Raw genomic sequence first — 56,210 nt, 5'->3', positions numbered from 1 at the left:
CCGCGATGGGCGCATGCGCTTTATGGAAGTGTCGGAAGCGACGGGCGAGGCCCTGCGCGATTTCTGGAAGGTAATCGAGCCGCACCTGCCGGATATTCTCGACAGCTTCTACGCGCATCTGGGGGCGGTGCCCGACCTTGCCAAGCTTGTCGGCACGCAGACGCCGAGGCTGAAGCAGGCGCAGGGAACGCATTGGGGGCGCCTGTTCTCGGGCCGTTTCGACGACGCCTATATGCAGAGCGTTCATACGATCGGTCTCACGCACAACCGGATCGGGCTGGAGCCGCGCTGGTATATCGGCGGCTACAAATTCGTGATGAACCGGCTCGTGGATATCGCCGTGAAGAAATATCGCTGGACGCCGGCGCGGCTTGCCGAAGTGATCGGCGCGCTCAACACGGCGGTTCTGCTCGACATGGATCTCGCGATCTCCGCCTATCAGGACGCGATGGTGGAAGAGCGTGCCGGGCGGCAGCGGACACTGGAAGGCGCCATTGCCGATTTCGACGTTGCGGCCAACGAGATCATCAAGTCCGTCGCTTCCGCCGCGACCGAACTGCAGGCCTCGGCGCAGGCCATGAGTGTGACGGCGGAGCAGACCAGCGCCAAGACGACGACTGTCGCGGCGGCTTCGGAGGAAGCTTCGACCAACGTGCAGACCGTCGCGTCCGCAAGCGAACAGCTGTCGAGCTCCATCGCCGAAATCGGGCGGCAGGCTTCGATGTCGACCAAGATCGCAAGCCAGGCCGTGCAGGAGGCCCATCGCACCGACGACAAGGTGCAGGGGCTGGCCGACGCCGCGCAGAAGATCGGCGACGTCGTCACGCTCATCAACGACATTGCGGCACAGACAAATCTGCTCGCCCTGAACGCCACCATCGAGGCGGCCCGTGCCGGTGAAGCCGGCAAGGGATTCGCGGTCGTTGCGTCCGAAGTGAAGAGCCTCGCCAACCAGACGGCGAAGGCGACCGAGGAAATCGCCGAGCAGATCAAGACGATGCAGAGCGCGACCCAGGAATCCGTCGAGGCGATCAAGTCGATCGAGAAGACCATTACGGAGATGAACCAGATCGCGACGTCGATCGCCGCCGCGGTCGACGAACAGGATGCGGCGACGAACGAAATTGCGCGCAATGTTCAGGAAGCGGCTCGCGGAACGCAGGACGTTTCCTCGAACATCGTGGCTGTCGCCGAAGCTGCCGCCGAAACCGGCACGGCCGCCGCGCAGATATCCGGCTCGTCCGACGTTCTCGCACGGCAGGCGGAAACTCTTCGCCAGCAGGTAGACACATTCCTTGCCCGGGCGCGCGCCGCCTAATAGTCGAGGTTCTTGTGATGCCGCATACGTCGGCGCCACTCAGTGTCCCAGCCGTATTCGTCTTCGACTCGGCAACGGGCCAGCTGATGTCGCACAATCCGGGCGCCGTCGGCCTTCTTGCAACGCTGGGCGGCGACGCCGTCGAACGCCTCACGCTCTCGGCGGTGGAACGTCTCCTCACCGCCGGGGGCAGGACGACCGCCTTGCCGGGTGCGGCTCAGAACGCGGGCGAGATGAACTACGAACTCCGCCGGCGCTGCCGGCGGCCCGACGGGAGCGAATTCGCGCTCACGCGCATCTGGGCGCCGGGCTCGAATACCATTCTGATCGCCACCGACATCACCAGTGCGGTCCAGGAACACCGGCAACTTCGTTTTGCCCAGTCCATCATCGACCGGCTGATGAAGCCGGGAACGCTCGGCGATGCGCTCGAAGTGCTTTTGCGTACGACCTGTCTCTATGCGGGCTGGCCTTACGCGGAAGTATGGCTACCGAAGGACGGGGTGCTTGTCCGGAAAAAATGCCGCCTTTACTCCGGCGGAACGTTCTCGTCATTCAGAAGCAAGACCGCGCAAATTGCGCCTATCTCCTCCAACGGAGAAGACGGGGGCATTGTCGGCGAAGCCTGGCGGAGCGGCGATTTTAGCTATGTGCCTTCGGCGGGAGAGGAAAGCGGCAACGGCTTCCTCGCCCTGCCGCTGAAGGCGAACGACGAAGTCGTCGCCGTTCTGTTGTTCGAGTTCGAGCGCGCGCGAGCACGGGATCGTCTGACGCTGCAAGTGCTTGACGGCGTCTCCGACCGTCTCGGCATGGCGCTCAAATGCCGTGTCCATGCGGAGGAGATGACCGCCGCGCGCAAACATCTCGATGAACTGCTCGCGACCGCGGGCGACGCCATCGTGGCGATGGACGCCGGGCACAGGATCAGCGTCTTCAACAAGCAGGCGGAACTGGTTTTCGGATATTCGGCTGAAGAGGTTATCGGGCAGCAGATCAACATTCTGCTGCCTGAGAATGCGCGAGCCAGCCATCGTGCTCATGTGGCGCGTTTCAGCAAGGGCGAGACCTCGACAAAACTCATGGGCCGCAGGCCGGAAGTGAAGGGCCGCCGCAAGGACGGTTCGGAATTCCCTGCCGAAGCATCGATCTCGCGCGTAACGATCGATAATGAAGTCGTGTATACGGCAGTCGTGCGGGATCTGACCGCGCTGCGAGAGGCCGAAAAGGCGCTATACGCCCGAGAACGCCAGATGCGCATGATCGTCGAGGCCATGCCTTTCGGCCTGGCCATCTCGCGGCAAAGCGACGGCGAAATTCTCTTCTTCAATGGCGCCTTCGCCGCGCTGATGGAGACCGACCGACCCGAAGCCGCGAGCCACCACATCGGAGAATTTCTCGACGGCGAGCTCGTTGCGGGACTGCTCGACAATTCGACCGCCGACGGCAGCATGGCCGGGGTGGAAACGCAAGCGCGGACGGCCACGGGCAAATCCATCTGGTGCATGGTATCTGCCGTCGCCATGAACATGGCCGGCGAAGGCGTGACGCTTGTCGGCTGTTACGATGTGACCGACCGTCGCCGCGCGCTCGAGGCGCTGCGCAAGAGCGCCCACAGTCTGGCGGAAGCCGAACGCATTGCCCATCTGGGAAGCTGGCAACTGGATGTTGCATCGGGCGCGATCGTCGGCTCCGACGAGACCTTCAGAATTTTCGGCGACGAACCGCGAAGCAAGGCTGTGACGTTGCCGCTCTATCTCGAGCGCGTCCACCCCGCCGACCGCCCGCGGGTGACGCGGGCGATCGCCATCGCGATGGAGACCGGCATAATGCAGGCAAGCGGACACAGGATCGTGCTTTCCGACGGCTCGATCAGGTTTGTCCGCAGCGAGGCGGAGCCGGTGCGCGATGCCGATGGCCGGATAGTCCGACTGATCGGCACCATTCTCGACATTACCGATTTGCAGATTGCGACAGAGGAACTTCGCGCCGCCCGCAACCGAGCGGACCTTGCCAATCGGGCCAAGTCGCAGTTTCTCGCCAATATGAGTCACGAACTCAGAACGCCGCTGAATGCGATCATCGGCTTCTCGGAGCTGATGGCGAGCGACATCATGGGACCGATGGAGACAGCCCAATACAAGGCCTACGCCAAGGACATCAACGACAGCGGCCTTCACCTCCTGGCAATCGTGAACGACATTCTCGATCTGAGCCGGATTGAAATCGGCGTCACGGAACTCGATGAGTCCGACATTGTCGTGAGCGAACTCGTCGGGGCCTGCATCCGGACCGTGCATGCGCGCGCCCTCGATAGCGGTCTTGCGCTCGAGCAGGAATTCCACCCCGATCTGCCTATGCTCCGCGCCGACGCTCGTCTCCTCAAACAGATGTTGCTCAACCTGCTCTCGAACGCGCTCAAGTTCACGCCTTCCGGCGGGACGGTCCGCCTCGCTGCAACGCCTGAGGCGGATGGCAGCTTCCTATTCTCCGTAAGCGACACCGGCATCGGCATTTCGAAGGCCGACATAGAGCGTGTAACGGAGCCTTTCATGCAGGTGGAGAGCCATCTTTCCCGCCGCTTCGACGGAGTCGGTCTCGGGTTGGCTCTGACCAGCCAGTTCGCGCAACTTCATGGTGCGGAGCTGGAGATCGACAGCGAGCCCGGAAAGGGCACCCGCGTCGATATCCGCTTCCCGGCCGGGCGTGTCGTCCAGCCCCTCGCCATGCGCGCGCGGGCTGTTCGATAGGGTGGCGCATATACCCAAGTATAACCAGGCTGAACAAGTTACCGTATATATAACAACAATATTCAATCTGGTTATTATTCTTTAAATCCAGAATATTTACTCTAATCGGAAGCCGAACATAGAACAAAGGCATTCCGACATGGACGATCTCCTTAAAGAATTTCTTGCCGAGACCCAGGAATCTCTCGATGTGCTGGACAGCGAGCTTGTGGAGCTGGAGCAGCAGCCGGGCGACCCCGCGCTTGTCGGCAGCATATTCAGGATCATGCACACGATTAAGGGAACGTGCGGCTTTCTCGGCCTGCCGCGCCTGGAATCGGTGGCGCATGCCGCGGAAGACGTGCTCGGCCGGGTCCGCGACGGACAGCTTGAGATATCGCAAGGCGTTGTCTCGCTGGTACTCGCGGCGCTGGACAGGATCAAGGAACTGGTTGCGGCGCTGGAAACCGGCGGCAGCGAACCGGCCGGCAGCGACGCCGAGTTGATCGGGTCGCTTCGCCGCCTCGCGGAGGGCGAAAGCGCCGCCGGGCCTGCGGCGAAGCCGGCGGTGGAGAAGGCAGGGTCCCTCTTCGATCGTGCAGGCGGCGTTTCCGGAATAGACACCGCGTGCGAAATGGCGTGCAACGCGTTTCTTGCCCAGTCGGAGCAACGGGCCGCGCTCGAACCGGACATGCTGAAGCTTCAACTCGCGCTGGCGGCCGCTCTTGCCGTCGCGCTGCAGCAGAAGCCCGGAATCAATATCGCCGACGTCCTGATCTGCCTCCGCGACAACGGCTGGACCGAACGCGATATCGATGTTCTGGGTTCGGAAATCGGCAAGGCGTTTTCGGAGCTGGGCCTGGACAGCGAGGACGTCGCGGCCCTGCTCGCCCATCTGAAATATGAAGAAGCCGATCCGGCGCCGGCACCTGTCGCACAGCCGGCCGAAGAGGAAAAGCCCGCGCGCCAGCCGGCACCGCCGGTGGCCGCCGCCGAAAAGCACGACGCGGGCGCGGGACAGGCCCAGACGCTGAGGGTCAACATCAACGTTCTTGAAGACCTGATGACGATGGTGAGCGAGCTGGTGCTGACGCGCAACCAGCTCCTGCAGATCCTGCGCGGTTACGGCGACAGCCCCTTCCTCGCGCCGCTGCAGCGCCTGAACCAGGTGACGACCGAGCTGCAGGAAAGCGTGATGATGACGCGCATGCAGCCGATCGGCAACGCCTGGAGCAAACTGCCGAGACTGGTGCGGGACCTGGGCCAGGAACTCGACAAGAAGATCGACCTCGTGATGACGGGCGCCGACACGGAACTCGACCGGCAAATTCTGGAATCGATCCGCGATCCGCTCACTCACATGGTCCGAAACTCCGCCGATCATGGCATCGAGACATCGGCCGAACGTGTTGCCGCGGGCAAGACACCGCACGGCACGATCCACCTGTCCGCGCGCCATGAAGGCGGTCATATCGTCGTGCTGGTGTCGGACGACGGACGCGGCCTGCCGATGGCGCGGATTCGCGAGAAAGTGCTGACGAACGGGCTCGCGACGGAAGCGCAGCTCGACGCCATGAGCGAACAGCAGATACAGCAGTTCATATTCCGCCCCGGCTTCTCCACCGCAGCAGCCGTAACGAGTGTTTCCGGCCGCGGCGTCGGCATGGACGTCGTGCGAAACAATATCGAAAAGATCGGCGGCATCATCGAGTTCCAGTCGACGGAGGGCGCCGGTTCGCGCTTCGTCATCAAGATTCCGCTGACGCTCGCCATCGTTTCCGCGCTCATCGTGGAGTGCGAAGGCGAACGGTTTGCGATGCCTCAGAACAGCGTGGTCGAACTGGTCCGTATCAGCCGCACCTCCGCCAAGGGCCTCGAGAACATAAATGGACGTCCCGTCTATCGCCTGCGCGACCGGCTGCTGCCGCTTGCCTCGCTGAGCGAAATCCTGGACCTCCCCAAATCGGACAAAGTGCCTGGCGAAGATGGAGAGAGTGCCGACAGCACCTATGTCGTCGTATCGCAGGTGGGCGCACTGATCTTCGGCATCATCGTCGACAAGGTATTCGACACCGAGGAAATCGTCGTCAAACCCGTCTCGCGCATCATGCGCCACATTCCGTGTTTCTCGGGAACCACCATCCTCGGCGACGGCCGCGTGATAATGATCCTCGACCCGAACGGCCTTGCATCCGCCGTTTCCGCATCGCCTCATGTCGAGGCGGTCGGAAAGGCGGCGGCGGGCGGCCGTATCGCGGGCGGACGCGAAGCGATGTCCATGCTCGTCTTCCGGGCGGGCGACGGCGGCCCGCAGGCGGTTCCGCTATCGCTGGTGGCGCGCCTCGAGGAAGCCGATCTGACGAAGGCCGAAGTAACCGGCGGCCGGACGGTGCTCCAATACCGGAACGGCTTGATGCCGCTGCTCGACATAAACGGCAATCCGGCGGCACGGGCGGGCAAGCATCCCATCCTCGTATTCGTCGACGGACCGCGCATGCTCGGCCTCGTGGTCGACAGCGTCGTGGACATCATCGACGCGCCGCTGGACCTCCAGCTTGCCGGCAGCGCCCGGCCCGGCATTCTCGGCAGCGCGATCATTGCCGGCGCCGCGACCGATATCGTGGACACGGTGCACTACCTCCGCCAGGGCGACGAGGACTGGTTCAACGTCGAGACGGAAAAGCCGTTCGGCGCCGAGGATCAGCGCAATGTCCTTCTCGTCGAGGACAGCGCTTTCTTCCGCAACCTGCTCATGCCGATGCTGACGCTCGCCGGATACCGGGTGGTCGTGGCGGAGCACGGTGAAGCGGCGGTCGAACTCTGCAAGGAGAAGAACAGCTTCGACATCATTGTCTCCGACATCGAGATGCCGGGCCTCTCGGGCTTCGACCTCGTGCGCATGCTGCGCGCCGATGAGAGCATGGGGGAGATGCCGATCATCGCACTCTCCTCGCATGCGAACGCCAGGGACATCGAGCGCGGGCTGGATGCCGGCTTCACCGACTACGTCACAAAACTGGATCCGAAGGCATTGCTGGCGGCGCTGTCGCGCGTTGCCTCGACGGGTTTCGCACACAAGGAGCTGGCGGCATGAGAAACGAAGGTCAACTCCGCGACGACACGGTGCCGGGCGCAATTGCGGGCGCCGAATCGACCTCCGAGGACTACGTGACGATGGGTATCGGAGGGCAGACCTTCGGCATCCCGGTTCTCAACGTCCGCGACGTGCTGGGCCCCCAGAACATCACCCGCGTGCCGCTGGCGCCCGAGGAGATCGCCGGCTCGCTCAATTTGCGCGGACGGATCGTGACGGCCGTCAACATGCGCAAGCGTCTGGGACTGCCGTCCGAGAACTTCGTCGCGACGGCGATGGCCGTCGTCGTCGAGCATGAGGACGAACCGTTCAGCCTGCTCGTCGACGAAGTGGGAGAAGTTCTCAGTCTGCAGAGCGCCCGCCGCGAGGCTGTGCCGGCCACGCTCGACGCGCGCTGGCGCGACGTGACGCAGGGCATCTACAGGCTCGACGACCGGCTTCTGATCGTGCTCGGCGTCGCCGACGTTCTGCGCACGATCCGCACGGATTCAATCTGATACCGACCGAGTTCCAGAATAGGGAGAGTTAAAAATGGCCGTCGATATGAAGATGCCAATTCTGATCGTGGACGATTACCGGACAATGCTGCGGATCGTCCGAAACCTGCTCAACAAACTCGGCTTCTCCGATATCGACGAGGCGATGGACGGCACCGAGGCATTGGCGAAATTGCGCGGTCGCAGTTACGGCCTCGTGATCTCGGACTGGAACATGCAGCCGATGACGGGCTACGAGCTCCTGAAGGCGGTGCGCGGAGACACGGCCTTGGCCAAACTTCCGTTCGTGATGGTCACGGCCGAGTCGAAGGCGGAGAACGTGGTCGCGGCGCGGCAGGCAGGCGTCAACAACTACATCATCAAACCTTTCAGCGCCGAGGTGCTGAAGGCGAAGCTGAAGACCGTTCTGGGAGAGTTCTGATGGAGGGCGCGAACAGCCTCGACCTCGTGAAGCGCCTGGCGGATGAATGCGAGGAGCTTTACCGGATACTTCAGAGAGTCCGCCCGCACGTGGAGAAGCTGCTGGACCCGGCGTTTCGCACCGGCGCGCTCCGGCGAGCCGTGGAGGAGCAGCGGACGGCGACGCAGGAAATGGAATCCGCGGTCGACAGGATCATGAATGCCGTTGAACGGATGATGGCGCTCGATTTCACGAACCCGGAACATGCCGCCGCCCAGGTCGCCGATTGCTGCGGCGAGATCATGGAAGCCTGTTGCTTCCAGGACATCACGGGTCAGCGATTGTCGCAAGTGACCGGAACCCTCGGAACCGTGGACGGAACGCTGGACGCCCTGGACGACTACTGGACGGGTGCGGCGCGCGAGCCCGCTGCGGCGTCCCTGCTCAACGGCCCGGCACTTCCGGGTAACGGACTTGAACAGGATGCGGTGGACCGTTTGCTCGCCACAGGTCGCAAAGCGCGATGAGTGAGCCGAACCGGAAAGGTGCAAAGGCCGATCGAAGCGGAAAACACAGCGACGACGGCGTGTGCAGAGTGCTGGTTGTCGACGATTCCGCCGTCGCGCGCGGCATCGTCACGCGCACGCTGGACGAAGAGCCGGGCATCAGGGTGGAAGCTTCCGCACCGAACGGGCTGATGGCACTCAAGGCCGTGGGAACGCACGACATCGATGTCGTGGTACTCGATATCGAAATGCCCGCGCTCGACGGAATGGCGGCGCTCCCGCGACTGCTGGCGGCCAACCCGAACCTGAAGATCATCATGGTGTCGTCCGCCAGCCAGACGGACGCGGACATTGCGTTGAAAGCGATGGCGCTCGGGGCGGTCGACTACATCCCGAAGCCGAGTACCGGCCTGGGCGGCGCAGAAAGTTTCAGAGAGGAACTGATTGCGAAGGTGAAAGCGCATAGCGCTCCCGGGAAGCTTTCTCCGGCAGCGCGGAAGCCGGAACGTCCGCCAAAACCGGTTGCAGTTCCCGCCGCACCAGCCAAAACCGGACGGCCGAGCGCGCGCAAGAAGACGATACGCCCCGATGTTATTGCAATCGGTTCCTCGACGGGCGGTCCGCAAGCTCTTGCCGAAGTGCTGAAGGAACTCGACCGGAGCGTGCGGCAGCCGATCCTCATCACGCAGCACATGCCGGCGACGTTCACGGCGCTTCTGGCCGAGCACATGAGCCGATACTCGGGCCGCGAGGCAGCGGAAGCGCGCGAGGGAGAAGTGCTGGCGCCGGGCCGCATCTACATTGCACCGGGGGGCAAGCATCTCATCGTCGAACAGCGCGCCGCAGGTGGCGTCATGATCTCGCTCGACGACGGGCCACCGGAAAATTCGTGCAAGCCGGCCGTCGACCCGATGTTGCGAAGCCTTGCCCGTATCTACAAGGAGAGACTGCTCGTCGTGATCCTCACAGGCATGGGGTGCGACGGTCTCAAGGGCTGCGAGGAGGTTGTGGCGGAGGGAGGCACGGTACTCGTGCAGGACCAGGAGACGAGCGTGGTCTGGGGTATGCCGGGTGCCGTAGCGCAAGCAGGGTTCAGCCACGAGATATTGCCATTGACGCAGATCGGTTCGGCCATCGCGCGCATTGCGGGGGGAGACGGAAGATGAACAAGCTTGAATTCGACTATCTGAAGCAGACGCTCTATGAGCGCTCCGGCTTGATCGTGACGCCCGACAAGGGATACCTCATCGAAAGCCGGCTTATGCCCATCGCGCGCCGGCGTGGTGTGGAGAATGTGGAGAAGCTTATCGAGCAGATCCGCAAAACCCGCGACGAGGCCGTACTCGCCCAGATCGTGGATGCCATGACAACGAACGAAACGTTGTTTTTCCGCGACAGCTGGCCGTTCGAGCGCCTTCGCTCGAGCTTGCTTCCGGAAATCATGACAATGACCAAAACGTCGCGCCGCGTTCGGATATGGAGCGCTGCATGCTCGAGCGGGCAAGAACCTTACTCGCTTGCGATGACGATTGCGGAGATGGGTGCGGCACTTGCCGGATGGCAGGTCGAAATCGTATCCACCGACATTTCCGATGCGATGCTCGCCCGGGCAGAGGCGGGCCGCTACTCCGTTTTCGAGGTGTCGCGAGGTTTGCCGGAACCGATGCTGCACAGGTACTTCGAGCCCGACGGAGACGGCTGGAGGGTCAAGCAACGCATTCGCGACATGGTCACCTTTCGCCGTTACAACCTGCTCGACGATCCGGTAGCCAACGGGCTCGGGCCCTTCGACATCATATTCTGCCGTAACGTGCTTATCTATTTCGATGAGGATACGCGCCGCCGCGTATTCTCGGGACTGGCGCGGGTTCTCCGTCCCTGGGGCTATCTTTGCCTTGGCGGTGCGGAAACGGTCGTCGGCATCTCGACGGCATTTCGCATTCTCGCGGGCGAACGGGGTCTGTTCGGATTGGCACAGGAACATGGTCCCGATGATGCGGATATACGCCTTCGCGCGGGGTAAGGGTTCGGCCAATTGGCTCAGCTGTTCTCGCAAGCCGCGCGAAGCTGTTCCTCGATAGCCCATAGCCGATCCTGACCCCATAATATATCGCCCCCTTCCACGCGAAAGGCAGGCACACCCCAGACGCCGCCAGCGAACATGTCGGCCCGATTTTTCTCGGCGACATCGCGCCACGACGCATCTCGCAGCGCTGCTCTGACCTGAGTGCGGCTGAGGCCGGCTCTCTTGGCCATACGCATCAGACCCCCGTTCGAAGCGGCGTTTATGCCGTCCGCGAATACGCCTTGAAGAAACGAGGCGGCGAATTGCGGTCCCAGACCGTCGCGAATGGCATGATGCAGCACCGACAGGCCCCTTTCGGCGCCGATGCCGACCGGATCGGCGACGCGGCCGAACCTGAGGCCGAGACGTTCTGCCTCGCGCTTGCAGTCCCGCACAATGTAGATTTGCTTCGCGAGGGGAACAGGCAGCCCGCGCATGACCATGGGCAGGACGAATCTCAATTGGAGATCGGCGCCGTAATGCGCCGCGAGCCGGGTCACGCGTTCGATGGCGAGATAGGTGTAAGGGCTTCGAAACGAGATGAAGGCTTCGAAGAGAGGCGGCTGTTGCGCGGACTTGACCGGCGCAAGGGTCACCTCGCGGCGCGGCGCGATGAAATCCTGGGGCGTCCCTGGCTGCCGGAACGGGAGGAGGCGCTCTTCGAGAAAGCTCAGCCGGTCGAGGCCCCAGTACCACTCGCCTTCGAAATAGAAAGTCGCTGCGAGATAATGGCCAAGCTTTGTACGCAGCGCATCGCCCGCCGCCAGAGCCGCCGGGTCGCTCTCCGGCTCGATCCCGGAGATGGCGTTCCTGTCCAGACTGAAGCCGGTTTGCCGGGCCAGTAGCGCGGCATCCCGCCGGCTGTAGGCGACGAGCATGTCGGGCTCCGGCGCAGCCGCCGTGTCCGGTGCCGAAACCGGATGGACTTTCACCTCAATGTCGTATCGCTGCTTCAGAAGCGGGACGGCCTGGATGGCGAGGACGCTGTAGGGATCGTCGGCCTGATGAAAGAAATGGATCGTTGGCCGGCGCCAAAGCAGCCGGCGAACAAGCGCGTGCCGCCGGCGCTGCAGCGTGCGGAGCCTGCGGCTCACAATCAGACTGGCGACGGCCTGCCCCAACAATGCCCGCATTCGCTTCTCCCACGATCCGGGCGTTTTCGACGCCCGATAGTATTGACACAATTAGTGTCAATATTGGCATGTCACCGGCGGGCTGTAAATCAAAGCGTGAATTTCTCTCATATTCCGCTTTCCGCCGAAGGGCTGTAATAGACTGAACCTGACTGAGAAGACCATGCACGGCGGGAGATTGAAATGCGCTTTGTCACTTTCGGAAGAAACGGTGCCGCGAAGCTCGGCCTGGTCGAAGGGCAGGAGGTCGCCGACCTCTCCGCCGCGTCCGACGTGCCCCAATCGCTCCACGCGCTCATCCTTGCGGGCGACGAAGGGACCGCGGCAGTGCGGAAGGCGGCACTGTCCGCGCCTCGCCTGCCGCTCGCCGGACTTGAATTTCTTCCCGTCCTTCCGCGTCCGGGCAAGATTATCTGCCTCGGCCTCAATTACGCGGAACACGCCGCTGAAGGAGGGCGGGAAAAGCCGGACTACCCGAACTTCTTCATGCGCTGCGCAACATCGCTCCTCGGCCATGGCCAGCCCATCCTCCGCCCGCGCGTGTCGGAGCAGCTCGATTTCGAGGCAGAGCTTGCGGCGGTGATCGGACGCCGGGTGCCGCGCCATGTGGCGAAGAAGGACGCTCTCGCACACGTTGCCGGCTATGCCTGCTTCAACGACGCCTCTGTCCGCGACTATCAGCGGCGGACGCCGCAATGGACGATCGGAAAGAATTTCGACGCCACCGGCCCGTTTGGCCCGGTCTTCGTGACGGCCGATGAATTGCCCGCCGGTGCGTTTGGCCTGAAAATCGAATCCCGTCTCAACGGCCAGGTCATGCAGAGCGCCAATACGCGCGACATGATTTTCCCCGTTGACGAGACGATCGCGCTGCTCAGCGACTGCATGACGCTGGAGCCGGGCGATGTCCTCGTGATGGGAACGCCGGCCGGCGTCGGATTTGCACGGACACCGCCGATCTGGATGAAGGCGGGCGACACGATCGAGATCGAGATCGAAGGTGTCGGCCTTCTCTCGAACCCGATCGTGAATGAGGCCTGAAAGGCTACTCCGCCGCGCGCCTCGTTGCCGGTTCGGTCTGGCTCCAGTCGTCCTCGTCACGCCGCCGGGCCGCCCGCCTGGAGCGGATGACGCTCGGTGCCGCGAGCAGCACCGGCACAAGAACAAGCGTCAGCAAGGTTGAGAAGCCGAGGCCGAAAATGATGGCCGTCGAAAGCTGCACCCACCACACCGAGACCGGACCGCCAAGCACGATCTCGCGACTGGCGAAATTCAGATTGACCTGGAGGGCCATCGGCAAAAGGCCGAACATCGTGGTGATGGTGGTAAGCATGATCGGCCGCAGCCGTTGCCCCGCGGTACGGAGAACGGCCTCCACCGCATCCATCGCGTCTTCCCGCAACCGCTGGTAGGTATCGATCAGAACGATGGAGTTGTTCACGACGATACCCGCAAGCGCGACGATGCCCGTCCCCGTCATGATGACGGAGAAGGGTTGGCCCGTCACGACCATGCCGATGAGGACGCCGACGGTCGAAAGGACGACGGTCGAGAGCGTCAGCACGGAGTGATAGAAGCTGTTGAACTGCGTCAGCAGGATGATGAACATCAGGAACAACGCCCCGATCAGCGCGCCGCCGAGGAATGAGGCCGACTCCGCCTGCTCCTCGTTCGCGCCGCGGAACTTCACCCTGACGGCGGGATCGATGTCCTGGCTGGCGAGCCATGCGGAAATCTCACGCACCTTCTCGTCCACATTGATCTTGTCGCCCGTCGCGGGGTCGATCGCCGTATTGGCCTTCAGCATGATGCGGCGATAGCCGTTGATGCGTTCTATCGTACTCACCTGCGGCTGCGCATCGCGCGTTACGAAGTTCGTGATCGGCACCAGACCCCGCTGCGTCTGTACTCTCAACTGATCGAGCTGGTCGAGCACACGGTAACTGTCGGGAAAACGCGCCCTGATGTCGACTTCATCCTGAGCGTCGTCCGGCCTGTATTCGCCGATCATGATGCCGTTGGTGACAAGCTGGATCACCGCGCCAACCGACGTGACGTCGGCACCGAACCGGCCGGCCATTTCGCGGTCGACGGTCATGATCCACTCGATACCGGGAAGCGGCCGTCCATCCTCGACGTCGATCAGCCCTTTCACCTCGGTATCGAGATGCGCGCGGATCATCGCCGTGGTCTCGAGCATCTTCCGGTAATCGGTCGACGTCAGCTCGATCTGGATGTCCTTGCCGGTCGGCGGGCCGTCCTCCTGCTTGCGCAGTTCGACCTTGATGCCGGGAAGCGACTTCGTCTGCTGCCTGATATCCTCGAGTATGACCGCGCCCTTGCGCCGCTCTTCATAAGGCTTCAGTTCGATCATCATCTGCGCGATGAGATCTTTCGGCACATCGTTGCGGCCCGACGAACCCGAGCCGAGGCCGGGGCCGGTCCGGGTAAAGACGGTCTTGACGCCATCGGTGCGCAAGACGATGTCCTCGACGTCTCGCGCAAGCGACAAAGTGTCCTGCGCCGAGAGATTGCCGCGCGCGCTGACAAGCACGATGGCCTGCTCCGGCTCGGTGTCCACGAAGAACTCGACGCCGTTGTTGAAGGCGCTGAAGAGCATGATGGTGCCGACGAGGATAACCCCCGTGGCTGCCAGAACGCGGCCCGGATATTGAACCAGCGTGTCGAGCATGCGTACATAGGAGCCGGTGAGGCCCGGCAGCGCACGAATGTCGCCCGTTTCCGCGCCGGCAAGCTGCTTCAGAACCTCGTCGTTCTCGGTTTCCGCCTTGCCGAAGAGCGCACCCATGGCGGGGACGAAAATAAGCGCCGTCAGCAGCGACGCCGACAGCACCACGATGAGCGTGATCGGCAGATAGCTCATGAACTTGCCGCTCACACCGGGCCACAGCAGCATCGGCAGGAAGGCGGCAAGCGTCGTCGCGGTCGACGAGGCGACGGGCCAGAACATGCGCTTGGCGGCCAGCATATAGGCTTCGCGGCGGTCGAGACCTTCCGACATTTTCCGGTCGGCATACTCCACGACCACGATGGCGCCGTCGACGAGCATGCCGACGGCAAGCAGCATGCCGAACATCACCATCATGTTGATGGTGTAGCCGGCGGAGGCGAGGAAAAAGAACCCGATCATGAACGAGGTCGGAATCGCGATGCCGACCAGCATTGCCGACCGGAGCCCGAGCGCGGCAACGACGACGATCATGACGAGGATGATGGCGGTCATGATCGAGGATTGCAGCGAACCGAGCGAACGGTAAATCCAGCTCGAAGCGTCGAGCGTGTAGTTGACGTGAATGGATTCCGGCCACTCGGCGGTGAAGCGCGCGACCGCATCGCGCACCTGGTCGTTGTTGTCGATAATGTTTGTGCCGATGCGCTTGGTAATCTCGATGGCGATTGCCGGATGCCCGTTGAAACGAGCGTAGCCGTTGGGATCCTTGAACGTCCGGCGGATATCGGCGATGTCGGAGAGCGTAACGACGCCTTCGCCGGACACCTTGACCGGCAGGTTGAGCACATCTTCCCGCGTCTCGAACAGGCCGGGTACCTTCACCGAAAAGCGGCCCTGGCCCGTGTCGATGTTGCCCGCCGCCACAAGGCGGTTGTTGAGCGACACGATGTTGATGAGCTCGCCCTGGGAAATATTGTAGGATTCGAGCTTAGCCGGGTCGATCACGACCTCGAGAAGCTCTTCGCGGTGACCGACGAGTTCCGCCTGCAGCACCGTTGGGACCGCTTCGATCTCGTCCTTGAGTTTGCGCGCGGCGTTGTAGAGCGCGCGCTCGGGCACGTCGCCGGAAAGTGTGACGATGAGGACCGGAAAGAGCGCGGCATTGAACTCGCGCACGATAGGCTCGTCGGTGTCGTTCGGCAGTTTGGCCCGCGCCAGATCCACTTTCTCGCGCACATCCTGCAGCGCGGCGTCCTTGTCGAAGTTCACGTCGAACTTGAGCAGGATGCCCGCATGGCCCTGCGAGGCGATGGAGGTTATGTCTTCCAGACCCTCGAGCGAACGCAGCTCCGTTTCCATGGGACGGATGAGGAGACGTTCGGCATCTTCGGGCGAAATACCCTGATGGACGATCGAGACATAGAAAATCGGAATCGGAATATCCGGGTCCGCTTCCTTCGGAATGGTGATGAAGGAGATGATGCCCGCCGCCACCAGCAAGACCATGCTGGTCAGGATGGTTCGCGAATGCCCGAGCGCGGCTTCGATAAAGGCGTTCACAGGGCTGCTCCGACCTGGTTGGCGGGTACGGCCTCGACCTTCTGGCCTTCCTTCACATAGTCCTGACCGACGGTGATGATCGTCACTTTCTGCGGCAGGCCGGTAATCCACAGACCTTCAGGCGTATCGTCGACAAGCTGCGCGCGGTTGAACTTGACGCGGCCTTCATCGTCCACCGTGCGGACGCCGATCACGCCATTGTCGTCGAGCGCGATCACGGAACTGGGAATGCGATGCGCGAGCACTTCGTTGCCGGGCACGATGATTTCGGCCGTTACGCCCGCCCGCATCGCGAAATCGGGATTGGGGACTTCGAGTTCGACCCGGAATGTGCGCGTCGCCGGGTCCGCCGTTTTTGCGACAAAGTGAATCCTGCCGTCAACCGTTTCACCGGTAACCAGCCGCGCCGTGCCGGCCGCGCCGATCTGCAGCGCACCGACGCGATCTTCGGAAACCTGCCCGATAATGAGCAGCGGATCGAGTTCCACCACAAGCCCGCACACATCGCCGACACGCATGTAGTCGCCGACATCCACCGGCCGGTCGTCGAAAACGCCGTCGAACGGGGCGACGATATTTGTCTGGCCGACCTCGATCTCCATCTGCTTCAGACGTGCTTGTGCGGCTTCATGCGCCGCCTTTGAACCGGCTGCGACCGTCGGCGCGCGATAGCCTTTTTCCGCAAGCTGGCGCGAGGCGTCGTATTCGAGCCGCCGCTGCTTGACCAGGGCTTGTGCTTCGGCAAGTTGTGCATCGCGGGCATTGAGGGCAATGCGGCAAAGGACATCGCCTTTGGCAACGCGCATTCCCTTTTCGACGGGAAGTTCGGCGATGCTTCCTTGCGTTTCGGCGCGCACTTCCACGGCGCGCTTGGCTGACGTTCTGCCTCGGATGATGACCGAACCGCGGCGCAGCGAGGCCACCGACTCCGTCACGCGAACGCGCGGCATTACGCCGTTGGCTGCGTCCTCTTCGGCGGCGGTTGTCGTGCTGGTCGGCCCGCTGCCCGTGAAGAGCCCGGTCATGAACCAGAGCAGGATCGCGACACCGATGCCGATGGCGATAAAATGCGAGCGGTGAAGGCGACCGCCGGTAATCCTCGTCGCGAAATTCTTTTGCCGCTCAAACATGGACTTCTTCTTCGGTTGCGATCTCTTCGATCAGGTGTCGGTTGTTTTCGAGAAAATCGATGGAGGCCGTGTAGACGGCGAGGCCGTACTGCCGCGCAAAGTCCATACCGGGCGTATCGTCTTCATCGGGATCCGTCATTTGCTCGACTTTTTCCTTCATCGCGGCCAGCCGTTGGTCGACAAGCGTCCTCACCCGGCTTCGTGGCAGCAGATGCGCGAAGAGGACCGCGAACAGGAATTCGGAACGGAACTTGTCGGGCGCCAGCGTCTGCTGCAGCGCCTCGCCCAGGCTTCGGCGGCCCTTTTCGGTCAGCGAATAGACCTTCTTGTCGGGCCTCTTCTCCTGCGGCTCTGCCTTGCAGGTCACGAGCCCCTCATCGGTCAGACGCGTGAGGGCCGGATAGATCGAGCCATAACTCGCGTCGAGGAAATGGCTGAAGGGACCGTCCTCGAACATCTTGTTGATCTCGTAGCCGGTGGCTTCGCCGAAGACCAGTGCGCCGAGACAAAGCGTGGTTACCTGCATGGAGAGGCCAGAGCCTATATTGGAACGATATATCGGGCCTATATATGAAGGGTGATGGAACTTGCCAAGGGACCCCGCAGGTCTCCTATGCCTTTTTTGTGCAGTGCGGCATGCAGGTAACACATGCAAAACCGGCTGTCCGATGTAAGAAATGAGCAATTCCGCCTCCCTGCCGCTCCGCCACGCTGTTAGGTGGGGTTGCGATGAGGGAACCGACAAGCCCGGCAGGGCTTTTTTCACGCTGATTTCTGTGATTACGACGCGCTTCGGCGCATGGCTCCAAGGAGCAGGCGGCGGTAAATCCGTTCCCTGATGCCGGACGGATTGCCCAGGCCCATGCGTGCGAGAGAGAGGCGGGCCTCGTCATCCTCCGGTCCGCTGCCGAGAATGAACCCGAGGAGTTCTCCGCGGGAGGCGTTCCGGAGCCGCCCCAGCGCCGGCATGAGCTTCTGTTCCGTCTCCGTGAAGTCGCTGTCGAACGGAAAGAGCGGCAACAGACCCTGCGTTCTCGCCTCGGCAAGCGCGGCCTCGATGCGGGCCGGCACATTGTTCGAATGTGCCGCCGGTATTTCATAGTCCTTGGCGATCTTTCCGGCCTTTTTGGCTTCCGCCAGCAGCGCCGGCTGGAACCGCGAATCCGCCACCGACAGCATCTCCGCGACGACGTCGCCATCTGTCTTGCCGCGAAGATCGGCAACGCCGTACTCCGTCACCACGATGTCGCGCAGATGCCGGGGGATGGTCGTATGGCCATAGGACCAGACGATGTTGGAAGCCGCCTTGCCGTCCTTGTTCCGCGTGGCGCGTACCGCGATGATGGACCGGGCATCTTCGAGCGCGAAGGCCTGGGCGACGAAGTTGTATTGCCCGCCGACGCCGCTGACCACACGCCCGTCTTCGAGCCCGTCCGATACGACCGCGCCTGTCAGCGTCGCCATCATGGCTGTGTTGATGAAGCGTGCCTTCTGCCGCGCCGCGCGCTTGCGCTCTTCATCGCCATGGAGTTCGTTCACATAGGCGACGGGTACCATCGCAATCTTCGCCCGCAGCTCCTCCGGCATCCCGCGCAGCTTCTCATAGAAGGCGCGCGAGCCGAGAAAGAAGCCGGCGTGAATGAGTTTCCCATCCACCTCGCGCTTCAGGACGCCCGCTTCGATGAGGTCGACGAAGCTCTCGACGAGCATTTCGCTTGCGCCGTATAGCCCGGCTTCGAATATGCCGCGCTCCGTTCCGCTCACGCGCAGATGATCGGCTATGGCGGCGAATGCCTTGTTGTTGCCATGGCGAAGCACCAGCGCCTTGCCTATTGCGTCTCCGATCGAGCCGATACCGATCTGCAACGTGCCACCATCCGGGATCAGCGCCGCGGTGTGAAGGCCGATGGCATAGTCCGCCGGCGATACGGCTTCGCGCGGCGGAGCGAAGAGCGGAATTTGCAGCTTCGGACTGTCGAGAAGAAAATCGAGTTCTCCGGCATCCACTTCCGCATCGCCACCCATATAGGGCAGGTCGAAATTCGTCTCGCCCGCGACAATGAAATCGGCCCGGCCCTGCCGCCGCGCTTCGAAAAGATCGACCGAGATATCCGGGTTGCAGCTCAGGCTGAAATGGCTGCGCGTCCGGGAGGGCGCGACCAGCTGTGCCACGACATTGACGCCGGCTTCCAATATGTAGCGAAGCGCGTGGGTGTAGTTCGCGGAAATGTAGTTCTGCTGCTGGCGCGGCGAGTTGAGCCAGCGCCCGGCAAGCATAAAGAACTCGTTCACCTGGATGTTGGGCGGCAGCGTTCCCTTGTGCAGTGCCGCCGCGTAGGTCAGGCCGGGGTAGCCAGCAAAGAGCCGCTCGATTACCGGCCCCATGAAGCGGCGCTCGATATCGCTCGATGGCTTCGGCACTTCGAGCGTCAGAGCGGTGAAAATGCGAAGAGAAATGCCGGGGTCTGCTGTCGCCCGCTCGACAAGGGCGTTGACGAGATGCACCGGCTTGCCGAGGCCGAGCGGCAGCGCGAGAACGATCTTCTTCCCGGTCCTGGCTATAATGGCGTCCGCCAGTGCCGCGGCATCGTCGAATGTTTTCGGTTGGGGAGCCACGACGGATTTACCACCGGTTGGGAAAGGGGCGCGCCGCCCATCCTATCAGCCGGCCCGCTTCAATGCAGCATTCCTCGCCTCACATCCGGGCAAGTTGCGGCGGCGACATATTCGCGTCGTCGCCGGGCGTGGCTGCCGTTGTGTGGAGGGCGAGGTCTTCCGGCGCGAAATCGTCGACGGCGACAACTTTCGCCACGGCGTCCTTCAGTTCGGCGATCATGGCCACGTCCTCGGCGGTGATATAGCCGCTCGCGAGTGCCACTTCGGGGTTGCCGATCTTCGCCGCACGCATTTTTTCCCGCGCCTTCTCCGTCAGGACCGAAAGGCTGAACGCTTGTTCGAGCGTCGCGACCGCATCGCCGCTTCGGCCGAGATGCAAGCCGGATGTGAGCCGGTCGCGGGTCGCGGAAGGCGCAAGCAGGAGTTCGGCGCATTGCATCGCAAGCCTGTCCTTCGGCCCGCGCCGCCGGGGCCCAAGCGGCTGCACGATGAGTTTGGCGAGGGCGGCGACAAAGCGGTTCGGCAGGTTCGCGAACACTTCTGCAAAACGCAGATCGATCGTCGCGAAGCTCTCCTCCGCGCAATAAGCAACGAGCGGGAGATCTTCCGTTTGCCGGCCTTCGTCCTCCCAACGCTTCAGGACGGCCGACATCAGATAGAGTTCCGACAGAATGTCGCCGAGCCGCGCCGACAGCATCTCCTTGCGTTTCAGGCCGCCGCCAAGCGTAAGCAGCGCGAGATCGGCAACAAGCGCGAAGCCCGCGGCATGGCGCGAAAGCTGGCGGTAGTAGCGCGTTGCCTTGCCGGCGCCCGGCGCGGGGGAGACGAGACCGCCCGTCCAGTTGCGCAGCCAGGCGCGGCCCATCGTCTTCATGCTGTGGCCGACGTGACGCCAGAACGCCTCGTCGAACTTCGCCAAAGCCACGTCGCGGTCTTCTTCCTCCAGCGCTTCCATTTCCTTCAGGAGGTGCGGATGGCTGCGGATCGCACCTTGCCCGAAGACGATGAGGTTGCGCGTCAGGATGTTGGCTCCTTCAACCGTTATGCCGACAGGCACAGCCCGATAAAGGTTGCCGAGATAGTTGGACGGTCCATCGATCACGCCCTTGCCGGCGTGGATGTCCATGGCATCGTTCACGGCGGTCCGCATCCGGTTCGTAGCCTGCATTTTCATGATGGCCGAAATGACGGCGAGCTTTCGGCCCTCATCGAGCCCGGCACAGGTGAGCCGCCGGCCGGCATCGAGCAGATAGGCCGTGCCCGCGATATGACCGAGCCGCGCCTGCACGCCTTCGAACTTGCCGACGGGAAGATTGAACTGTTCACGCACGCGCGCATAGGCGCCGGTGGTGCGGGCGGAGAAGGCCGCAGCCGCCGCCGAAAGAGACGGCAAGGAGATACCGCGTCCCGCGGCCAGCGCGCTCATCAGCATCTTCCAGCCCTTGCCGACTTGCGCGGCCCCGCCGATCACATAGTCGAGGGGAATGAAAACATCGTCGCCCTGGGTCGGTCCGTTCTGAAACATCTGGAAGGAGGGCAGGTGCCGACGTCCCGTGGTGACGCCCGGCAGATCGGCCGGCACCAGCGCAACGGTAATGCCAGGCTCTTCATCGCCGCCGAGGAGACGGTCCGGATCGCTGAGCTTGAATGCGAGGCCGAGCACCGTCGCCACGGGCGCCAGCGTGATGTAGCGCTTGTTCCAGTTCAGCCGGATGCCGACCACTTCCATGCCGTTGAAAGTGCCCCGGCAGACGACGCCCCGATCCACCATCGCCGCGGCGTCGGACCCGGCTTCGGGACTGGTAAGGCCGAAGCAGGGAATTTCCTCGCCGGCGGCGAGCCTCGGTAGCCAGTATTCGCGCTGCTCTTCCGTCCCGAACTGCATGAGCAGTTCGCCGGGTCCGAGCGAGTTCGGCACCATCACGGTGACGGCGCCGGCCGCCGAGCGGCTCGACAACTTGCGGATGACTTCCGAATGAGCGAAGGCTGAAAATTCAAGACCGCCATATCGCTTCGGGATAATCATCCCGAAGAAGCGGTTCGCCTTGATGAAGTCCCATGCGTCCTCGGGAAGGTCGCCATCCTCCCAGGTGATCTTCCAGTCGTCGAGCATGTCGCACAGCTCTTCGACCGGCCCATCCATAAAGGCCTGCTCCTCCTCGGAAAGCTGCGGTTTCGGTGTCGCCAGCAGCTTTTCCCAGCCGGGATCGCCAGTGAAAAGATCGGCTTCCCACCAGATGTCACCCGCCTCGAGCGCCTCGCGCTCCGTCTCCGACATGCTGGGCAGCACGCGGCTTGCCCAGCCGAAAATCGGCCGCGTCAGATAGTTGCGCCTTGCTTCCTTCCAGTCCATGCGCAGTAAACTTGGTCGCCGGCGGCGAAAGTCAAGCTTGGGGAGGTGGCCACAATCTACTCCGCGCCCTCCATCGGCCGCAGCGTGCGCTGCCCCATTTCCCTTTCCAGCTTCCGCTGCGTGTCCCCCGGCGAGCCCGTGCGCTGCGCAAGCGCCTGATAGGCGACGGGGACGACGAAGAGGGTAAAGGCGGTGGTGGCGATGACGCCCGAGAAGATGACGACGCCGATTGCGGCTCTCGTCTCCGCGCCGGGACCGAATGAAAGAATGAGTGGAATGGCGCCCGCCGCCGTGGTGATCGCGGTCATGAGGATTGGCCGAAGCCGGATGCCGGCGGCCTCCACCAGCGCTTCCCGGAATTCCTGTCCTTCGTCGCGTAGCTGGTTGGCGAATTCGACGATCAGGATGCCGTTCTTGGCGGCAAGGCCGACCAGCATGATGAGACCGATCTGTGTGTAGAGGTTGAGCGTGCCGCCGGTGAGCCAGATGCCAAGCAATCCGCCGGTGATGGCGAGCGGTACCGTGGTGATGATGACGACCGGGTGCACGAAGCTCTCGAACTGCGCCGCGAGCACGAGGAAAACGACGACGACGCCGAGGATGAAAACAAAGGCGAGCGCGCTGCCCGAGTCGATGAAATCGAGAGATTGCCCCTTGTAGTCGATGGTCACGCCCGGCGGCAGCTTCTCGCGCACCAGCCCCTCGAGATAGTTGAGGGCGTCGCCAAGCGCATAGCCATCCGCCAGTTCCGCTTCGATGGTGATCGAACGCACCCGATTGTAGCGGTTGAGGCTCGCCGGGCCCGCCATTTCGCTGACCGTCACGAGATTGGCAATGGGGATAAGCTGTCCGGACCGCTCCGAACGAACGAAGACGTTGCTCATGTCGCTCGGCGTGCGCTGGCTGGAGCGCTCGCCTTCGAGAATGACGTCGTATTCCTCGCCATTCTCGATATAGGTGGTGACGAGGCGCGAACCGAAAATCGTCTCAAGCGTCCGCCCGACGTTCTCGACCGTGACACCGAGATCGCCGGCGCTGTTCCGGTCGATCTCCACACGCAGCTGTGGCTTCGTCTCCTTGTAGTCGTGATCGATGTTGACGAGACCCGGATTATCCTCGTCGATTGCGGCCAGCAGCGTGTCGCGCCAGTCCCGCAGTTCGTCATATGTGCCGCCGCCGATCACGAACTGAACCGGCTTCGAGATGCCGCCGCCGAACCCGGCCCGCATCACCGGCGAAACCGTCACGCCGGGCAAATCGCCGGTGCGCGCGCGGATGTCGTTCATGATGTCCCAGGCGGATCGCCGCTTTCCCCAGTCTTCGAGCACGACCACGGCGATGCCGTCGTTGAAGGTCGATGTGGTTCCGAAGGAGCGCGGCGCGCGGACGAGCAAACGGCTTATTTCGCCGCCCTCCACCAGAGGCATCAGGCGCTTCTCGATCTCCGTCATGTAGGCTTCCATGTAGGCGTAGGAAGAACCTTCCGGCGCATTCACCATCACAAAAAACGTGCCGCGATCCTCGCGCGGCGCATATTCCGAGGAAATGACGGTGAATAGACCATAGGCGGAAACCATCAGGACGGCGAAGACGGCAAAGACGGGAAGGGGATGCGCCAGGGTCCGGTTGAGAGCGCGGGCGTAAATCTCCTTGGTCTTGTCGAAAGTCTTGTCCACCCAGATGTTGAACTTCGTATGATTGGATGTCGGCTTCAGAATTTTCGATGCCAGCATCGGCGACAGGGTAAGCGCGACGATGCTGGAGAAGCCGACGGCTGCCGCCATGGTAATGGCGAACTCGGAGAAGAGACGGCCCACTTCGCCCTCTATGAAGGTCAGCGGAACGAACACCGCCATCACGACAATGGTGGTCGCGATAACCGCGAATCCGACTTGCCGCGCTCCGTAATAGGCGGCGACAAGCGGCGTCGCGCCTTCTTCCATCCGTCTGTAGATATTCTCCAGCACGACGATCGTGTCGTCCACGACAAGGCCGATCGCAAGCACGAGCGCCAGCAGCGTCAGCAGGTTGATCGAGAAGCTCGCCACGTAAAGGACGAGAAACGTGGCGATGATCGATACCGGTACGGTGACGGCCGGCACCAGCGTTGCCCGCGCGCTGCCCAGAAAGACGAAAATCGTCAGCACGACGAGCACGATGGCGATGCCAAGCGTCTTGTAGACCTCCGAAATCGCCCCTTCGATAAAGACGCTGCTGTCGTAGCTCTGCTTGAATTCAAGCCCTTCCGGCAGCGACGGGGCGAGCCGGGCGGCCTCGGCTTTGGCGCCGTCCGTCACGGTGAGCGTGTTGGCCGTGGATTGCTTGATGATGCCGAGCCCGATCATCGGCATTTCATTGCCGCGGAAGAAGGTCCGGTCTTCCGCCGCCGCGCGCTCGATGCGGGCGACATCGCCGAGCCGCACCAGATAGCCGTCCGCGCCTTGCCCCAGCACGAGCTGGCCGAAATCCTCCGCGGTGCGATAGGTCCGCTCGACGCGTGCGGTGAACTGGCGTTGCGTGGACTCGATGTTCCCAGCCGGCAGCTCGATGTTCTCCGCCAGCAACGCCCGCTCGACATCGCCGACCGTCAACGCGCGCGCGGCAAGTGCCGTCCGGTCGAGCCAGATGCGCATCGCATAGCTGCGCGCACCGGCGAGCCGGACCCGCGCAACGCCGTCGAGCGTCGAGAAACGGTCGACGAGATGCCGCTCGGCATAGTCCGTCAGTTCGAGCACGTTCATGCGGTCGCTCACGACGTTGAGCCACATGATGACGTCGTCGCTTGAATCGACCTTCTGGATGTCCGGCGGATCGGCTTCGGTGGGCAGGTCATCGAGAATGCCCGACACGCGGTCCCGAATATCGTTCGCCGCGGCGTCGACGTCGCGCCCGGGGTTGAATTCGATCGTGATGCGCGAACGGCCGTCCTGACTGGAAGACTGGATGAAGGCGATGCCCTCAATGCCGGCGATGCGTTCTTCGATGCGTTCCGTGATGCGGGTTTCCACGACCGCAGCCGCCGCGCCCCGATAGTCGGTCGTGATCGAAACCACGGGAGGGTCGATATCGGGATACTCGCGCAGCGGCAGACGGTCGAAGGCGACGAGCCCGAAAGCGACGAGGAGGAGGCTGATAACAGCGGCGAAGACGGGCCGCGTCACCGAGATGTCGGAGAGCTTCATGCCAAAATATCTCCGTTACCGCACCGTCGTGGTTTCGTCGAGAACGCGGCCAAGCGCGCGTTCCCCCGTCTCCTCCCGGACGATGCTGACCTTCTGCCCGTCGCGCAGCCGCATCGTGCCATGCGTGACGACACGCTCGCCGGGTGCCAGCCCGCTCAATATTTCCACCTCGCCCGGCCGTCGCGCGCCGGTCGTCACCTCGCGCCGTGCCGCGACATCGCCGTTGACCACGAAAACGAAGTTGCGCGTGCCGGACGGCACTAGCGCTTCTTCGGGAATGACGGTGGCCTCGCGCGGATTCTTCAGAAGCTGCAGGACCATCAGCAGGCCGGGCTTCAGGACATGATCCTTGTTCTCGATCAGCGCGCGTGCCGTGATCGAGCGCGTGACCCGGTCCACCTGCGTCGAAACGCTGCGGATCTCGCCGTGGAATGTCCGGTCGGGAAGGGCGGTCGTGGTGGCGACGATTTCGAGACCGGGGCGGATCGTCGAGAGATAGGCGGCGGGTACGGTGAAGTCGAGTTTGATCGGGTCGAGATCGTCAAGTGTCGTGATGACGTCGCCCGGTGTCACCAGCATGCCGAGGCTGATGGTGCGGAGGCCGACCACGCCCTCGAAAGGCGCATGGATTTCACGGTCGGCGAGCCGCGATGCGGCGGCATCGCGATTGGCTTCCGCTTCGCGCAGAGCCGCTCGCCGCTCTTCCAGTTGCGCCGTCGGCGTGTATTGGCGCTTTTCCAGTTCGCGGGCCCGCTCGTAGGCGGTCCGCCGCTCCGAGAGCACCGCTTCCGCGGCCGCCAGTGCCGCGCGCTGTTCGTCGCGCTGCAAGGCGACGAGAAGCTGGCCCTTCTCGACTTGCTGGCCGTCGTCGAAGTGGATTTCGGTAATCTTGTCGGAAACATTGGCCGTAATGGCAACGCTCTCATTGGCGAAGGTCGTGCCCAGCGCCTCGACCCGGTCGACAAAACGATCGGAGACGGCAGGCGCGACGATGACGTTTTGCGGCGCTTCCTCGGCAAAAGCCGGCGCGCAGAGTGCAGCACTCGCAAAAAGAACGGCTAGCAGACGGCGCATAAGGGCTCCGGCAGTGACAGCTTCAAAACGGGAGATAATGGCGCGATCTCCCGGCAGATTTATGACGATATGTCAGTTTGACCGCTCATCGGAAAATTTCCAAGCAGGACCGGAAGTTAGGGCCCGTGCCGGTCCTCACTTTTCCGTGTAGTTCGGCACCAGGACGGATGGAGTGCTGCTGCGGAAGAGGGACAGGCTGAGCAGGATGGTCGGCACAAGGCCGAAAGCCACGATGGCAAGCGCGGCCGTAGAGGCCTCGGCGAGCCGCTCGTCGGAAGCAAGTCGATAGGTACGCGTTGCGAGCGTTTCGAAATTGAAGGGCCTGAGAAGCAGTGTCGCCGGAAGTTCCTTCATCACATCGATGAAAACGATGAGTGCCGCACTTGCAAGCGCGCCGCGCAGCAGCGGAACGTGGATCGCACTGAGAACCCGTTTGGGTGCCGCACCGAGACTCCGCGCCGCGGCGTCGAGCGTCGGATGGATTTTCTCGAGCCCGCTATGCGTGGCGTTGAAGGCCGCGGTGAGAAAGCGCGCGACATAGGCGAAGACGAGCCCGGCGATGGAGCCTGTGAGAACAAGACCGGGCGAGAAATCCAGACTTTTATTCGCGAAAGCAGCGAACGCCCGGTCGATATCGGTCGAAAGCGTCAGGATGCCGATGGCGATCATGGCGCCGGGCAGCGCATAGCCGAGTGTCGCGAGCCGGATCGACACGCGGTTGAATTTCGTCGGATGCAACCGCTCGCCATAGGCGAGAAGAAGGGCGAGCACGGTCGTGAGAGCCGCCGCGACCGCCGCGACCGAGAGACTGTTCCACGCGAAATCGAGGAAACGCCGGCCGAACAGCGGATCTCCCTCGATGATCGCATAACGCAGAAGCACCAGGGCGGGAATGACGAAGCCGAGGATGACAGGCAGCGCACAAGCGGCGAGCGCACCGGCGGCTCGCAGGCCCTTGAGCTTTCGCGGCTGCGCCGCCAGATCGCGCGAGAGCGGATTGGCGACGCGGCCCCGGCGGCTCACCATCTCGATGAAGACGAGCGCCAGAGCGAAGACGAAGAGCCATGCCGCTATCTGTGCCGCTGCAAGCACGTCGCCGAGATTGAACCAGGTACGGAAAATGCCGGTGGTGAGCGTCGGCACAGCGAAATAGTCGACGACGCCGAAATCGGAAATGGTTTCCATCAGCACGAGCGCCAGTCCGCCGGCGATAGCGGGCCGCGCGCAGGGCAACGCCACGCGGATGAAGGCGCGCCATGGCCGCGCGCCGAGCATCCGCGCTGCGTCGAAAAGCGCCGCCGACTGACGCTGAAAGGCGGTGCGCGCGAGGAGATAGACGTAAGGGTAGAGCACGAGGCTGAGCATGACCGCCGCGCCCGGCAGCGACCGCACGGGCGGAAAATAATAGTCGGCGGCGCTCCATCCGGTCACGCCACGCAGTGCCGTCTGCACCGGCCCCGCAAAGGAGAGCAGGTCCGTGTACACATAGGCGACGATGTAACCGGGCGTCGCGAGAGGCAGCACCAGCGCCCAGTTGAGAATGCGCTGGCCGGGAAAGCGCGTCGAAACGGCGAGCCACGCGGTACCGACGCCGATGACCGCCGTGAGGACGGCCACCAGCGCCATTAGCTTCAGCGTGTTTCCGATATAGGTGGGCAGCACGGTCGCGCTCAGGTGCGCCCAGTTCTCGCTCGTGGGGGCCGTCAGGCTCCAAAGCACGGTCAGCGACGGCGCAAGCGCCACCAGCGCCACGGCAAGCGCCGCCAGCGTCCAGCCTGAGCCGAAGCGCAGCCTCATCCGCTCCCCAAGTGTCAGGACGGGGAGCAACCGATTTTTTTCCGTGACTGACATGGCGCAGTTGTGACAAATACCGCCCTTGGCGGCAAAGTAATTTTGCTACGCATTTGCAGGTGCGTCAGCTTGTAGCGCGGTTTGCGAGGTAGTCATGGCCCTGACGTTTCGGAACGTCGGACACAGTTTCGGTGCCCACAGGGTGCTGTCCGGGGTCTCGCTTGAGGCGCGGCAGGGTGAAATCCTGTGCTTGCTGGGACCGTCGGGCAGCGGCAAGACGACGTTGCTGCGGCTTGCTGCGGGCCTTGAGGCGCTGCAGGAGGGCACGATCGACCTGGGCGGGGCGCTGCTGGCGGCGCCGGGACGCGACGTACCGCCGGAAAAACGGTCGTTCGGCATGGTCTTTCAGGACCACGCGCTGTTTCCCCATCTGACGGTCGCGGAGAATATCGCTTTCGGTGTCGCGGGGCAGCCGAAGGAGCGGATACGCGCCATCGTGGCGGAAAGGCTGGCGGCAGTCGGCCTTACGGGCTTCGAGGATCGTTACCCGCATACGCTTTCGGGCGGCCAGCAGCAGCGCGTGGCGCTGGCGCGCGCATTGGCGCCGTCGCCCGCCGCGATGCTGCTCGACGAACCTTTCGCGAGCGTCGACGTCACGCGGCGGCGCGCCTTGCGCGAGGAGGCGCGGCGCGCCCTGAAAGCGGCAGGCGTCATAACGCTCGTCGTCACGCACGATCCCGTGGAGGCGATGGAAATAGCGGACCGGATCGCCGTGATGGAAGGCGGCCGGATCGCACAATGTGCGACGCCGGAAGAACTCTATGCGCGGCCGGCAAGCGCGCTCGTCGCGTCGCTGTTTGGCGAGGCTCAGCGTTTTCCGGCGACCATCGGCAACGGCGAAGCGGTGACGGCCTATGGCTCTATTCCGGCCAGCGATTTCGCGGAGCGGACGCAGGTGGAAGTGATCGTGCGGCCGGAAGCGGTGACGCTGGCGCCGGCGGGCCAGGCGGAGGAAGCCTTTCGCATCGCCGACGTCCGCTTTCTCGGCCGCGACTGGTTGGTGCTGCTGACGAGCAGCGATTTTCCCGCCCTCGAACCGCTTCGCGCGCGCGTGACCAGCCTCGAAGGCATAGCGATCGACACGACCGTCGCCGTGCGCTTCGACCCCTGCGGGACGTTTGTCTTCGCTGCCTGATGCGACAGAAAGCGCGGATTCCCTCACTTGCGCAGGCGAGGCGGCCCCGCTAGGGTGCAATTGAAAATCGTTATCAATAACCACGGTCGCATCATGCATCGCCTGTTCGCTGCTGTCCTCTTCGTCGCTTTCGCTCTCACCGTTGCCGTCGGCGCGCGGGCGGAGACGAAGGAAGTCAACATCTACTCGGCCCGTCACTACGACACCGACCTCGAGCTTTACGACAGGTTCACCGAGCAGACGGGTATTCGCGTGAACCTGATCGAAGGCGACAGCGATGAACTGATTGCGCGCATCGAACGCGAAGGAAAGCAGAGCCCGGCGGACCTGTTGATCACGGTCGATGCGGGGCGGCTGTGGCGCGCGGAAGAGAAGAACCTTTTCTCGCCCGTGAAGTCGGAGGTGCTGGAGACGCGCATCCCCGCGCATCTGCGCCACCCGGATGGCCTGTGGTTTGGCCTCTCGAAGCGCGCGCGCATCATCATCTACAACAAGGAAATGGGGCGTCCGGACAAACTGGAAACCTATGCCGATCTCGCCGACCCGTCGAACAAAGGCATGCTGTGCATGCGTTCTTCGTCCAACATCTACAACGTCTCGCTGCTCGCCTCGATCATCGAACACGAAGGAAAGGAAGCAGCGGAAACATGGACGAAAGGCGTCGTTGCGAATTTTGCGCGGCAGCCGGAGGGCAACGATACCTCGAACGTGAAGGCCGTCGCGGCGGGAGAATGCCGGGTTTCGCTGGTGAATACCTATTACGTCGGACGCATGCTCGGCTCGGACAATGCGCAGGATCGCGCGGCGGCGGAGAAGGTCGGCCTCATCTTTCCGAACCAGAACGGCCGCGGCACACATGTGAACCTGAGCGGCGCGGGCGTCCTGAAGCATGCGCCGAACCGCGAAAACGCCATTAAATTCATAGAGTTCCTGTCGAGCGACTGGGCGCAGCACGCCTTTACCGAACAGAACCATGAATACACGGCAGTGCCCGGCATCACGGAAATATCGCCTGTTCCGGGTACGGACGATTTCAAGGAAGACGAGCTGAACGCGAGCGCGCTCGGCGAAAATCAGGCGGAAGCCGTACGGATTTTCGACCGCGCCGGCTGGAAATAGACAGCCCGAAACGGCCGGCTGTCACGAGAATGTCATAAAAATGTCATGAGGACCGATGCAGACCGGGGACAAAAAACTTGTCCCCGGTTTTGCATGTCCGGCGCTCCCCCGCGAATCGTCAGGCGAGAATCGCACGCGCCATTTTCGCGGGTGAGGATTTCTATTTCGACGTCGAAACAGGCGCCGGGCTTGTCCCCGGTCATTATTCGTTCGCCCGGACCGGAGGTCAGGCGGTCTGGAGATCCGCCTTCTCGAAATTCGCTTCCGCGAACTCCCAGTTGACGAGGTTCTTCAGGAAGGCGTCGAGATAGTCCTGCCGCTTGTTCTGGTAGTCGAGGTAGTAGGTGTGCTCCCAGACATCGGTGGTGAGGAGGGGCACGTCCTTCGCGGCCGCGATCGGCGTCTCGGCATTGGCGGTGCTGTAGACCTTCAGCTTGCCGTCCGACAGGACGAGCCAGCAATAACCCGAGCCGAACTGCGCCATGGCGGTGTCCTTGAAGGTTTCCGCGAATTTGTCGTAACCGCCGAGATCGCTTTCGATCCGGTCCGCGAGCGCGCCCTTCGGCTTGCCGCCGCCCTTGGGCGACATGGAATGCCAATAGAAATCGTGGTTCCAGACCTGCGCGGCGTTGTTGAAGAGGGACTTCTTCGAAGCGTCGCCCGCCACCTTGCGGATCAGCGGTACGAGGCCGAGACCGTCGAGATCGGTGCCCTCGATCATCCCGTTGGCCTTGTCGACATAGGCCTTGTGATGCTTGCCGTAGTGAAAGGAAAGCGTCTCCGCGGAGACATGCGGCGCAAGGGCGTCCTGGGAATAGGGAAGGGGAGGAAGTTCGAGCATGGTTCGGTCGTCCTTTCGCTTGGGTCCGCCTCCCTCTCTGACTTCGACCTGCGGGGTGTTCATTTCAAGGCCGCGAGGCAATTTCCGCCTCGTAACCGCCGGGAAATGAAGGGTTTCCGGCCGTGTGACCCTGCTGCTTGCAACAGTGTCACGCAATCCCCACATGGATACCGAGGCGGCGCCGGTTAAGGGCCGCGATTGGCAAAGTCGCTCGAGACACAGGACTTTGGAAATGACGCGAGTGATGCAGTTCAACAGCCCTTTCCTCCTGGGCTTCGACGAAATGGAGCGGCTGCTCGAAAGAGTGGCGAAGGCGTCGGACGGATACCCGCCCTACAATGTCGAGCAGGTCTCGGCGGAAACGGGCGAACGGCTCCGGATCACGCTGGCGGTGGCCGGTTTTTCCCGCGACGAACTTTCCGTCACGGTGGAGGAAAACCAGCTCGTCATCCGTGGCCGGCAGCGCGAGGAAACCGACCGCACCTATCTCCATCGCGGCATCGCGGCGCGCCAGTTCCAGCGGTCCTTCGTGCTGGCCGACGGGATAGTGGTTCGAGGCGCGACATTGGAGAACGGTCTGCTGATGATCGATCTCGAAAAGCCCGAACCCAAACGGACGACGCGCACCATCGACATTTCCGAGGCGGCGCCGGAGCCCTTGTCCCGCAGCGCGGACTGAAATCCCGGACGACGGAGTTGGCCCTTTGCTCCCGTGTAACGAGGAAGGGCTTGAAAGGAGTAAGATCATGAACGAATCCGAATTCGATGCCGCCGGGAACGGCGATGAGAAGACGGGCTGGGGCGTGAAGGACTTTCGCAAGCTGACGCCCGAAATGTTCGCCAACGTCGGCGTCCCGAACGTCGTCTATGTGCGCGAGGTGCTCGCGGGCGAACTCGCCGGCGAACTCGGCTCGGAACTCGACGTCCCCGCCGACACGCGCCTCTTCGCGGTCCACGCCGCCAACGGCCAACGCATGGCCGTGCTCGACGACCGCGACGCCGCCTTCGCGGGCGCCCGCCAGTATGACCTGGAACCGCTCAGCGTCCACTAAAGGCGCATGACACGACAAACGGAAAAGCCCCGCTCGGGAGAGCGGGGCTTTTGTTTTTCAGTGTCCGGAGGATCAGGCGGCGTTCGTGGCTGCCGGTTCCGTGAGGATGGCGAAGAGGGCGGAGGCGTCTTCCGAGGCACGCAGCTTTTCGACCACGGTGGGGTTGCGCAGCAGGCGCGAAATGCGCGCCAGTGCCTTCAGGTGATCCGCGCCCGCCGATTCCGGCGCGAGCAGCAGGAAGATGAGATCGACGGGCTGATCGTCGACGGATTCGAAATCGATCGGCGTGTCGAGCCGCGCGAAGAGACCGTGAAGACGGTCGATGTCCGCGAGCTTGCCATGCGGAATGGCGATGCCCTGGCCGACGCCGGTCGAACCGAGGCGCTCGCGCTCCAGCAGCGTTTCGAAAATCGCCCGTTCGGAAAGTCCGGTCATTTTGGCCGCGCGCTCGGACATCTCCTGCAACGCCTGCTTTTTGCTGGTGACTTTCAGGTGGGCAATCACGCCCTCCGGCTGCACCAGATCTTCAAGCTCCATAATCCGAATCCTGTGTTGCGAAGCCGCCAGATGCACCTGCGATGCGCCTGTCTGTACGGACCGGGCCGTTCCGGTACTCGACCGGCTTGTGCCCGCCAAGTTGGATTTTGCCCTCACTGCATCAAGCCTTCTGAACATCGCGGCTCGTGTCGATCCAGCCGATATTACCGTCGGGCCTGCGGTAGACGAGATTGAGGCCGTTGGCCTTGCCCGTGCGGAACATAACGAACGGTGCCTCACTCAGATCCATCTGCATGACCGCATCGCCGACGCTCAGCACCGGGATCGCGGTGGTGCCTTCGGCGATGATGACGGGCTGCGCGTCTTCCGCTTCCTCCTCGTGCTCGTCGCCCGGATGAAGGACGAAGGACGGGTAGGATTCGGCCGGCAGCTCGACCTTGTTGCTGTTGTTGTGATTCTTCAGCCGGCGCTTGTAGCGGCGCAGGCGCTTTTCCAGCCGTTCGAGGGCGGCATCGAAGGAGGCGTAAACCTCGTTCGCCGCGCCCTGCGCATTGACGCGCAAACCCGAACTGAGATGCGCCGAGCAATCGGCGCGGAATTCGTAGCCCTGCTTCGTGAAGGTCACCTGACCGTCGACAGGGCGATCGAAATATTTCGTCACGGCGGCTTCGAGCCGCTCGGCCGCATGGGTACGGAGCGCATCTCCGACGTCGAGATGATGTCCGCTTACCTGAACTTGCATGAAAGACCTTCCCGGGGTCACTACGCTACAAATGACGGTCGCCGGACGCATTGTCCGGGCCTTCCGCCCTTAAGGAAACCCTGCACGCCGTTTCCGGGCGGCCCACTCGCCGAGCCCACAGCCGGCGTTCGAACTTGCCATTGCACTTGCCGCCGATGCGGCCCGACCCAGCGCCTCACCACCCGGAAATCGGCCGGGGGGCGTTTGAGCGCGTGGAAACTAGTGGGCCCTATCATGGGTGTCAACCGCGCACCTCAAAAGAGCGGAAACCCGTTATCTTTCAATAATATATAGGCCGGATGAGGGGGTTGGGAAGGCCGCGGCGCGGCTTCAGGCATAGGCCTTTTTTTCGCGCCTGCGCTGGACCGAAGACGGAATATTGAGTGCTTCCCGATACTTGGCGACGGTACGCCGCGCAATGTCCACGCCCTGGCCCTTGAGAATGTCGACGATATTGTCGTCGGAGAGAACCGCGTCCGACCGTTCGACGTCGATCAGTTCCTTGATTCTGTGGCGCACGGCCTCGGCCGAATGCGCCGCGCCGCCCGACGAGGAGGCGATGGAGGAGGTGAAGAAATATTTCATCTCGAAGATGCCGCGCGGCGTCGCGATGTATTTGTTCGCGGTGACGCGGGAGACGGTCGATTCGTGCATCGAGATCGCTTCGGCGATGGTCTTCAGGTTGAGCGGCTTCAGGTGCTGGATGCCGTGCACGAGGAAGGCGTCCTGCTGGCGCACGATTTCGGAAGCGACCTTGAGGATCGTCCGCGCGCGCTGGTCGAGGCTTTTGACCAGCCAGTTCGCATTGTTGAGGCATTCGGAGAGATAGGCCTTGGCGCTCGGATCGCCGGAGAGCTTCGTCACCTCAGAATAATATTGCTGGTTCACGAGCACGCGCGGCAGCGTCTCGGAATTCACTTCCACCATCCAGCTTCCATCCGCGCGCGAGCGCACGAAAACGTCCGGTATCACAGGCACGACGGGTTCGCCGCCAAAGGCGAGGCCGGGCTTCGGGTTGCAGGTGCGGATGTCCTCGACCATGCCCGCGATGTCCTCGCGGTCGGCGCCGGTGAGCTTCATCAGCGTATCGAAGTCGCGCTTCGCGAAGAGTTCGAGGTTATCGATAAAGGCCTGCATCGCCGGATCGAGGCGGTTGCGCTCGGCAAGCTGCAGCGCGAGGCACTCTTTCAGATTACGCGCGCAGATGCCGGTCGGCTCGAATGTCTGCAGGACCTGCAGAACGGCTTCTACATCCTCGATATCGGTGCCGAGGCGTTCGGCGACTTCCGCGAGGTCGGCGGTCATGTAGCCCGCCTCGTTCACCTGGTCGATGAGGTAAGCGCCGATGAGACGGTCGCCCGCGGTCTTGAGGGCGGTGTTCATCTGCTCGGTCAGATGTTCGGCAAGCGTCGCCTCGCGCGTCAGCGTCGCGGCGAAATCGTAATCGCCGTCGCCCGCGTTTCCGCCGCCGCCCTTCATGTTCTGCCAGTCGGAGCCTGTCGGTCCCGGCGCATCGGCGGCGGACGCCGCCGCATCGTTCTGCGTGTCGGCGCGGGCTTCGTCCGCATAGACATTGTCGTAATCGGTGTCGATGTCGCCGTCGCGGCCGGGCAGCGGCCCGTCATCGCTGAGGGAGAGCGAGGTTTCCGACGTGATGACGGTCTCGCGGTCCGCTTCGGGCGCGGTGCGTTCCTCGGCCGCGCGCTCGGAAGGGTCCTGCGTCGTCGCTTCGAGCAGCGGATTGCGCTCGAGTTCCTGTTCGACATATTCGGCAAGCTCGAGATTGGACAGTTGCAGCAGCTTGATCGCCTGCTGAAGCTGGGGCGTCATGACCAGGGACTGCCCCTGGCGCATCTCGAGTCTCGGTGCTAGTGCCATGTTGTTGTCGGCCCCCCGGCTCTCATTCCTAGAGGCTGAACCGTTCGCCGAGATAGAGCCGCCGCACATCCTCGTTGCCCACGATGGCGGATGGGTCGCCTTCCATGAGCACCGTGCCGTCGTGAATGATGACGGCGTGGTCGATGAGCTCCAATGTCTCGCGAACATTGTGATCGGTGATGAGAACGCCGATGCCGCGATCCTTCAGATGCGCCACGAGATCGCGGATGTCGCCGATCGCGATCGGGTCGATGCCGGCGAAGGGCTCGTCGAGCAGCATGAAGGAAGGTTGCGTGGCAAGGGCGCGGGCGATTTCGACGCGCCGCCGCTCGCCGCCCGAAAGCGCGATGGCGGGCGTGCGCCGCAAATGGGTGATCGAGAATTCGGCCAGCAGGTCGTCGAGTTCGGCCTCGCGGCGGTCGCGGTCCGGCTCGATCACTTCGAGCACGGCGCGGATGTTCTGTTCGACCGTCATGCCGCGGAAGATCGAGGCTTCCTGCGGCAGGTAGCCGATGCCGCGCCGGGCGCGGCGATACATCGGCAGGCCCGTCACATCGTCGCCGTCGAGCGAGATGATGCCGTAATCGGGCTGGATGAGGCCGGTAATCATGTAGAAGACGGTCGTCTTGCCGGCGCCGTTGGGCCCGAGAAGGCCGACGGCCTCGCCGCGCTGGACGTGAAAGCTGACGCCGCGCACGACCGGACGGCCCTTGAAGCTCTTGCCGACCTTGTCGACCCAAAGCCCGGGATTATCGGCGACAAGCTGCGGTCCGCCGCGGTTTTCCGCCTGCGTGCCCTCGCTGTGCCGCTGTGTGCCCGTCGCGCTCGTCATCCGATCCCCACTTCTTAACAATGCCATGAGACGTCACTTGGCATTAAAATTGTATGAAGTGAAGGGATTAACCAAGCCCTGTTTGTATGAAATCAGTTTCCGCCGGGTTGAAACAGGCCTCTGACCCGCCCGGAACCGCCGGTTTCCCCGCTTGCGGCAGGCCCGCCGCCGACCACGCGGGCACGGCCGCTGTTAAGGTCCACGAAGAGTTTCGAGCCCCGGATCACGTTCTCGCCCTGGCGGAGCACGACCGCATCGCCCATCTCGATCTGGCGCGTCGCGATGAGGTAATTCGCCCATTCGCCGCTCGCCGATTGCTGGTCGGGCGAGGAGACGAGGACATTGCCGGTGGCGGCGATTTTCTCGATTCGCGAGCCGCTGCTCTGGCGTTGCGCATAGAAGACGGTGAGCCGGTCCGCCTTCATGCGGATGTCGCCCTGCACGACGCGGACATTGCCGATGAAGGTGGCGGTCTGCTTCGCGTCCTCGACCTCGAGCGAATCCGCCTCGATCTCGATCGGCTTGTTCGGATCGGTGCGGAAGCCGCCAAGCGCGCCGCCGGCGGCCTGGGCCATGGCCGGCGCCGGGAAGACGACCCCCCCGAACACGGGAGCGGTGAAGATAAGTGCGAGTGCTGCGACGCCCGCGCGCGCCGACGTGAAACCTGCCCAGCCCATCATTCGTCCCCTTCGCTCGGCTGATCCGGCAGGATCAGCATTTTTACGTTGCCGTCGAAGCGCAGCACCTGCGTCGCGTGATTGGCGCGCATGCGGTCCGCGCGGAGCGTGCCGAGAGGTCCCTGCCCCGTCACTTCCTTTTCGCTCATGAGCGTATCGCTCTCGAAATCGAGCGTCGCTTCCTCGCCGTGAAACTCATAGCCCCAGGTGGTGAAGATATCGATCCGCTGCGTGAGGTCGAGCGTCTGCGCCTCGGAATTGTACCGTCCGCTCGTCGCGGTCAGCGACAGCCAGTCCTCTTCCTCGTTGAACTTGATGTCGGCATGGATGTTGTCGAGCGTGACGAAGTGAGGGCTCGCCGGATCCTGCGTCGCGTTGTCGGCGGTGACGACATAGGGCTTGCCGTCGCCGGTGACGCCGGCAAGGCGCGGACTGACCATGCGCAGGTCGTTCGGTTGCGTGTCGATCTCGCGGAAGGTGATGTCGAGCTTGTCGTCGCTGTCGAAGACGCCGGAATAGAAAAGGACAACCGCGAGCAGCACGAGCGCGCCGAGCGGCAGCACGAACTTCATCAGCGAGACGAAACGGCTGTAACGGCTGTGGATGGGGCGGTCCTGGACGGCGCGTGGCGGCGCCGGCGTGGCAATGCGCGGAGCGGGCCGCCTCCGCCCCGTGGCCGGATCGCCGCCGGACGGATCGTCGCCGGTACCCTCGCTCATGCCTCTCGCTCCACATCCACCCCGCGCGCAGTATGCGCGGAAGCTCCATAATGCGTCAACGAAGGCGCCCTCCGCTTGACCGGCCGCTTGCCGGCGGGCGTCCCGCTGGGCATCCCGGCCAACGTCAATGGGCGAAGATATCCTCTTCCGGCCAGCCGGCAAGATCGAGCGCGGCGCGGATGGGGAGGAAGGCGAAGCAGGCCTTGGCGAGTTCCGTGCGGCCTTCGCGGGCGAGCATGGCGTCGAGCACCGACTTGATCTCGTGGAGATGGAGAACGTCGGAGGCGGCATAGGCGAGCTGGGCTTCGGAGAGCTTGTCCGCCCCCCAGTCCGAGCTTTGCTGCTGCTTCGACATGTCGATGTTGACCAGTTCCCGCGCGAGGTCCTTCAACCCGTGGCGGTCGGTATAGGTGCGCACGAGCTTGGAGGCGATCTTGGTGCAGTAGACCGGCGCCGTGACGACGCCGAGATAGCGCTGCAGCATGCCGACGTCGAAACGCGCGAAATGGAAAATCTTGAGCACGGCGGGGTCGGCCATCAGCGCCCTGAGCCGCGGCGCATTATAGGTGCCCCGGTCGAGCTGCACGATATGGGCGTTGCCGTCGCCGGCCGAGAGCTGGACCAGGCAGAGCTGGTCGCGCTGAGGATTGAGCCCCATCGTCTCGGTATCGACCGCGACGCTCGTGCCGAAGGAAAGCCCCTCGGGAAGATCGCCCCTGTGCAGCGTGACCGCCATGTTCCGGCTCCGCTTGGCCCCGAAGGGCGGCAGCGGCAGCGGCCGCCGCGAGAAAAGAGTGGTGCCCAGGAGAAGACTCGAACTTCCACGCCCTTGCGAGCGCCAGCACCTGAAGCTGGTGCGTCTACCAATTCCGCCACCTGGGCACGTGCCGTGTTGCTTAAATAGGGCACGTCGCATTGTCAATGGAAGACGATGGGGAAGACGATGGGGAAGACGGCGGGGAAGACGGCGCCCCACGCTCTTTGCCGCGCCGCCCGCATAGGCTATCAAGAGAGCCGGAAGGGGGCCCCCGGGGGCCCCAGGCACGGGCTGGAGCGAAAGGCGAGACGATATGGGCACGGAAACCGGGAACGGGCAGGCGGGCGGACGCGCGCTGCCAAGGGCGAGCACGATCACGGTGTTCGGCGGCTCGGGCTTCCTCGGCCGCCATATCGTGCAGGCGCTGGCAAGGCGCGGCTACCGCGTCCGCGTCGCCGTGCGCCGCCCCAACGACGCGATGTTCCTGCGCCCGATGGGCGTGGTCGGGCAGGTGGAGCCCATCCAGGCCAATATCCGCGACGACGCCTCGGTGCGCGCGGCGGTGGCGGGCGCGGCCGGCGTCATCAACCTGGTCGGCATTCTCCATGAGAGCGGCAAGCAGACATTCGACGCCGTGCAGGCCGAAGGCGCGGCCCGCGTCGCGCGCGCGGCGGCGGAAGCGGGCGTCGCCTCGTTCATCCACGTCTCGGCGATCGGCGCGGACGAGGAGAGCGCCTCGCATTATGCGCGCGCCAAGGCGGCGGGCGAGACGGCCGTGCGCGCTGCCGTGCCCGGCGCGACCATTGTCCGCCCCTCGATCGTGTTCGGACCGGAAGACGGTTTCTTCAACCGCTTCGCGGCGCTGGCGCGCCTGTCGCCCGTCCTGCCGCTGATCGGCGGCGGCACGATGCGGCTGCAGCCCGTTTACGTGAAGGACCTCGCCGAAGGTATCGCCCGCATTCTCGAACGCGACGGCGCGGGCGGCAAGGTTTACGAATTCGGCGGACCGGAAGTGCTGACCTTCCGTGAGCTGATGGAATTGGTCCTGCGCGAGATCGGCCGCAGGGCGCTGCTGCTGCCGATGCCGGCATGGGCGGCGAAGGCGATGGCGTCGGTGACGCAGTTCATCCCCAATCCGCCGCTGACGCCGGACCAGGTGCGCCTCCTCGCCATCGACAATGTGGTGAGCGAGGAAGCGAAGGCGGAAGGCCGCACGCTGCAGGGCCTCGGCATCGCGCCGACATCGGCCGACGTCGTGGTGCCGACCTATCTCTACCGCTTCCGGCGTACGGGACAGTTCGAGAACGTCAACGCGAGTTGAAGGCGAAGCCATGAATATCGGCGAGGCGGCGGCACGCTCCGGCGTGCCCGCCAAGACCATTCGGTATTACGAGGACATCGCGCTGATCGAAAGCGCGGACCGGAGCGCCAACGGCTACCGCTCCTATTCGGATGACGACGTCCACACATTGCGCTTCGTCGCGCGCGCCCGCTCGCTCGGCTTCACGGTGGCGCAATGCCGCGACCTCCTCGCGCTCTACCGCGACCGGAGCCGCTCCAGCGCCGACGTGAAGGCGATCGCGGAAATGCACATGGAGGAGATCGACGGCAAGATCGACGGCCTGCGCGCCATGCGCGAAACGCTCGCCACGCTGACCCGCAAATGCCACGGCGACGACAGGCCCGACTGTCCGATCATCGACGAGCTTGCCACCGGAGCGGCGGCCGGAAAAAACAGATAGAAGAAAAAGACAAACAGAAACGCGAGTTCATGCGCCAGCTTTACCACATGCCGATCTCTCCCGCCTGCCGCAAGGTGCGCCTCGCGCTGACGGAAAAGAACCTCGACTTCGAGCTGGTGGAGGAGCGCGACTGGGAACGCCGCCGCGAATTCCTGATGCTGAACCCGGCGGGCGAAGTGCCGGTGCTGGTGGAAGACGGGGCCGAGCCGATCTCCGGCGCAACCGCGATCGTCGAATATCTGGAGGAGACCTCGACGGAGATGAAGCTGATGCCGTCGGACCCGCATGCGCGCGCGGAGATGCGGCGTCTCATCGACTGGTTCGACCGCAAGTTCGCGGTGGAAGTCTCCGACGGGCTGATCTTCGAAAAGGTGACGCGGCGCTTTTTGAGTTCGGCCGAAGGCGGCGGCGCCCCCGACATGGTGGTGGTCCGCGCCGCGCTTCATAACCTGCGTTATCACCTCGACTATATCTGTTTCCTGATGGAGGAGCGGAACTGGCTCGCGGGCGAGGAAATGACGCTGGCCGACCTCACCGCCGCCGCGCATCTCTCCTGCCTCGACTATGTCGGCGACGTGCCCTGGGCGCAGTACCAGGGTGCGAAGGACTGGTATGTCCGGATCAAATCGCGTCCGGGCTTCCGGCAATTGCTCGCCGATCACGTGGCCGGAATGCCGCCGCCCAAGCTCTATGCCAATCTCGATTTCTGACCGCCCGAAAGAGCTGAACGCATTGCGCGGCGAGCTTCTCGCCCGCGCGAAGGAGGCGGGCTTCGACGATGCCGGCATCGCGCGCGCCGATGCGCGGGACGACCTGCCGGCGCGGCTGGACAAGTGGCTGAAGCAGGGCCGCCACGGCGGCATGGACTGGATGGCGGAGACGGCGGCGCGGCGCGCGGCGCCGGCGACACTCTGGCCCGAGGCGAAATCCGTCATCATGCTGGCGATGAATTACGGGCCGGATACCGATCCGTTGAAAATTCTGGAACAGCGCGACCGCGCGGCGATCTCCGCTTACGCGCAGAACCGCGACTATCACGACCTCGTCAAGAAGCGGCTGAAACAGGTGGCGCGCTGGCTGGCGGAGACGAGCGGCGCGGAGGTGAAGGTCTTCGTCGATACGGCGCCCGTGATGGAAAAGCCGCTGGCGGAAGCCGCCGGTCTCGGCTGGCAGGGCAAGCACACGAACCTCGTCTCGCGCAATCTCGGCTCGTGGTTCTTTCTCGGCTCTATCTTCACGACATTGGAGTTCGAGGCCGACGAGAGGCATGACGACCGCTGCGGCGAGTGCCGCCGCTGCCTCGACGTCTGTCCGACGAAAGCCTTCCCCGCGCCTTATGAACTCGATGCGCGGCGCTGCATCTCCTATCTCACCATCGAGCACAAGGGGCACATTGCGCGCGAATTCCGCGCACCGATGGGCAACCGCATCTATGGTTGCGACGACTGCCTCGCCGTCTGCCCCTGGAACAAGTTCGCGAGCCTCGCGCGGGAAGATGCGTTTCATCCGCGCGACGAACTGCGCGCGCCGCTGCTGGCGGACCTTGCGCGGCTCGACGACCCGTCGTTCCGCGCTTTCTTTTCGGGCTCGCCGATCAAGCGCATCGGCCGCGACCGTTTCGTGCGGAACGTGCTGATAGCGATCGGCAATTCGGGCGAGAAATCGCTCGTGCCCGTTGCGCTGCCGCTGCTCGATGATGCCTCGCCGCTCGTGCGCGCCATGGCGATCTGGGCGCTTTCCCGTCTCGGAGAGGGCGATGCGTTGCGCGCGCAGGCACAGGCCGCGCTCCGAACGGAAACGGACGAGGGCGTGCGGGAAGAGTGGGACTATTGCTTGAGATAGTCCCGCGCGGCGACGGCGGCGGGATGGTTTTCCTGCCCGGTCTGCTTCGCGTAGCGCAGCAGCGTGTTCCAGTCGCCCCAGGCGCTGTGCTTGTCGCCCAGCGCCTTGTGGACGAGGCCGCGTTCGAGCAGCGCGTCGAGACTGTGCGGGCGGAGTTCGACCGCGTGGTTCGCATCGACCAGCGAGGCGCGCGGATAGCCGAGCGTCCGGTTGGCGGCGGAACGGAGAAGCATCGGCTCGGGATAATGCGGATCGAGCGCGAGCGCCTCCGCGGCATCGTCGCGCACGCCGGTCCAGTCCTTCGCGATCGCCTTCACGCGCGCGCGGCCCGCATAATAGGTGGCGTCTTCCGGCATCCGCGCGATGGCATTGTCATAGGCGCGGATGGCGAGCTTCGGAGAACCGGCAATCGCCCATGCGTCGCCCGCCTGCGCATAGATTTCCGAACGCATGGCGTCGTCCGCATTCAGCATCCGCTCGGCGAGATCGAAGAAGGCGCTGCCCGCTTCGCCGGCGCGGCCCATCCCCATCAGGGCCAGCGCCTCGCAATGCATGCCGCCCGCCTCGTCGCCGCCGCCCTTGAGCTTCAGGTTCTGCGCCATGTTGAGCGCGGCGGCGGGATCGTCCGCGACGAGGCCGATGCAGGCGTCGTAGCTCGTCTCCTCCTCCGCGCGCGCCGTTCCGGCTGCGAGGGCGATGGCAAGAGCGAAAAGGGCGGGAAAGACGTGGGCGCTGTGTTTCATGTGGCATAAACTCCGCCAGCGCCGATGCTCTTGCAAGTGAAAGAATGGATAGACGGCATGCGTGGTAAACGGCTTTTCTGCTTCGGCTGCGGCTACAGCGCGCGAATTTTCGCGGGGCGGCTTGCCGGGCGGGGATTCGCGGTGGCGGGCACCTGCCGGAGCGAGGACAAGGCGGCGCGGCTGCGCGAGGCGGGCATCGAAAGTTTCTTGTTCGACGGCGGCAGGCCGCTGGAGAACGCGGCAGAGGCGCTGGCGGGCACGACGCATCTCCTGATCTCGACGCCACCGGTGGAAGAAGGCGATCCGGTTCTGCTGGCGCATGGCGACACGCTGCGCGCGCTGGTGCCCGAAATCGAATGGGCGGGCTATCTCTCGACGACGGGCGTCTATGGCGACCGGCAGGGCGGCTGGGTGACCGAGGAGACGCCGCTCGATCCGGCGGTGGCGCGGAGCGACCGGCGCGCGGCCGCGGAAGCCGCCTGGCAGGCCTTCGCACGCGAGACGGGACTGCCTCTCCACATCTTCCGTCTCTCCGGCATTTACGGGCCGGGCCGCAACCAGCTCCAGGGCGTGATCGGCGGCACGGCGAAGCGGATCGTGAAGGAGGGGCAGATATTCTCGCGTATCCATGTCGAGGACATCGCAAACGTGCTGGAAGCCTCGATGGCGCGGCCCAATCCGGGCGCGATCTACAATGTCTGCGACGACGAGCCGGCGCCCGCGCATGAAGTCGTGGCCTATGCGGCGGAGCTGCTCGGCCGCGAACCGCCGCCGGAAGTGCCTTACGAGAAGGCCGATCTGACGCCGATGGCGCGGAGCTTCTATGCCGCCTCGCGCCGCGTTTCCAACGCGCGCATTCACGAGGAACTCGGTGTAGATTTGCGCTATCCGACCTATCGCGAGGGTTTGCGGGCGCTGCTGGAGACGCTGTGACGCAGGCCATTCTGCCGCAGGTCTTGCATCGTTACACTTCGTATAATGCCGCCGGTTTCACGGGAGGTTTCATGAGCCATCATTTCCACGCCGTCGTCTGGATCGACCATCACGAGGCGCGCATTCTCGAATTCAACGCCGACGACGCGAAGGCGGACAAGGTAACGCTGAAGCATTCGGCGACGCGCAAACATGCACAATTCTCCGGACATTCGAGCTGGCGCGCCTCCGAGGATGCGGGCTTCTTCGACGAGGTTGCGGCGAAGCTCGACGGCATCGGCGAAATCCTGATCGTCGGCCCGGCCAATGCGAAGCTCGGCTTCCTGAAGCGGCTGCAGGCAAAGCATGGCCCGGTGGCGGATCATGTCGTCGGCATCGAGACGGTCGACCATCCGCGCGACGGCGAATTGCTGAACTACGCCAAGGCCTATTTCCGCAAGGCGGACCGGATGCTGCCGCAACTGGATTGATTTGCGGTTTCTTCTTCCCACCCTCCCCTTGGGGAGGGTGGGAAGAATAGCGTCAGGTCTCGATTTCTTTCAGCAGCGTCTCGATCGTCTCCGTCAGCCTTGCGAGGTCGGCGGGTGTTGAAAGCCGGTGGTCGCCCGATTTGCTCAAGCCGATGGTGACGTCATCGCTTGCCAGCGCCTCGACGAGACGCATCGCGTGTTGCCAGGGGACGTCGGGGTCGGCCATGCCCTGCAGGATGCGGACGGGCATGGTGAGCGGTATCCGATTGCCGAGGAGAAGGTGGTTCCGCCCGTCCTCGATCAGCCGCATGGTGATCTCGTAGGGCTCGTCGCCGTAGGCGGACGGTTCGCGGTAGACGCCGTCACGCGCGAGCGCGGCTTTTATCTCGTCCGAAAAACCCTTCCACATGAGCTCTTCGGTGAAGTCCGGCGCGGGCGCGATGAGGACGAGCGCCTTCACGCGTTCGGGGCGCGCCAGCGCGGCAAGAAGCGCCATCCAGCCGCCCATGCTCGAGCCGACGAGAATTTGCGGGCCTTGCGCGAGCGTGTCGATGGCACAGAGCGCATCGTCCAGCCAGCGCGTGACGGTGGCGCGGGTGAACTCGCCGGATGAGGCGCCATGCGCGTAATAATCGAAGCGGGTGAGGTGCCGGTTCACCGCCCGCGCCCAATCCGCCAGCGCCGTCGCCTTGGTGCCCGTCATCTCGGACTTGAAGCCGCCGAGCCAGGTGAGGCCGGTCGGGCCGGACAGGTTTCGCGGCGCGTCGACGAGGCAGGCGAGGCTTTCGCCCGCGCTGCCGTCATGGCCGGGACGGTCGAGCTTGCGGGGCGTTGTGCTGTCGGTCATTGTCTGTGTTCCCTGCAGTCCCGACATACATCCAACAGAGATACGCCGCGTGTCCAATCCTTTCGAAAATCTCTCGCCGAAGCCGACCATCCTGCAGGTCGTGCCGGCGCTTGAAACGGGCGGTGCGGAGCGCACCACGCTCGATGTCGCGCGCGCCGTGGTGGCGGCGGGCGGACGCGCCATCGTCGCGAGCCGGGGCGGGCGCATGGTGCCGGAGCTTCTCGATTCGGGCGCGCTGCATATCGAAATGGCGATGCAGTCGAAGAACCCGGTGGTGATGGCGCTCAATGTCGAACGGCTGGCGCGTATCGTCGAGCGGGAGAAGGCCGATCTCGTCCATGCGCGGAGCCGTGCGCCGGCATGGAGCGCGCTTGCCGCCGCGCGCCGCGCGGGCGTGCCCTTCGTCACGACCTATCATTCGCGCGTTCACACCAGGCCGCGCCTCAAGGTCTTCTACAATTCGGTGATGGTGCGCGGCGACGCCGTGATCGCCAATTCGAAATATACCGCCGGAAACATCCGCACCGTTCACGCGCCCGACGAAGCGCGCATCTTCACCGTGCCGCGCGGCATCGATATCGCGAAATTCGCGGCGGTGACGCCGGCGCGTGTCGAGGCGTTGCGCGCGCGCTGGGGCGTCGATGCGGGCGCGGGCACCGTGTTCCTGCATCCGGCGCGGCTGACGCGCTGGAAGGGGCAGGGGATCTCGGTGGAAGCGGCGCGGCTGCTGTCGGCGCGGGGCATGACGGATTTCACGCTGCTGCTCGCTGGCGACGCGCAGGGCCGCGACAATTACAAGGCGGAACTGGAAAAGGCGATTGCCGATGCGGGGCTCGGCGCCCGCGTGCGGCTGGTCGGCCATGGCGAGGACATGGCGGCGGCCTATGCGCTGGCGGATGCCGTGCTGTCGCCGTCGATAGAGCCCGAACCCTTCGGCCGGACGGCCGTGGAGGCGCAGGCGGCATCGCGGCCCGTCATCGTGAGCGACGCGGGCGGGCAGCAGGAGACCGTCATCGAGGGCGAGACGGGCTTTCGCGTGGCCCCGAACGACGCGGCGGCGCTTGCCGATGCGATGGCCCGCCTGGTCGCGATGGGCGGCGAAGCGCGTGCGGCCATGGGGGCTCGCGGCTACGCGAACGCCGCTACGCATTATTCGGTCGGCGCCATGTGCGACGCGACGCTGGCGATCTATGCGCGGCTGATCGCGCGCAACCGAGGGGCGGCGTGAGCGAAACCGTCATCGCGATCTGGTTCGGCGCCGGGGGGGAGGCTCATGCGGCGGCGGGGCTCGCGGCGATCCGTAGCCGCCATCCCGCCGCGCGGCTCATCCTCCTGACAAGCCTGAAGGCAGCCGGGCCGCACCGCGCCCTAGCCGATGAAACATGGGAGGACGGCGCGGTGAAGGGCGCTTCGGCCTTCCTCGCACGGGCCCGGCGCTTGTCCTGGGCCTCTCCCGCGCATATTTACGACCTGGAAGGGAACCTCGCGACGCGGTTTCTCCGCCTGTGTGTGTGGCCAAGGCCACAATGGCACTATATGAGGCAGGAACGGCATCCCTCCGCCGAAAGCCGCCGCCTTTCTTGACTTGCGGGCGGCCGACTTCAAATCTATAGCTGTGCTGGAACGGACAATGTCCGGCAGGGGGCCCGCTGGCTTCCGTCGCCGATTATGGCGGCCGGACCATCAGAAGGAGAAGAGTTCATAGCTCGCAGACCGATGCAGGCGCCGCCCACCAGAGAGGGCCCGCGCATAAACGACATGATCGATGAGCCGACCGTGTTGCTCATTGATGCCGAGGGCGAAAAGCGCGGCGTCATTCCCACCGATGAAGCGATGAGGATGGCCGAGGAGGCCGGCCTCGATCTGGTTGAGGTATCGCCGAACGCGAAGCCTCCCGTGTGCAAGCTTCTCGACTACGGGAAATTCAAATACCAGGCCCAGAAAAAGGCCAACGAGGCGCGCAAGAAACAGAAGACCGTCGAGGTCAAGGAAATCAAGATGCGCCCGAACATCGACACCCATGATTATGAGGTGAAGATGCGCGCGATGCTTCGCTTCTTCGAGGAAGGCGACAAGGTGAAAGTGACCCTGCGCTTCCGCGGCCGCGAAATGGCGCATCAGGAGCTGGGCATGCTGCTTCTGAACAAGGTCAAGGAAGAGGTCGAGCCGATCGCGAAGGTCGAGCTTTACCCCCGGCTCGAAGGCCGCCAGATGATCATGGTGCTGGCGCCGAAATAACGGCCGCCGCATTCGACGAGAAAGAAGGCCCGATGGTTCTCCACCGGGCCTTTTTCATTTTGCGAAGAGCTTCGAGAGGCGGTCCGGCCGGTCGGTGAGGATGGCTTCCACGCCGAGCGCCGCCAGCCGTTCCATTTCCGCCTCCTCGTCGACCGTCCAGCAGGAGACGGCAAGGCCGAGTTCGCGCGCCAGCGCGGCACTCTCCGGCGTCACGTCGCCATGCCAGGCGAACCAGCCGTCCGCCGGCGCGGCGGCGATGGCACGCAGCATCCGCTCCGCGAATGTGGCGCCCTTCTGCGCCCGCCAGTCGAAACCGGCAACCCAGGGCGCCCCCGAGGCGGAGGCGCGGCGATAGGCCTCGTCCTCCGAGCCCGGCTTGTCCTGCGCGGCGGCGGGGTCTTCGGGATCGAGATGGAAGAAGGGCAGGGTCGTGAAAGCGTTGAGGATGTGCGGTGCGATTTCCTTCGCGCGGGCCAGCGCCCGCCAGTCGAAGGAGACGAAGGTGACGGTGCCGGCCAGATCGTATTCATGCGTGAGTGCGACGGCGGCATCCGCGAGTTCCACGGGATCGGCCGACTGGCTGAGATCGAGGAGCGCGGTCTTGAGTTCCACATAGAGACGGAAGCCGGGCTTCGCGCGCGCCTTGACCAGATCATAGACCTCGGCGAGGAGCGGCACGCGCGCGCCGTCGGCGGGCATCTGGTCGGGATAGCGCGCGCTGTAGCCGGCGCCGGGCTTCAGCCTGCCCACATCGTAGGCAGCGAGTTCCGCGGCGGTGAGGTCCTTGAGAAGCGGCGTCGGCCGCGTCAGCCATTGTCCGTCGGGCCCGCGCGCGATCGCGGGCTTGAGGCTCTCGTCGTGATGCACGGCGAGCTTGCCGTCCCGCGTCAGATGCACATCGAGTTCGATGCCGTCCGCGCCCGCGCCGATCGCGCGTTCGAACGCCGCCATCGTGTTTTCCGGCCAGAGCCCCGCTCCGCCGCGATGCGCCACCTGAAGCGGCTTCGTCATGATCTTTCTCCCTGCGACAAATTCGACACCGTTCGTACCGGAATCGGTTGAAACAAGCCTAGCCGCCGCGCCGCGCCGCCGTCTATCGCGCGGGTTTGCCCCATTTCGGTCTCAACAAGCGTCGCGCCGCGCGCTTCGTCATCATAACGTCGGTGTGTCTTCGTAGTTTGTATATGTCGGCGTCTGGCGAAGCTCTTCGCCTTATTGTAACCTTGGTTTTGGTCGACAATTCAGCCGTTGGGGATGGTGCAAAGCTCTCTCCGGCAAGCAGGGTCGAAACGCCGGATTACGAAGACGCAATTGGTGTCCGTGACAGACCGGTGAATGAAATGACACTCTCAACGCTATGGCGACGGCTTACGAGCCGCAAACGTCGCAGACGCTCCTTTTTCGAGTCTCAGGAAGTCATGCGGCGCGCCGTCGAATCGACGGGTCCGGTGGACATGCGTCTCCTGTCGGACGAGGAGCTTCATTGCGTGCTCGAAACCGACAGCAGCACGCTCCGCCGGCAGGCGGCCGAGCAGGAACTCGCGAACCGTAACGCGCGCCGTCACGGCCACATGCAGCCGGGCCTGCAACACTAAGCGTGCCCCTGCGTCACCTCTCCCCCTCAGGATTTCAGCCTTGTCCCCGGCCGCGCCGGGGGCATACTGGTCCAAATAAAAAATAAATACGGGGAGAGAGTGCGCCATGAAGTTCGGAGTATTTTACGAGCTGCAATTGCCGAGGCCGTGGAACGAAGGCGACGAGCACAGGCTTTTCCACGAGGCGCTTGAGCAGATCGTGCTCGCAGACCGGCTCGGTTACGACCACGCATGGGAAGTCGAGCATCATTTCCTCGACGAATATTCGCACTCCTCCGCGCCGGAGGTTTTTCTCGCCGCCGCCGCGTCGGTGACGAAGAACATCCGCCTCGGTCACGGCATCCGCCAGGTCATCCCGAACTACAATCACCCAGCCCGAACGGCCGAAGGCCTCGCAACGCTCGACATCATGTCAAACGGGCGCGTCGAATTCGGCATCGGCGAAGGCGCGACGCGGCTGGAGCTTGGCGGCTTCAACATTCCCGCGAAGGAAAAGCGCGCCATGGCCATCGAGGCCGGCGAGCAGATCGCCAACATGATGGTGCATGAGCCTTATCCCGGCTTCGAGGGCAAATATTTCTCCATGCCCTGCCGCAACGTGCTGCCGAAGCCGGTGCAGCGCCCCCATCCGCCGATGTGGATGGCCTGCACCAATCGCGACACGATCCGCGTGGCCGCGTCGCTCGGCGTCGGCGCGCTCGCCTTCTCCTTTGTCGATCCGGAAGAGGCGAAGGCCTGGTCGGAAATCTATTACGGCATCATCAAATCGGACGAGTGCAAGCCGATCGGCCATACGGTGAACGCCAATATCGCGATGGTGTCGAACTTCTCGCTGCACGAAGACCGCGCGGAGGCGATCCGCCGCGGCCATGAGGGCTTCGAGTTCTTCGGTTATGCGCTGAACGCGCTGGTCGCGCACGACACGGTGCCCGGCCGTACCGACATGTGGGGCGACTACATCAAGGCGCGCGGCAACCGCACGCAGGAAGTGATCGACGCCGCGAAACGCGCTGAGGCCATCGCGACCGGCATCGGCACGCCGGACGACATGCGCGCCCATCTTCGTGCATTCCAGGATGCGGGCGTCGACCAGGTGATCTTCATGCAGCAAGCCGGCCGCAACAAGCATTCGGACATCTGCGAGTCGCTGGAACTCTTCGCGGCCAAGGTGATGCCGGAGTTCAAGAAGGAAGCGGCCGCGCGCGAAGCGAAGAAGCAGGCGGAACTTGCGCCTTACATCGAGGCTGCCCTGAAGCGGAAAAACTGGATGCGTCCGCTGGAGCGGGACGAGGTGCCGGTGGTGAAGGCGTCTGTGAAACAGGCACAGGTCAACCAGACGAGCGCGGCGGAGTAGCCGCCACCTCGGCTCCGTGTTGCGCGGCGGCGCGGGCTTGAGTATCGTGTATCTACACGAGAAGGAGCCTCCGATGGCCGAAACCGCAGCACTGGAAGCCGAAGTCCGCGAGAATTGCGCGGCGCTCAGGGCGCGCATGGCGGCGCGGAAGCTCACGCGCGCCTATGACAAGGCGCTGAAGCCGGCCGGGTTGAAGATCACGCAGTTCACGCTGCTGATCGCGATTGCGGAAGGCCGCGCGAAATCCATGACGGCGCTGGCGGATATTCTGGCGCTGGAGCGCTCGAGCCTGGTGCGCAATGTGAAGCTTCTCGAGGACGAGGGGCTGATCGAAGCCGCGCCGACCGGCGAGGGCCGCTCGCTGGGGCTTGCCCTTACGAAGGCGGGGCGGAAGAAGCTGACGCAGGCGCTGCCGCTCTGGCGCAAGGCGCAGGACGATGTGGAGACGGCGCTCGGCGCCAACTGGCCGGGCGTGAAGAGGTCGCTGCATCAGTTGATAGCGAAGAGCTGAACGGCGCTCAGGCGTCCACCGGCACGCGGTAGACCGGAAAGCAGCGGCGGATCGCCTGCGCCGTTGCAACGTCTCCCGTCAGCGTTGCGCCGCAGTTCGCCACCGCTTCCTCCACCGTCATTCCGTCGCGGAAAATCCTCCGCAACGTCTCCCATGTCAGACGCAATTCCGCGTCCGCTTTTTCCGGCGCCTGGAATTCCACCTCGACGCGGCTCTGGCGCACGCGGATGGCCGCCGGTTGCGGGCCCTTGTCTTCGATGACGAGCGCGAGCGTGGCGTCGAGACCGCGCGCCTTGCGGCGCTGGAAGGTAAGCGTGAGGCCGAACAGGAAGCTGAAGGGATCGTCGGACGGGATGTTGTAGTCGACGAGCTTCACTTCCTTCGATTTGAGCCGCTGTGGAATGCTCTCCTCGGCATCGGAGCCCTTCAGCACATAGACGGTTTCGGGCTTCGCCAGAAGCGGATCGAGGATGCGCTTGCGGTACTCGACCCGGTCTTCGATGAAGGGCCCGAGCACGTCGGAACCGGCCGGGCAGACGCTGAGGCAATAGGCTGCCTTGTAGCCCGGCTTGAAGGAGAGGCTCTGCCACATCGATACGCTTTCGCCGGGCGTGACGCGCTTGTCGTAATCGTCGGCATCCTCCGCATCGACGACCTGATGCACCCAGTCGACGAAGCCGCCCATGAATTCGCGGTAGTTATGCGTGTAGCAGGCGGAGAAGTTGAAGGAACCGTCCATGCCGATGGCCTCGACCGGGCAGGCGGCGACGCAGAGCTTGCAGTCGAGGCAGGGCGCATAGTCGAGCGGCGCCGACACCGTGTCGACCTCGCGGTCGATGACGATGGTGCCGAGCAGGATGAAGCTGCCGAAGCGTGGATGAATGACGTTGCGGTGGAGCCCCATCTTGCCGAGGCCGGCCGCCTCCGCGATCGGCTTGTGGGAGATGACGCGCATCCCGGCGGGATAGGCCTGCGCCTCCATCGGAAAGGCGGCGGCGGGGTTGACGGCGCCGAGGCCCATTTCTTCCAGCCTGCGCACGGCTTTCCGCGCCACGATGTTCACATCGTCATAGGTCTGGTGGAATTCCTCGTTCGCGACCGAGCGGACGGATGTGCGCACGGTGTCGCGGTTCATCCGGCAGACGAAGCTGACGAGCGACTTCGCGCCGGGGAGCAGCGCGCCGATCCATGCCTGCTGGTCTGCGATGGCAGGATCGGAGACGGCGACGAAGCCGCAATCGTCCGCGCCGCAATCGAGCATCAGCTCGCGGAGGAAGGAGGCCGCGAGCGGGCCGTTATCCTGTATGGCCCGCCCGGCGCGATAGCGCGCCACATCGGGGTGCTCGTCCGTGCCTGCCGCCAGATCGTGTGCCATGTCCATCTCCCGGGATTGCGCATGTTTAGTGTATATACACTAAAAGAAGGGAGATCAAGACGGAGCCCGCAGATGCAGGAAGATTCGGGCGGGAAGCGCCAAAGCGTCACAAAATGGCCGCGCCATCATGGAACCACTTCAGCGCGGGTGCATTTATGGAGAAGACTTGCGCCCGAAGAGGCTCACGACAACCGGGAGAGATACAATGAAGTATTCGGCCAAGCATCTGCTCGGAACGGTGGCGGTCGCCGCCCTGCTGGCAGTGGCGGCATGCGACGACAGCAACGACAAGGAAGCCGCGCAGAACACGACGGAAGAAATGCCGGCGGTGGACAACGCGGTTCCGATGACGAGCCAGCCGGGCCAGGCGACGCCGGGGAACACCGGTATGGCGGACAACACGGCGCCGTCGAGCGACATGCCCGGAAGCCAGATGCCGGACAGCAATCTGCCCGCGGGCGACATGTCGATGGGCGAGGAAGCGGCCGCCGAAGGCACCGATCCGCAGACGATCGCCGGCACGGGCAATGCCGCCAACGATTGTGAGGCCGCGACCGGTGACGATGCACTCGGTGTGTGGGTCGGCCAACCTTATGACGAAGCTCGGGAAGCGATCGAAGCCCGTCAGGGCATCGAAACCGTGCGTGTGATCCGTCCCGGCGATGCGGTCACGCAGGACTTTCGCGAAGGCCGGTTGAACGTCGAGCTGGACGAGGAAGGCAAAATCGCGACTCTCCGTTGCGGCTGAACGGACCTGCGGTGAGGCTCGTCAGCGGACGGGCCTCACCGGATCTTTTCCGTCCCAGTCCACCGCCGCCTTGCGGATATGTTCGAAGAACTTGCCCTTCGCCCCGCTGATGTCGGACATCTCGATAACCGTGCCTGGATGCGTCTCGGTGTCGAAATAGACGAAGCGGCCCTGCGGCCCGCCGATCTGCCCCTCATGCCCGACCTTGTAGCCGGCGGCGAGGGCGCGGTCGTAATCCGCCTGATAATTCTGCGTCCAGTAGGACATGTGCTGCAGGCCCTCGCGGCCCGCATTCAGGAAATCCATGTACATGGAAGGCGCGTCGTTGCGCTGCTGGATGAGTTCGATCTGGAGGTCGCCCGTATTGCCGAGCGCGATGCTCATTTCGACGGGGGACGGCTCGCCCTTGTAGGTGAACCAGTCGCATTTCACGAGATCGATATAATAGAAGGGTCCGATGCCGAGCACTTCCGTCCAGTGCTTCAGGGCGGCGTCGATGTCTCGGACGACATAGCCGTTCTGGCAGACATTTCCGAAAAAGCGGCTCATGAAAATTCCTCTAGATGCCCGTCACGAGAAAATCGACGGCGGCGATGATCTCATACCTCTTGTCTTCCGCGTTTTCGAGAGGGCGCGCGTTGAGCGCGAGCTTCGGAACGGCTGCAAGTTGCTGGATGAGCAGAACGTGGGGCTCGCCACCAACGGGAATCGTTGGATTAAGCCGGGGCACGGCTCCACGGAAGATCCGGGCAGGTACCAGCGGCGCGACGACCCTCGTCCCCAGGTCGCTCAGCAGATTGGCCTGCACCTCGATGACATAAGGGATCGCCGCTTTTGTTCGGGTATCGGGGTTGGCATGAATGTCGAAAAGCGCCATCAGAAGGATCTGAAGCCTTCGGCGAAAACACCATGCTCGCCGACGAATTCATTATAGGCGTCGATGGCCTTTTTGTTTTCCTCGCGCCAGCGCCGTTCCTCTTTTTCCCGGATGCTCTCTTTAAGCGCTTCCTCGAAAAGGGACGACAGATTGACAGCCTCCTCCCGCGCCTTGGCGAGGAGGTCGGCATCGATGCTGAGATTGACGGCTTTCTTTGGCATGCGCATAGAGTATGCGCATGCCTCATGCGCGTCAATCATGCGGATGGCTCGAAATCGCTGCCTTCCGCTTGACCTCGCGGCTTTTTCCCTTATAAATCCGCGCCTTCGGGGCCGCCCGGCTTGTAGGGCATGCCGTGGCCGCCCGTATGCCAAGACCCGGACCCGCCCATATCTCGAATTCCTCAACGAATTCAAGGTCTTCAGCGCGGGTTCCTTTAGAACACGGAGAGCGAAATGCCCAAACTGAAGACCAAGAGCGGGACCAAGAAGCGCTTCAAGCTTACCGCTTCAGGCAAGGTCAAGCGCGGTCAGACCGGCAAGCGCCACGGGATGATCAAGCGGACCAACAAGCAGATCCGGAACAAGCGCGGCACAACGATTATGGCTGATGCCGATGCCGCGCGCGTGATCAAAAACTTCATGCCTTACGCGTGAACCGGAACACCTGAAGAGGATTTGAAAACATGTCGCGCGTCAAAAGGGGTGTTACAGCACACGCCCGCCACCGCAAGATCATCAAGAAGGCGAAGGGCTATTACGGCCGTCGCAAGAATACCTTCCGCACAGCCAACCAGGCCGTCGAGAAGGCCGGCCAATACGCCTATCGCGACCGTCGCACCAGGAAGCGCAACTTCCGCGCGCTCTGGATCCAGCGCATCAACGCCGGTGTCCGCGAGCACGGCCTGACCTATTCGCGATTTATCGACGGCCTCGCCAAGGCTGGCATCGAAGTGGACCGCAAGGTTCTCTCCGACCTCGCCACCCATGAGCCCGAGGCCTTCAAGGCTCTGGTCACGCAGGCGCAGGCCGCACTCCAGTAAGAGTGCCGACGCCTGAGACGCCAGAGCCGGTCACCCGTCGAGAGCCCGCGCGATTTTGCGCGGGCGCATCTCGGGGGTGAGGCGGATCGCCGGTCGACTTCGCTCGCACGCCGTTTCCCTCATGGTCCGGGATGCCTGCACAGATGCAGGGCCCGGCGGTTTGAGTGAACCCGATTGCGCGAAACGATCCTGAGCCGGTGAAACCATGACCGACGATCTCGAAAAGCTCGAAGCGGAATTCGCGAGGGCCATCGCCGATGCGGTGGACAGCGACACGCTGGAAGCCGTGCGCGTGGCCGCGCTCGGCAAGAAGGGCCGCGTCTCCGACCTGATGAAGGGTCTCGGCTCCATGTCGCCGGACGAGCGCAAGGAGATGGGCCCGAAGCTCAACGGCCTGAAAGACCGGCTGACGGACGCGCTGGCCGCCCGCAAGCAGGCGCTGCACGAACAGGCGCTGGAAGCGCGGCTGGCGGGCGAAAAGATCGACGTGACCCTGCCCGCGCGCGAGAACGCGCTGGAGACGGGCCGCATCCATCCGCTCAGCCAGGTCTGGGACGAAGTTGTCGCGATCTTCGCCGACATGGGCTTCGCCGTGGAGCAGGGTCCGGACATCGAGACGGATCACTATAATTTCGGCGCGCTGAATTTCCCGGACGGACATCCCGCGCGGGAAATGCACGACACTTTCTATTTCGAGCCGAAGGCGGACGGTTCGCGCATGCTGCTGCGTACGCATACGAGCCCGGTGCAGGTGCGCACCATGGAAGCGGGCAAGCCGCCCTTTCGTTTCATTTGCCCCGGCCGCACCTATCGCAACGACAGCGACCAGACGCACACGCCGCAGTTCCACCAGATCGAAGGCGTTGTCGTCGACGAGACGACGCATATGGGCCATCTGAAATGGACGCTGGAGGAATTCCTGCGCGCCTTCTTCGAGGTGGACGGCGTCGAACTGCGCATGCGCCCCTCTTTCTTCCCCTTCACCGAGCCGTCGATGGAAGTCGATGTGCGCTGCGCACGCCTTGGCAATGAAATCCGCATCGGCGAGGGCGATGACTGGCTGGAAATTCTCGGCTGCGGCATGGTCCACCCGAACGTGCTGCGCGCCGCCGGCATCGACCCGGAAAAATATCAGGGCTTCGCCTTCGGCATGGGGATCGACCGCATCGCGATGCTGAAATACGGCATCCCGGACCTCCGTGCCTTCTTCGAGGCCGATCTGCGCTGGCTGCGCCATTACGGCTTCTCCGCGCTCGATGTGCCGACACTGGCGGGAGGGCTCTCGTCGTGAAGTTCACGCTGTCCTGGCTGAAACAGCCGCTCGAAACGGAAGCAACGCTCGACCAGATCGTCGAACGCCTGACCATGCTCGGCCTCGAGGTCGAAGGCGTGGAAGACCCGGCGAAGAAGCTCGGCGTCTTCACGGTCGCAAAGGTGCTGGAAGCA

The 56,210-nt window shown here is 63.7% G+C and carries 53 protein-coding genes and 1 tRNA gene (1 of these 54 running past the window's edge); 29 read left to right on the top strand and 25 right to left on the bottom strand.

The window, feature by feature from the left end; all coding sequences use genetic code 11:
- The 8 genes from Q8S60_RS12070 to Q8S60_RS12035 form a co-directional block, all read left to right on the top strand.
- Positions 1–1,318, top strand: partial view of a globin-coupled sensor protein gene (locus tag Q8S60_RS12070; protein ID WP_305275650.1) — the 3' portion only. 29 nt of this gene lie to the left of the window's left edge; only the last 1,318 of its 1,347 coding nucleotides appear in the window; its start codon lies beyond the left edge, outside the window; the stop codon is at positions 1,316–1,318.
- An 86-nt stretch (positions 1,319–1,404) separates the two neighbouring features.
- On the top strand, positions 1,405–4,065 hold the full coding sequence (locus Q8S60_RS12065; protein WP_305275651.1) for a PAS domain S-box protein: 2,661 nt from the start codon (positions 1,405–1,407) through the stop codon (positions 4,063–4,065).
- A gap of 139 nt (positions 4,066–4,204) precedes the next feature.
- Positions 4,205–7,138, top strand: coding sequence for a chemotaxis protein CheW (locus tag Q8S60_RS12060; RefSeq protein ID WP_305275652.1), 2,934 nt, complete (start codon positions 4,205–4,207; stop codon positions 7,136–7,138).
- The gene (locus tag Q8S60_RS12055) at positions 7,135–7,635 is read left to right on the top strand and encodes a chemotaxis protein CheW (RefSeq protein ID WP_305275653.1); all 501 of its coding nucleotides are present in this window, start codon (positions 7,135–7,137) and stop codon (positions 7,633–7,635) included. Before Q8S60_RS12060 ends, Q8S60_RS12055 begins: the two co-directional genes overlap by 4 nt.
- Positions 7,636–7,669: 34 nt before the next feature.
- Positions 7,670–8,056, top strand: coding sequence for a response regulator (locus Q8S60_RS12050; RefSeq protein ID WP_305275654.1), 387 nt, complete (start codon positions 7,670–7,672; stop codon positions 8,054–8,056).
- The gene (locus Q8S60_RS12045) at positions 8,056–8,562 is read left to right on the top strand and encodes a hypothetical protein (protein WP_305275655.1); all 507 of its coding nucleotides are present in this window, start codon (positions 8,056–8,058) and stop codon (positions 8,560–8,562) included. The genes Q8S60_RS12050 and Q8S60_RS12045 overlap by 1 nt, the downstream gene beginning before the upstream one ends.
- Positions 8,559–9,707, top strand: coding sequence for a chemotaxis response regulator protein-glutamate methylesterase (locus Q8S60_RS12040; RefSeq protein ID WP_305275656.1), 1,149 nt, complete (start codon positions 8,559–8,561; stop codon positions 9,705–9,707). The genes Q8S60_RS12045 and Q8S60_RS12040 overlap by 4 nt, the downstream gene beginning before the upstream one ends.
- Positions 9,704–10,564: a protein-glutamate O-methyltransferase CheR gene (locus Q8S60_RS12035; protein ID WP_305275657.1), complete on the top strand. Its 861-nt coding sequence runs from the start codon at positions 9,704–9,706 to the stop codon at positions 10,562–10,564. The genes Q8S60_RS12040 and Q8S60_RS12035 overlap by 4 nt, the downstream gene beginning before the upstream one ends.
- Positions 10,565–10,581: 17 nt before the next feature.
- Here Q8S60_RS12035 and Q8S60_RS12030 read toward each other — a convergent pair whose 3' ends face one another.
- Entirely contained in the window at positions 10,582–11,739 is a 1,158-nt protein-coding gene (locus Q8S60_RS12030) for a DsbA family protein (RefSeq protein ID WP_305275658.1), read from the bottom strand.
- A 183-nt stretch (positions 11,740–11,922) separates the two neighbouring features.
- Between Q8S60_RS12030 and Q8S60_RS12025 the strand changes: the two genes are divergently transcribed.
- Positions 11,923–12,780 (top strand): fumarylacetoacetate hydrolase family protein, encoded by an 858-nt coding sequence (locus Q8S60_RS12025; protein WP_305275659.1) that lies wholly within the window; start codon positions 11,923–11,925, stop codon positions 12,778–12,780.
- A gap of 4 nt (positions 12,781–12,784) precedes the next feature.
- On the opposite strand, the gene Q8S60_RS12020 is transcribed toward Q8S60_RS12025, so the two are convergent.
- From Q8S60_RS12020 to Q8S60_RS11985, 8 genes are all read right to left on the bottom strand, one after another.
- Positions 12,785–15,991 (bottom strand): efflux RND transporter permease subunit, encoded by a 3,207-nt coding sequence (locus Q8S60_RS12020; protein ID WP_305275660.1) that lies wholly within the window; start codon positions 15,989–15,991, stop codon positions 12,785–12,787.
- Positions 15,988–17,121 (bottom strand): efflux RND transporter periplasmic adaptor subunit, encoded by a 1,134-nt coding sequence (locus tag Q8S60_RS12015; RefSeq protein ID WP_305275661.1) that lies wholly within the window; start codon positions 17,119–17,121, stop codon positions 15,988–15,990. The genes Q8S60_RS12020 and Q8S60_RS12015 overlap by 4 nt, the downstream gene beginning before the upstream one ends.
- The gene (locus Q8S60_RS12010; RefSeq protein ID WP_305275662.1) at positions 17,114–17,647 is read right to left on the bottom strand and encodes a PadR family transcriptional regulator; all 534 of its coding nucleotides are present in this window, start codon (positions 17,645–17,647) and stop codon (positions 17,114–17,116) included. Before Q8S60_RS12010 ends, Q8S60_RS12015 begins: the two co-directional genes overlap by 8 nt.
- Before the next feature lie 254 nt (positions 17,648–17,901).
- Complete coding sequence (locus tag Q8S60_RS12005; protein ID WP_305275663.1) at positions 17,902–19,737, bottom strand: acetyl-CoA hydrolase/transferase C-terminal domain-containing protein; 1,836 nt, start codon at positions 19,735–19,737, stop codon at positions 17,902–17,904.
- A 79-nt stretch (positions 19,738–19,816) separates the two neighbouring features.
- The gene (locus tag Q8S60_RS12000) at positions 19,817–22,090 is read right to left on the bottom strand and encodes an acyl-CoA dehydrogenase (RefSeq protein WP_305275664.1); all 2,274 of its coding nucleotides are present in this window, start codon (positions 22,088–22,090) and stop codon (positions 19,817–19,819) included.
- Between the two features lie 56 nt (positions 22,091–22,146).
- On the bottom strand, positions 22,147–25,272 hold the full coding sequence (locus Q8S60_RS11995; protein ID WP_305275665.1) for an efflux RND transporter permease subunit: 3,126 nt from the start codon (positions 25,270–25,272) through the stop codon (positions 22,147–22,149).
- A gap of 15 nt (positions 25,273–25,287) precedes the next feature.
- Positions 25,288–26,346 carry an efflux RND transporter periplasmic adaptor subunit gene (locus tag Q8S60_RS11990; protein ID WP_305275666.1) on the bottom strand — a complete coding sequence of 353 codons (1,059 nt, stop codon included), beginning with the start codon at positions 26,344–26,346 and terminating at the stop codon, positions 25,288–25,290.
- 135 nt (positions 26,347–26,481) lie between these two features.
- Entirely contained in the window at positions 26,482–28,143 is a 1,662-nt protein-coding gene (locus Q8S60_RS11985; protein WP_305275667.1) for an iron ABC transporter permease, read from the bottom strand.
- Positions 28,144–28,291: 148 nt separating this feature from the next.
- On the opposite strand from Q8S60_RS11985, the gene Q8S60_RS11980 reads away from it, so the two are divergent.
- Both Q8S60_RS11980 and Q8S60_RS11975 read left to right on the top strand, forming a co-directional pair.
- Positions 28,292–29,332, top strand: coding sequence for an ABC transporter ATP-binding protein (locus Q8S60_RS11980; RefSeq protein WP_305275668.1), 1,041 nt, complete (start codon positions 28,292–28,294; stop codon positions 29,330–29,332).
- Positions 29,333–29,425: 93 nt separating this feature from the next.
- Positions 29,426–30,451, top strand: a complete 1,026-nt coding sequence (locus Q8S60_RS11975) for a Fe(3+) ABC transporter substrate-binding protein (protein ID WP_305275669.1) — start codon at positions 29,426–29,428, stop codon at positions 30,449–30,451.
- A 226-nt stretch (positions 30,452–30,677) separates the two neighbouring features.
- Here Q8S60_RS11975 and Q8S60_RS11970 read toward each other — a convergent pair whose 3' ends face one another.
- The gene (locus tag Q8S60_RS11970; RefSeq protein WP_305275670.1) at positions 30,678–31,292 is read right to left on the bottom strand and encodes a superoxide dismutase; all 615 of its coding nucleotides are present in this window, start codon (positions 31,290–31,292) and stop codon (positions 30,678–30,680) included.
- 232 nt (positions 31,293–31,524) lie between these two features.
- Here Q8S60_RS11970 and Q8S60_RS11965 point away from each other — a divergent pair, with 232 nt between their 5' ends.
- Positions 31,525–31,971: an Hsp20 family protein gene (locus Q8S60_RS11965; protein WP_305275671.1), complete on the top strand. Its 447-nt coding sequence runs from the start codon at positions 31,525–31,527 to the stop codon at positions 31,969–31,971.
- Positions 31,972–32,038: 67 nt separating this feature from the next.
- Positions 32,039–32,344, top strand: coding sequence for a DUF1150 domain-containing protein (locus Q8S60_RS11960; RefSeq protein WP_305275672.1), 306 nt, complete (start codon positions 32,039–32,041; stop codon positions 32,342–32,344).
- Positions 32,345–32,416: 72 nt separating this feature from the next.
- On the opposite strand, the gene ptsN is transcribed toward Q8S60_RS11960, so the two are convergent.
- The 8 genes from ptsN to Q8S60_RS11920 form a co-directional block, all read right to left on the bottom strand.
- The gene (gene ptsN / locus Q8S60_RS11955) at positions 32,417–32,881 is read right to left on the bottom strand and encodes a PTS IIA-like nitrogen regulatory protein PtsN (protein WP_305275673.1); all 465 of its coding nucleotides are present in this window, start codon (positions 32,879–32,881) and stop codon (positions 32,417–32,419) included.
- Between the two features lie 121 nt (positions 32,882–33,002).
- Positions 33,003–33,584 (bottom strand): ribosome hibernation-promoting factor, HPF/YfiA family, encoded by a 582-nt coding sequence (gene hpf, locus Q8S60_RS11950; protein ID WP_305275674.1) that lies wholly within the window; start codon positions 33,582–33,584, stop codon positions 33,003–33,005.
- Between the two features lie 330 nt (positions 33,585–33,914).
- Positions 33,915–35,462, bottom strand: a complete 1,548-nt coding sequence (gene rpoN / locus Q8S60_RS11945) for an RNA polymerase factor sigma-54 (RefSeq protein ID WP_305275675.1) — start codon at positions 35,460–35,462, stop codon at positions 33,915–33,917.
- Between the two features lie 28 nt (positions 35,463–35,490).
- Entirely contained in the window at positions 35,491–36,294 is an 804-nt protein-coding gene (lptB, locus tag Q8S60_RS11940; RefSeq protein WP_305275676.1) for an LPS export ABC transporter ATP-binding protein, read from the bottom strand.
- 92 nt (positions 36,295–36,386) lie between these two features.
- On the bottom strand, positions 36,387–36,974 hold the full coding sequence (lptA, locus tag Q8S60_RS11935) for a lipopolysaccharide transport periplasmic protein LptA (RefSeq protein WP_305275677.1): 588 nt from the start codon (positions 36,972–36,974) through the stop codon (positions 36,387–36,389).
- Positions 36,971–37,690 carry an LPS export ABC transporter periplasmic protein LptC gene (lptC, locus tag Q8S60_RS11930; protein WP_305275678.1) on the bottom strand — a complete coding sequence of 240 codons (720 nt, stop codon included), beginning with the start codon at positions 37,688–37,690 and terminating at the stop codon, positions 36,971–36,973. Before lptC ends, lptA begins: the two co-directional genes overlap by 4 nt.
- Before the next feature lie 124 nt (positions 37,691–37,814).
- Positions 37,815–38,426: a ribonuclease D gene (locus Q8S60_RS11925; RefSeq protein ID WP_305275679.1), complete on the bottom strand. Its 612-nt coding sequence runs from the start codon at positions 38,424–38,426 to the stop codon at positions 37,815–37,817.
- A gap of 59 nt (positions 38,427–38,485) precedes the next feature.
- Positions 38,486–38,572, bottom strand: a tRNA-Leu gene (locus tag Q8S60_RS11920).
- A gap of 188 nt (positions 38,573–38,760) precedes the next feature.
- Here Q8S60_RS11920 and Q8S60_RS11915 point away from each other — a divergent pair.
- The 4 genes from Q8S60_RS11915 to queG are packed head-to-tail and all read left to right on the top strand — an operon-like array spanning position 38,761 to position 42,031.
- Positions 38,761–39,768, top strand: a complete 1,008-nt coding sequence (locus tag Q8S60_RS11915; RefSeq protein WP_305275680.1) for a complex I NDUFA9 subunit family protein — start codon at positions 38,761–38,763, stop codon at positions 39,766–39,768.
- A gap of 10 nt (positions 39,769–39,778) precedes the next feature.
- Positions 39,779–40,189 carry a Cu(I)-responsive transcriptional regulator gene (gene cueR, locus Q8S60_RS11910; RefSeq protein ID WP_305275681.1) on the top strand — a complete coding sequence of 137 codons (411 nt, stop codon included), beginning with the start codon at positions 39,779–39,781 and terminating at the stop codon, positions 40,187–40,189.
- 29 nt (positions 40,190–40,218) lie between these two features.
- Positions 40,219–40,899, top strand: a complete 681-nt coding sequence (locus Q8S60_RS11905) for a glutathione S-transferase family protein (protein ID WP_305275682.1) — start codon at positions 40,219–40,221, stop codon at positions 40,897–40,899.
- The gene (gene queG, locus Q8S60_RS11900; RefSeq protein ID WP_305275683.1) at positions 40,880–42,031 is read left to right on the top strand and encodes a tRNA epoxyqueuosine(34) reductase QueG; all 1,152 of its coding nucleotides are present in this window, start codon (positions 40,880–40,882) and stop codon (positions 42,029–42,031) included. Before Q8S60_RS11905 ends, queG begins: the two co-directional genes overlap by 20 nt.
- On the opposite strand, the gene Q8S60_RS11895 is transcribed toward queG, so the two are convergent.
- The gene (locus Q8S60_RS11895; protein ID WP_305275684.1) at positions 42,016–42,774 is read right to left on the bottom strand and encodes a hypothetical protein; all 759 of its coding nucleotides are present in this window, start codon (positions 42,772–42,774) and stop codon (positions 42,016–42,018) included. The two genes, queG and Q8S60_RS11895, sit on opposite strands and share 16 nt — an antisense overlap.
- Before the next feature lie 57 nt (positions 42,775–42,831).
- Between Q8S60_RS11895 and Q8S60_RS11890 the strand changes: the two genes are divergently transcribed.
- Entirely contained in the window at positions 42,832–43,707 is an 876-nt protein-coding gene (locus tag Q8S60_RS11890; RefSeq protein ID WP_305275685.1) for an SDR family oxidoreductase, read from the top strand.
- Between the two features lie 71 nt (positions 43,708–43,778).
- Complete coding sequence (locus Q8S60_RS11885; RefSeq protein ID WP_305275686.1) at positions 43,779–44,177, top strand: translational machinery protein; 399 nt, start codon at positions 43,779–43,781, stop codon at positions 44,175–44,177.
- A gap of 52 nt (positions 44,178–44,229) precedes the next feature.
- On the opposite strand, the gene Q8S60_RS11880 is transcribed toward Q8S60_RS11885, so the two are convergent.
- Positions 44,230–45,024: a carboxylesterase gene (locus Q8S60_RS11880; protein ID WP_305275687.1), complete on the bottom strand. Its 795-nt coding sequence runs from the start codon at positions 45,022–45,024 to the stop codon at positions 44,230–44,232.
- Positions 45,025–45,073: 49 nt separating this feature from the next.
- Here Q8S60_RS11880 and Q8S60_RS11875 point away from each other — a divergent pair, with 49 nt between their 5' ends.
- The 3 genes from Q8S60_RS11875 to infC all read left to right on the top strand — a co-directional run bounded on the left by Q8S60_RS11875 (position 45,074) and on the right by infC (position 47,262).
- A complete protein-coding gene (locus Q8S60_RS11875; protein WP_305275688.1) occupies positions 45,074–46,252 on the top strand; it encodes a glycosyltransferase family 4 protein in 1,179 nt (392 codons plus the stop codon).
- Positions 46,249–46,608: a hypothetical protein gene (locus tag Q8S60_RS11870; RefSeq protein ID WP_305275689.1), complete on the top strand. Its 360-nt coding sequence runs from the start codon at positions 46,249–46,251 to the stop codon at positions 46,606–46,608. The genes Q8S60_RS11875 and Q8S60_RS11870 overlap by 4 nt, the downstream gene beginning before the upstream one ends.
- Positions 46,609–46,740: 132 nt before the next feature.
- Positions 46,741–47,262, top strand: coding sequence for a translation initiation factor IF-3 (gene infC / locus Q8S60_RS11865; RefSeq protein ID WP_305275690.1), 522 nt, complete (start codon positions 46,741–46,743; stop codon positions 47,260–47,262).
- 54 nt (positions 47,263–47,316) lie between these two features.
- Here the strand turns inward: infC and Q8S60_RS11860 are convergent, their stop codons facing one another.
- Positions 47,317–48,273 (bottom strand): glycerophosphodiester phosphodiesterase family protein, encoded by a 957-nt coding sequence (locus tag Q8S60_RS11860; RefSeq protein WP_305275691.1) that lies wholly within the window; start codon positions 48,271–48,273, stop codon positions 47,317–47,319.
- Between the two features lie 407 nt (positions 48,274–48,680).
- Between Q8S60_RS11860 and Q8S60_RS11855 the strand changes: the two genes are divergently transcribed.
- The 3 genes from Q8S60_RS11855 to Q8S60_RS11845 all read left to right on the top strand — a co-directional run bounded on the left by Q8S60_RS11855 (position 48,681) and on the right by Q8S60_RS11845 (position 50,722).
- On the top strand, positions 48,681–48,857 hold the full coding sequence (locus tag Q8S60_RS11855) for a hypothetical protein (RefSeq protein ID WP_305275692.1): 177 nt from the start codon (positions 48,681–48,683) through the stop codon (positions 48,855–48,857).
- Between the two features lie 106 nt (positions 48,858–48,963).
- Entirely contained in the window at positions 48,964–50,211 is a 1,248-nt protein-coding gene (locus Q8S60_RS11850) for an LLM class flavin-dependent oxidoreductase (protein WP_305275693.1), read from the top strand.
- Between the two features lie 73 nt (positions 50,212–50,284).
- Positions 50,285–50,722, top strand: coding sequence for a MarR family winged helix-turn-helix transcriptional regulator (locus Q8S60_RS11845; RefSeq protein WP_305275694.1), 438 nt, complete (start codon positions 50,285–50,287; stop codon positions 50,720–50,722).
- 7 nt (positions 50,723–50,729) lie between these two features.
- On the opposite strand, the gene Q8S60_RS11840 is transcribed toward Q8S60_RS11845, so the two are convergent.
- Positions 50,730–52,097 (bottom strand): epoxyqueuosine reductase, encoded by a 1,368-nt coding sequence (locus tag Q8S60_RS11840; protein WP_305275695.1) that lies wholly within the window; start codon positions 52,095–52,097, stop codon positions 50,730–50,732.
- A gap of 205 nt (positions 52,098–52,302) precedes the next feature.
- Here Q8S60_RS11840 and Q8S60_RS11835 point away from each other — a divergent pair, with 205 nt between their 5' ends.
- Positions 52,303–52,845: an I78 family peptidase inhibitor gene (locus Q8S60_RS11835; protein ID WP_305275696.1), complete on the top strand. Its 543-nt coding sequence runs from the start codon at positions 52,303–52,305 to the stop codon at positions 52,843–52,845.
- Between the two features lie 21 nt (positions 52,846–52,866).
- Here the strand turns inward: Q8S60_RS11835 and Q8S60_RS11830 are convergent, their stop codons facing one another.
- The 3 genes from Q8S60_RS11830 to Q8S60_RS11820 are packed head-to-tail and all read right to left on the bottom strand — an operon-like array spanning position 52,867 to position 53,943.
- Positions 52,867–53,394, bottom strand: coding sequence for a VOC family protein (locus tag Q8S60_RS11830; RefSeq protein WP_305275697.1), 528 nt, complete (start codon positions 53,392–53,394; stop codon positions 52,867–52,869).
- 10 nt (positions 53,395–53,404) lie between these two features.
- A complete protein-coding gene (locus tag Q8S60_RS11825) occupies positions 53,405–53,722 on the bottom strand; it encodes a CcdB family protein (RefSeq protein WP_305275698.1) in 318 nt (105 codons plus the stop codon).
- Entirely contained in the window at positions 53,722–53,943 is a 222-nt protein-coding gene (locus tag Q8S60_RS11820; RefSeq protein WP_305275699.1) for a type II toxin-antitoxin system CcdA family antitoxin, read from the bottom strand. The genes Q8S60_RS11825 and Q8S60_RS11820 overlap by 1 nt, the downstream gene beginning before the upstream one ends.
- Before the next feature lie 234 nt (positions 53,944–54,177).
- Between Q8S60_RS11820 and rpmI the strand changes: the two genes are divergently transcribed.
- The 3 genes from rpmI (at position 54,178) to pheS (ending at position 56,055) form a co-directional block, all read left to right on the top strand.
- Entirely contained in the window at positions 54,178–54,378 is a 201-nt protein-coding gene (rpmI, locus tag Q8S60_RS11815; RefSeq protein WP_011995132.1) for a 50S ribosomal protein L35, read from the top strand.
- Positions 54,379–54,407: 29 nt separating this feature from the next.
- Positions 54,408–54,764: a 50S ribosomal protein L20 gene (gene rplT / locus Q8S60_RS11810; RefSeq protein WP_305275700.1), complete on the top strand. Its 357-nt coding sequence runs from the start codon at positions 54,408–54,410 to the stop codon at positions 54,762–54,764.
- A gap of 205 nt (positions 54,765–54,969) precedes the next feature.
- Positions 54,970–56,055, top strand: coding sequence for a phenylalanine--tRNA ligase subunit alpha (pheS, locus tag Q8S60_RS11805; RefSeq protein WP_305275701.1), 1,086 nt, complete (start codon positions 54,970–54,972; stop codon positions 56,053–56,055).
- The last annotated feature ends 155 nt before the right edge of the window (positions 56,056–56,210 follow it).

This window comes from Parvibaculum sp., assembly GCF_030694575.1.
GTDB lineage: Bacteria > Pseudomonadota > Alphaproteobacteria > Parvibaculales > Parvibaculaceae > Parvibaculum.
The sequence above is the reverse complement of the archived record's forward strand: the minus strand, read 5'-3'. Positions and strand labels throughout refer to the sequence as shown.

Coding starts and splice junctions, on each gene's coding strand:
- Q8S60_RS12055 (WP_305275653.1), top strand. CDS start 7,135: ATGAGAAACGAAGGTCAACTCCGCGACGACACGGTGCCGGGCGCAATT.
- rplT (WP_305275700.1), top strand. CDS start 54,408: ATGTCGCGCGTCAAAAGGGGTGTTACAGCACACGCCCGCCACCGCAAG.
- rpoN (WP_305275675.1), bottom strand. CDS start 35,462: ATGGCACTAGCACCGAGACTCGAGATGCGCCAGGGGCAGTCCCTGGTC.
- Q8S60_RS12045 (WP_305275655.1), top strand. CDS start 8,056: ATGGAGGGCGCGAACAGCCTCGACCTCGTGAAGCGCCTGGCGGATGAA.
- Q8S60_RS12025 (WP_305275659.1), top strand. CDS start 11,923: ATGCGCTTTGTCACTTTCGGAAGAAACGGTGCCGCGAAGCTCGGCCTG.
- Q8S60_RS11890 (WP_305275685.1), top strand. CDS start 42,832: ATGCGTGGTAAACGGCTTTTCTGCTTCGGCTGCGGCTACAGCGCGCGA.
- lptA (WP_305275677.1), bottom strand. CDS start 36,974: ATGATGGGCTGGGCAGGTTTCACGTCGGCGCGCGCGGGCGTCGCAGCA.
- Q8S60_RS11820 (WP_305275699.1), bottom strand. CDS start 53,943: ATGCCAAAGAAAGCCGTCAATCTCAGCATCGATGCCGACCTCCTCGCC.
- Q8S60_RS11990 (WP_305275666.1), bottom strand. CDS start 26,346: ATGCGCCGTCTGCTAGCCGTTCTTTTTGCGAGTGCTGCACTCTGCGCG.
- Q8S60_RS11830 (WP_305275697.1), bottom strand. CDS start 53,394: ATGAGCCGCTTTTTCGGAAATGTCTGCCAGAACGGCTATGTCGTCCGA.
- Q8S60_RS11885 (WP_305275686.1), top strand. CDS start 43,779: ATGAGCCATCATTTCCACGCCGTCGTCTGGATCGACCATCACGAGGCG.
- Q8S60_RS11915 (WP_305275680.1), top strand. CDS start 38,761: ATGGGCACGGAAACCGGGAACGGGCAGGCGGGCGGACGCGCGCTGCCA.
- Q8S60_RS11975 (WP_305275669.1), top strand. CDS start 29,426: ATGCATCGCCTGTTCGCTGCTGTCCTCTTCGTCGCTTTCGCTCTCACC.
- Q8S60_RS11835 (WP_305275696.1), top strand. CDS start 52,303: ATGAAGTATTCGGCCAAGCATCTGCTCGGAACGGTGGCGGTCGCCGCC.
- Q8S60_RS11985 (WP_305275667.1), bottom strand. CDS start 28,143: ATGAGGCTGCGCTTCGGCTCAGGCTGGACGCTGGCGGCGCTTGCCGTG.
- Q8S60_RS11825 (WP_305275698.1), bottom strand. CDS start 53,722: ATGGCGCTTTTCGACATTCATGCCAACCCCGATACCCGAACAAAAGCG.
- Q8S60_RS11965 (WP_305275671.1), top strand. CDS start 31,525: ATGACGCGAGTGATGCAGTTCAACAGCCCTTTCCTCCTGGGCTTCGAC.
- Q8S60_RS11980 (WP_305275668.1), top strand. CDS start 28,292: ATGGCCCTGACGTTTCGGAACGTCGGACACAGTTTCGGTGCCCACAGG.
- Q8S60_RS11925 (WP_305275679.1), bottom strand. CDS start 38,426: ATGGCGGTCACGCTGCACAGGGGCGATCTTCCCGAGGGGCTTTCCTTC.
- Q8S60_RS11860 (WP_305275691.1), bottom strand. CDS start 48,273: ATGACGAAGCCGCTTCAGGTGGCGCATCGCGGCGGAGCGGGGCTCTGG.
- Q8S60_RS11960 (WP_305275672.1), top strand. CDS start 32,039: ATGAACGAATCCGAATTCGATGCCGCCGGGAACGGCGATGAGAAGACG.
- Q8S60_RS11840 (WP_305275695.1), bottom strand. CDS start 52,097: ATGGCACACGATCTGGCGGCAGGCACGGACGAGCACCCCGATGTGGCG.
- lptB (WP_305275676.1), bottom strand. CDS start 36,294: ATGACGAGCGCGACGGGCACACAGCGGCACAGCGAGGGCACGCAGGCG.
- Q8S60_RS12060 (WP_305275652.1), top strand. CDS start 4,205: ATGGACGATCTCCTTAAAGAATTTCTTGCCGAGACCCAGGAATCTCTC.
- rpmI (WP_011995132.1), top strand. CDS start 54,178: ATGCCCAAACTGAAGACCAAGAGCGGGACCAAGAAGCGCTTCAAGCTT.
- Q8S60_RS11880 (WP_305275687.1), bottom strand. CDS start 45,024: ATGACCGACAGCACAACGCCCCGCAAGCTCGACCGTCCCGGCCATGAC.
- Q8S60_RS11905 (WP_305275682.1), top strand. CDS start 40,219: ATGCGCCAGCTTTACCACATGCCGATCTCTCCCGCCTGCCGCAAGGTG.
- Q8S60_RS12000 (WP_305275664.1), bottom strand. CDS start 22,090: ATGGACTGGAAGGAAGCAAGGCGCAACTATCTGACGCGGCCGATTTTC.
- hpf (WP_305275674.1), bottom strand. CDS start 33,584: ATGCAAGTTCAGGTAAGCGGACATCATCTCGACGTCGGAGATGCGCTC.
- infC (WP_305275690.1), top strand. CDS start 46,741: ATGCAGGCGCCGCCCACCAGAGAGGGCCCGCGCATAAACGACATGATC.
- Q8S60_RS12035 (WP_305275657.1), top strand. CDS start 9,704: ATGAACAAGCTTGAATTCGACTATCTGAAGCAGACGCTCTATGAGCGC.
- Q8S60_RS12050 (WP_305275654.1), top strand. CDS start 7,670: ATGGCCGTCGATATGAAGATGCCAATTCTGATCGTGGACGATTACCGG.
- cueR (WP_305275681.1), top strand. CDS start 39,779: ATGAATATCGGCGAGGCGGCGGCACGCTCCGGCGTGCCCGCCAAGACC.
- Q8S60_RS11845 (WP_305275694.1), top strand. CDS start 50,285: ATGGCCGAAACCGCAGCACTGGAAGCCGAAGTCCGCGAGAATTGCGCG.
- Q8S60_RS11995 (WP_305275665.1), bottom strand. CDS start 25,272: ATGAAGCTCTCCGACATCTCGGTGACGCGGCCCGTCTTCGCCGCTGTT.
- Q8S60_RS11970 (WP_305275670.1), bottom strand. CDS start 31,292: ATGCTCGAACTTCCTCCCCTTCCCTATTCCCAGGACGCCCTTGCGCCG.
- ptsN (WP_305275673.1), bottom strand. CDS start 32,881: ATGGAGCTTGAAGATCTGGTGCAGCCGGAGGGCGTGATTGCCCACCTG.
- Q8S60_RS11855 (WP_305275692.1), top strand. CDS start 48,681: ATGCGGCGCGCCGTCGAATCGACGGGTCCGGTGGACATGCGTCTCCTG.
- queG (WP_305275683.1), top strand. CDS start 40,880: ATGCCAATCTCGATTTCTGACCGCCCGAAAGAGCTGAACGCATTGCGC.
- pheS (WP_305275701.1), top strand. CDS start 54,970: ATGACCGACGATCTCGAAAAGCTCGAAGCGGAATTCGCGAGGGCCATC.
- lptC (WP_305275678.1), bottom strand. CDS start 37,690: ATGAGCGAGGGTACCGGCGACGATCCGTCCGGCGGCGATCCGGCCACG.
- Q8S60_RS12030 (WP_305275658.1), bottom strand. CDS start 11,739: ATGCGGGCATTGTTGGGGCAGGCCGTCGCCAGTCTGATTGTGAGCCGC.
- Q8S60_RS12015 (WP_305275661.1), bottom strand. CDS start 17,121: ATGTTTGAGCGGCAAAAGAATTTCGCGACGAGGATTACCGGCGGTCGC.
- Q8S60_RS12065 (WP_305275651.1), top strand. CDS start 1,405: ATGTCGCACAATCCGGGCGCCGTCGGCCTTCTTGCAACGCTGGGCGGC.
- Q8S60_RS11895 (WP_305275684.1), bottom strand. CDS start 42,774: ATGAAACACAGCGCCCACGTCTTTCCCGCCCTTTTCGCTCTTGCCATC.
- Q8S60_RS12010 (WP_305275662.1), bottom strand. CDS start 17,647: ATGCAGGTAACCACGCTTTGTCTCGGCGCACTGGTCTTCGGCGAAGCC.
- Q8S60_RS12040 (WP_305275656.1), top strand. CDS start 8,559: ATGAGTGAGCCGAACCGGAAAGGTGCAAAGGCCGATCGAAGCGGAAAA.
- Q8S60_RS11850 (WP_305275693.1), top strand. CDS start 48,964: ATGAAGTTCGGAGTATTTTACGAGCTGCAATTGCCGAGGCCGTGGAAC.